This is a genomic window from Streptomyces sp. NPDC020884, from assembly GCF_044333935.1.
Lineage (GTDB): Bacteria > Actinomycetota > Actinomycetes > Streptomycetales > Streptomycetaceae > Streptomyces.
In genome coordinates this window covers 57,672-114,807 of record NZ_JBIRRY010000014.1, presented here as the reverse complement: position 1 = coordinate 114,807, position 57,136 = coordinate 57,672, and the positions used below count along the sequence as shown (strand labels likewise).

The 57,136-nt window shown below is 71.8% G+C and carries 48 protein-coding genes, 1 pseudogene and 1 riboswitch (2 of these 50 only partly in view); of the genes and pseudogenes, 32 read left to right on the top strand and 17 right to left on the bottom strand.

The window, feature by feature from the left end; translation table 11 throughout:
- The 3 genes from ACH4UK_RS34705 to ACH4UK_RS34695 all read left to right on the top strand — a co-directional run.
- A protein-coding gene (locus ACH4UK_RS34705) for a type IIA DNA topoisomerase subunit B (protein WP_398362905.1) crosses the window boundary here: on the top strand, positions 1-1,681 show its 3' portion. 446 nt of this gene lie to the left of the window's left edge; the window shows 1,681 of its 2,127 coding nt (coding positions 447-2,127); its start codon lies beyond the left edge, outside the window; it ends in the stop codon at positions 1,679-1,681.
- A gap of 195 nt (positions 1,682-1,876) precedes the next feature.
- The gene (locus tag ACH4UK_RS34700) at positions 1,877-2,353 is read left to right on the top strand and encodes a DUF485 domain-containing protein (protein WP_398362903.1); all 477 of its coding nucleotides are present in this window, start codon (positions 1,877-1,879) and stop codon (positions 2,351-2,353) included.
- The gene (locus ACH4UK_RS34695; protein ID WP_398362901.1) at positions 2,350-3,942 is read left to right on the top strand and encodes a cation acetate symporter; all 1,593 of its coding nucleotides are present in this window, start codon (positions 2,350-2,352) and stop codon (positions 3,940-3,942) included. Before ACH4UK_RS34700 ends, ACH4UK_RS34695 begins: the two co-directional genes overlap by 4 nt.
- Before the next feature lie 56 nt (positions 3,943-3,998).
- Here ACH4UK_RS34695 and ACH4UK_RS34690 read toward each other — a convergent pair whose 3' ends face one another.
- The gene (locus tag ACH4UK_RS34690; protein ID WP_398362899.1) at positions 3,999-4,673 is read right to left on the bottom strand and encodes a response regulator; all 675 of its coding nucleotides are present in this window, start codon (positions 4,671-4,673) and stop codon (positions 3,999-4,001) included.
- The gene (locus ACH4UK_RS34685) at positions 4,670-6,349 is read right to left on the bottom strand and encodes an ATP-binding protein (protein WP_398362897.1); all 1,680 of its coding nucleotides are present in this window, start codon (positions 6,347-6,349) and stop codon (positions 4,670-4,672) included. Before ACH4UK_RS34685 ends, ACH4UK_RS34690 begins: the two co-directional genes overlap by 4 nt.
- A 173-nt stretch (positions 6,350-6,522) precedes the next feature.
- Between ACH4UK_RS34685 and ACH4UK_RS34680 the strand changes: the two genes are divergently transcribed.
- Entirely contained in the window at positions 6,523-7,542 is a 1,020-nt protein-coding gene (locus ACH4UK_RS34680) for a LacI family DNA-binding transcriptional regulator (protein WP_398362895.1), read from the top strand.
- Between the two features lie 63 nt (positions 7,543-7,605).
- Here the strand turns inward: ACH4UK_RS34680 and ACH4UK_RS34675 are convergent, their stop codons facing one another.
- Complete coding sequence (locus tag ACH4UK_RS34675; RefSeq protein ID WP_398362893.1) at positions 7,606-8,859, bottom strand: citrate synthase; 1,254 nt, start codon at positions 8,857-8,859, stop codon at positions 7,606-7,608.
- Positions 8,860-8,969: 110 nt separating this feature from the next.
- Between ACH4UK_RS34675 and ACH4UK_RS34670 the strand changes: the two genes are divergently transcribed.
- Positions 8,970-10,124, top strand: coding sequence for a citrate synthase/methylcitrate synthase (locus ACH4UK_RS34670; protein ID WP_398362891.1), 1,155 nt, complete (start codon positions 8,970-8,972; stop codon positions 10,122-10,124).
- Positions 10,125-10,147: 23 nt separating this feature from the next.
- Positions 10,148-11,284 (top strand): CobW family GTP-binding protein, encoded by a 1,137-nt coding sequence (locus ACH4UK_RS34665; RefSeq protein ID WP_398362889.1) that lies wholly within the window; start codon positions 10,148-10,150, stop codon positions 11,282-11,284.
- Between the two features lie 40 nt (positions 11,285-11,324).
- Here ACH4UK_RS34665 and ACH4UK_RS34660 read toward each other — a convergent pair whose 3' ends face one another.
- Positions 11,325-13,778, bottom strand: coding sequence for a DNA topoisomerase (ATP-hydrolyzing) subunit A (locus tag ACH4UK_RS34660; protein WP_398362888.1), 2,454 nt, complete (start codon positions 13,776-13,778; stop codon positions 11,325-11,327).
- Between the two features lie 267 nt (positions 13,779-14,045).
- Between ACH4UK_RS34660 and ACH4UK_RS34655 the strand changes: the two genes are divergently transcribed.
- The 4 genes from ACH4UK_RS34655 (at position 14,046) to ACH4UK_RS34640 (ending at position 18,925) form a co-directional block, all read left to right on the top strand.
- A complete protein-coding gene (locus ACH4UK_RS34655; protein WP_398362886.1) occupies positions 14,046-15,419 on the top strand; it encodes a M16 family metallopeptidase in 1,374 nt (457 codons plus the stop codon).
- A 26-nt stretch (positions 15,420-15,445) separates the two neighbouring features.
- On the top strand, positions 15,446-16,816 hold the full coding sequence (locus tag ACH4UK_RS34650) for a M16 family metallopeptidase (protein WP_398363018.1): 1,371 nt from the start codon (positions 15,446-15,448) through the stop codon (positions 16,814-16,816).
- 226 nt (positions 16,817-17,042) lie between these two features.
- A riboswitch (cyclic di-AMP (ydaO/yuaA leader) is annotated at positions 17,043-17,209 on the top strand.
- A 13-nt stretch (positions 17,210-17,222) separates the two neighbouring features.
- Positions 17,223-18,038: a M23 family metallopeptidase gene (locus tag ACH4UK_RS34645; RefSeq protein ID WP_398362884.1), complete on the top strand. Its 816-nt coding sequence runs from the start codon at positions 17,223-17,225 to the stop codon at positions 18,036-18,038.
- Between the two features lie 179 nt (positions 18,039-18,217).
- The gene (locus tag ACH4UK_RS34640) at positions 18,218-18,925 is read left to right on the top strand and encodes a GntR family transcriptional regulator (protein WP_398362883.1); all 708 of its coding nucleotides are present in this window, start codon (positions 18,218-18,220) and stop codon (positions 18,923-18,925) included.
- 159 nt (positions 18,926-19,084) lie between these two features.
- On the opposite strand, the gene ACH4UK_RS34635 is transcribed toward ACH4UK_RS34640, so the two are convergent.
- Complete coding sequence (locus ACH4UK_RS34635; RefSeq protein ID WP_398362881.1) at positions 19,085-19,366, bottom strand: HPr family phosphocarrier protein; 282 nt, start codon at positions 19,364-19,366, stop codon at positions 19,085-19,087.
- 172 nt (positions 19,367-19,538) lie between these two features.
- On the opposite strand from ACH4UK_RS34635, the gene ACH4UK_RS34630 reads away from it, so the two are divergent.
- The 4 genes from ACH4UK_RS34630 to ACH4UK_RS34615 all read left to right on the top strand — a co-directional run bounded on the left by ACH4UK_RS34630 (position 19,539) and on the right by ACH4UK_RS34615 (position 25,123).
- Positions 19,539-22,556 carry a GNAT family N-acetyltransferase gene (locus tag ACH4UK_RS34630; RefSeq protein WP_398362879.1) on the top strand — a complete coding sequence of 1,006 codons (3,018 nt, stop codon included), beginning with the start codon at positions 19,539-19,541 and terminating at the stop codon, positions 22,554-22,556.
- Between the two features lie 88 nt (positions 22,557-22,644).
- Positions 22,645-23,241 (top strand): DUF5998 family protein, encoded by a 597-nt coding sequence (locus tag ACH4UK_RS34625; RefSeq protein WP_398362877.1) that lies wholly within the window; start codon positions 22,645-22,647, stop codon positions 23,239-23,241.
- Positions 23,241-24,428 carry an alkaline phosphatase family protein gene (locus tag ACH4UK_RS34620; RefSeq protein ID WP_398362876.1) on the top strand — a complete coding sequence of 396 codons (1,188 nt, stop codon included), beginning with the start codon at positions 23,241-23,243 and terminating at the stop codon, positions 24,426-24,428. The genes ACH4UK_RS34625 and ACH4UK_RS34620 overlap by 1 nt, the downstream gene beginning before the upstream one ends.
- Before the next feature lie 41 nt (positions 24,429-24,469).
- Complete coding sequence (locus ACH4UK_RS34615) at positions 24,470-25,123, top strand: thymidine kinase (RefSeq protein ID WP_398362874.1); 654 nt, start codon at positions 24,470-24,472, stop codon at positions 25,121-25,123.
- Between the two features lie 9 nt (positions 25,124-25,132).
- On the opposite strand, the gene ACH4UK_RS34610 is transcribed toward ACH4UK_RS34615, so the two are convergent.
- On the bottom strand, positions 25,133-25,927 hold the full coding sequence (locus tag ACH4UK_RS34610) for a VOC family protein (RefSeq protein WP_398362872.1): 795 nt from the start codon (positions 25,925-25,927) through the stop codon (positions 25,133-25,135).
- Between the two features lie 233 nt (positions 25,928-26,160).
- Here ACH4UK_RS34610 and ACH4UK_RS34605 point away from each other — a divergent pair, with 233 nt between their 5' ends.
- Entirely contained in the window at positions 26,161-26,991 is an 831-nt protein-coding gene (locus ACH4UK_RS34605) for a sulfurtransferase (protein ID WP_398362870.1), read from the top strand.
- A 102-nt stretch (positions 26,992-27,093) separates the two neighbouring features.
- Here ACH4UK_RS34605 and sepH read toward each other — a convergent pair whose 3' ends face one another.
- Complete coding sequence (sepH, locus tag ACH4UK_RS34600; protein ID WP_398362868.1) at positions 27,094-28,167, bottom strand: septation protein SepH; 1,074 nt, start codon at positions 28,165-28,167, stop codon at positions 27,094-27,096.
- A gap of 495 nt (positions 28,168-28,662) precedes the next feature.
- Here sepH and ACH4UK_RS34595 point away from each other — a divergent pair, with 495 nt between their 5' ends.
- Entirely contained in the window at positions 28,663-29,778 is a 1,116-nt protein-coding gene (locus ACH4UK_RS34595; protein ID WP_398362866.1) for a hypothetical protein, read from the top strand.
- 24 nt (positions 29,779-29,802) lie between these two features.
- On the opposite strand, the gene ACH4UK_RS34590 is transcribed toward ACH4UK_RS34595, so the two are convergent.
- Together ACH4UK_RS34590 and ACH4UK_RS34585 are read right to left on the bottom strand one after the other, a co-directional pair.
- Positions 29,803-31,125, bottom strand: a complete 1,323-nt coding sequence (locus ACH4UK_RS34590) for a D-arabinono-1,4-lactone oxidase (RefSeq protein WP_398362865.1) — start codon at positions 31,123-31,125, stop codon at positions 29,803-29,805.
- Complete coding sequence (locus ACH4UK_RS34585; protein ID WP_398362863.1) at positions 31,082-32,329, bottom strand: MFS transporter; 1,248 nt, start codon at positions 32,327-32,329, stop codon at positions 31,082-31,084. The genes ACH4UK_RS34590 and ACH4UK_RS34585 overlap by 44 nt, the downstream gene beginning before the upstream one ends.
- A gap of 195 nt (positions 32,330-32,524) precedes the next feature.
- Here ACH4UK_RS34585 and ACH4UK_RS34580 point away from each other — a divergent pair, with 195 nt between their 5' ends.
- Together ACH4UK_RS34580 and ACH4UK_RS34575 are read left to right on the top strand one after the other, a co-directional pair.
- The gene (locus tag ACH4UK_RS34580; RefSeq protein WP_398362861.1) at positions 32,525-33,652 is read left to right on the top strand and encodes a ferrochelatase; all 1,128 of its coding nucleotides are present in this window, start codon (positions 32,525-32,527) and stop codon (positions 33,650-33,652) included.
- Between the two features lie 53 nt (positions 33,653-33,705).
- Positions 33,706-34,506, top strand: coding sequence for an inositol monophosphatase family protein (locus ACH4UK_RS34575; RefSeq protein WP_398362859.1), 801 nt, complete (start codon positions 33,706-33,708; stop codon positions 34,504-34,506).
- A gap of 101 nt (positions 34,507-34,607) precedes the next feature.
- Here ACH4UK_RS34575 and ACH4UK_RS34570 read toward each other — a convergent pair whose 3' ends face one another.
- On the bottom strand, positions 34,608-34,781 hold the full coding sequence (locus ACH4UK_RS34570; RefSeq protein ID WP_398362857.1) for a hypothetical protein: 174 nt from the start codon (positions 34,779-34,781) through the stop codon (positions 34,608-34,610).
- 383 nt (positions 34,782-35,164) lie between these two features.
- Between ACH4UK_RS34570 and ACH4UK_RS34565 the strand changes: the two genes are divergently transcribed.
- The 4 genes from ACH4UK_RS34565 (at position 35,165) to ACH4UK_RS34550 (ending at position 38,749) form a co-directional block, all read left to right on the top strand.
- On the top strand, positions 35,165-35,818 hold the full coding sequence (locus ACH4UK_RS34565; protein ID WP_006128158.1) for a response regulator transcription factor: 654 nt from the start codon (positions 35,165-35,167) through the stop codon (positions 35,816-35,818).
- A gap of 5 nt (positions 35,819-35,823) precedes the next feature.
- A complete protein-coding gene (locus ACH4UK_RS34560) occupies positions 35,824-37,068 on the top strand; it encodes a sensor histidine kinase (RefSeq protein ID WP_398362855.1) in 1,245 nt (414 codons plus the stop codon).
- 405 nt (positions 37,069-37,473) lie between these two features.
- Positions 37,474-37,770, top strand: a complete 297-nt coding sequence (locus tag ACH4UK_RS34555) for a DUF4193 domain-containing protein (protein ID WP_003965732.1) — start codon at positions 37,474-37,476, stop codon at positions 37,768-37,770.
- A gap of 13 nt (positions 37,771-37,783) precedes the next feature.
- On the top strand, positions 37,784-38,749 hold the full coding sequence (locus ACH4UK_RS34550; protein WP_398362853.1) for a hypothetical protein: 966 nt from the start codon (positions 37,784-37,786) through the stop codon (positions 38,747-38,749).
- Between the two features lie 19 nt (positions 38,750-38,768).
- On the opposite strand, the gene ACH4UK_RS34545 is transcribed toward ACH4UK_RS34550, so the two are convergent.
- Positions 38,769-39,227 (bottom strand): DUF3093 domain-containing protein, encoded by a 459-nt coding sequence (locus ACH4UK_RS34545; protein ID WP_398362851.1) that lies wholly within the window; start codon positions 39,225-39,227, stop codon positions 38,769-38,771.
- Positions 39,228-39,285: 58 nt separating this feature from the next.
- Between ACH4UK_RS34545 and ACH4UK_RS34540 the strand changes: the two genes are divergently transcribed.
- The 8 genes from ACH4UK_RS34540 to ACH4UK_RS34505 all read left to right on the top strand — a co-directional run bounded on the left by ACH4UK_RS34540 (position 39,286) and on the right by ACH4UK_RS34505 (position 46,878).
- The gene (locus tag ACH4UK_RS34540; protein ID WP_398362849.1) at positions 39,286-39,870 is read left to right on the top strand and encodes a PaaI family thioesterase; all 585 of its coding nucleotides are present in this window, start codon (positions 39,286-39,288) and stop codon (positions 39,868-39,870) included.
- Positions 39,870-40,397, top strand: coding sequence for a dUTP diphosphatase (gene dut, locus ACH4UK_RS34535; protein WP_398363017.1), 528 nt, complete (start codon positions 39,870-39,872; stop codon positions 40,395-40,397). The genes ACH4UK_RS34540 and dut overlap by 1 nt, the downstream gene beginning before the upstream one ends.
- Before the next feature lies 1 nt (position 40,398).
- Positions 40,399-41,172 (top strand): DUF3710 domain-containing protein, encoded by a 774-nt coding sequence (locus ACH4UK_RS34530; RefSeq protein WP_398362847.1) that lies wholly within the window; start codon positions 40,399-40,401, stop codon positions 41,170-41,172.
- A gap of 143 nt (positions 41,173-41,315) precedes the next feature.
- Positions 41,316-42,050 (top strand): ABC transporter ATP-binding protein, encoded by a 735-nt coding sequence (locus tag ACH4UK_RS34525; RefSeq protein WP_398362846.1) that lies wholly within the window; start codon positions 41,316-41,318, stop codon positions 42,048-42,050.
- A 168-nt stretch (positions 42,051-42,218) separates the two neighbouring features.
- The gene (locus ACH4UK_RS34520; RefSeq protein ID WP_398362844.1) at positions 42,219-44,762 is read left to right on the top strand and encodes an ATP-binding protein; all 2,544 of its coding nucleotides are present in this window, start codon (positions 42,219-42,221) and stop codon (positions 44,760-44,762) included.
- A gap of 121 nt (positions 44,763-44,883) precedes the next feature.
- A complete protein-coding gene (locus tag ACH4UK_RS34515; RefSeq protein ID WP_398362842.1) occupies positions 44,884-45,576 on the top strand; it encodes a response regulator in 693 nt (230 codons plus the stop codon).
- Positions 45,577-45,660: 84 nt separating this feature from the next.
- A complete protein-coding gene (locus tag ACH4UK_RS34510) occupies positions 45,661-46,086 on the top strand; it encodes an OB-fold nucleic acid binding domain-containing protein (RefSeq protein ID WP_398362840.1) in 426 nt (141 codons plus the stop codon).
- A gap of 3 nt (positions 46,087-46,089) precedes the next feature.
- Entirely contained in the window at positions 46,090-46,878 is a 789-nt protein-coding gene (locus ACH4UK_RS34505) for a DUF3159 domain-containing protein (protein ID WP_398362838.1), read from the top strand.
- A 71-nt stretch (positions 46,879-46,949) separates the two neighbouring features.
- Here ACH4UK_RS34505 and ACH4UK_RS34500 read toward each other — a convergent pair whose 3' ends face one another.
- Entirely contained in the window at positions 46,950-47,627 is a 678-nt protein-coding gene (locus tag ACH4UK_RS34500) for a potassium channel family protein (protein WP_398362837.1), read from the bottom strand.
- A complete protein-coding gene (locus tag ACH4UK_RS34495; RefSeq protein ID WP_398362835.1) occupies positions 47,627-48,295 on the bottom strand; it encodes a potassium channel family protein in 669 nt (222 codons plus the stop codon). The genes ACH4UK_RS34500 and ACH4UK_RS34495 overlap by 1 nt, the downstream gene beginning before the upstream one ends.
- A gap of 322 nt (positions 48,296-48,617) precedes the next feature.
- Here ACH4UK_RS34495 and ACH4UK_RS34490 point away from each other — a divergent pair, with 322 nt between their 5' ends.
- A complete protein-coding gene (locus ACH4UK_RS34490) occupies positions 48,618-50,666 on the top strand; it encodes an APC family permease (protein WP_398362833.1) in 2,049 nt (682 codons plus the stop codon).
- A 114-nt stretch (positions 50,667-50,780) separates the two neighbouring features.
- Positions 50,781-52,109: a class I SAM-dependent RNA methyltransferase gene (locus ACH4UK_RS34485; protein WP_398362832.1), complete on the top strand. Its 1,329-nt coding sequence runs from the start codon at positions 50,781-50,783 to the stop codon at positions 52,107-52,109.
- A gap of 480 nt (positions 52,110-52,589) precedes the next feature.
- Here ACH4UK_RS34485 and ACH4UK_RS34480 read toward each other — a convergent pair whose 3' ends face one another.
- From ACH4UK_RS34480 to ACH4UK_RS34465, 4 genes and pseudogenes are all read right to left on the bottom strand, one after another.
- Positions 52,590-53,153 carry a hypothetical protein gene (locus tag ACH4UK_RS34480; RefSeq protein WP_366390645.1) on the bottom strand — a complete coding sequence of 188 codons (564 nt, stop codon included), beginning with the start codon at positions 53,151-53,153 and terminating at the stop codon, positions 52,590-52,592.
- 336 nt (positions 53,154-53,489) lie between these two features.
- A pseudogene (locus ACH4UK_RS34475) lies at positions 53,490-53,642 on the bottom strand (hypothetical protein); the annotation flags it as partial.
- Entirely contained in the window at positions 53,572-54,237 is a 666-nt protein-coding gene (locus ACH4UK_RS34470; protein ID WP_398362830.1) for a hypothetical protein, read from the bottom strand. The gene ACH4UK_RS34470 and the pseudogene ACH4UK_RS34475, both read right to left, overlap by 71 nt.
- Before the next feature lie 299 nt (positions 54,238-54,536).
- Positions 54,537-57,136, bottom strand: partial view of a ThuA domain-containing protein gene (locus ACH4UK_RS34465; RefSeq protein ID WP_398362828.1) — the 3' portion only. Its footprint extends 874 nt past the window's final position; 2,600 of the gene's 3,474 nt are visible here — the last part of the coding sequence; the start codon falls outside the window, past its right edge — the gene reads right to left on this strand; its stop codon occupies positions 54,537-54,539.

Sequence of the window (57,136 nt, the reverse complement as noted above, 5' to 3'; positions counted from 1 at the left end):
GGACATCGAGGTGGACCGCAACAGCGCGACCCACTCCATCAGCTTCCGGCGCGGCGTCCCGGGCATGTTCACCGAGCAGGGCCCCGACAGCCCCTTCGATCCGGCCAACGGCCTCCGCAAGGGGAAGCGGGTCCCCAAGACCCGCACCGGTACCCGTACCAGGTACTGGGCGGACCGCCAGATCTTCCTCAAGGACGCCAAGCTCAACCTGGAGACGCTCTACCAGCGGGCCCGCCAGACCGCCTTCCTCGTCCCCGGCCTCACGATCATCGTCCGCGACGAGCGGGGGCTCGACGGCGAGGGCAAGACGGAGGAGACGTTCCGCTTCGACGGCGGCATCAGCGAGTTCTGCGAGTACCTGGCCCAGGACAAGGCCGTCTGCGACGTCCAGCGCCTCAGCGGCACGGGCACCTTCAAGGAGACCGTCCCGGTCCTCGACGACCGCGGCCACATGACCGCCACCGAGGTCACCCGCGAGCTCGCCGTCGACATCGCCCTGCGCTGGGGCACCGGCTACGACACGACCGTACGGTCGTTCGTGAACATCATCGCCACCCCCAAGGGCGGCACCCACGTCAGCGGGTTCGAGCGCTCCCTGACCAAGACGGTGAACGAGGCGCTGCGCTCCGCCAAGATGCTGCGGGTCGCCGAGGACGACGTCGTCAAGGACGACGCCCTCGAAGGGCTCACCGCCGTCGTCACCGTACGGCTCGCCGAGCCGCAGTTCGAGGGGCAGACCAAGGAGGTGCTCGGCACCTCGGCGGCCAACCGGATCGTGGCCAATGTGGTCGCCAAGGAGCTCAAGGCCTTCCTGACCTCGACGAAGCGGGACGCCAAGGCTCAGGCCAGGGCGGTGCTGGAGAAGGCCGTGGCGGCCGCCCGCACCCGGATCGCGGCCCGCCAGCACAAGGACGCCCAGCGCCGCAAGACCGCGCTGGAGTCCTCCTCGCTGCCCGCCAAGCTCGCCGACTGCCGCAGTGACGACGTCGAGCGCAGCGAGCTCTTCATCGTCGAGGGCGACTCGGCGCTCGGCACCGCCAAGCTGGCCCGGAACAGCGAGTTCCAGGCCCTGCTGCCGATCCGCGGCAAGATCCTCAACGTCCAGAAGTCGTCCGTCTCCGACATGCTGAAGAACGCCGAGTGCGGCGCCATCATCCAGGTCATAGGAGCCGGGTCCGGGCGGACCTTCGACATCGACGCCGCCCGCTACGGCAAGGTCATCATGATGACCGACGCCGATGTCGACGGCTCCCACATCCGGACCCTGCTGCTGACCCTCTTCCAGCGCTACATGCGCCCGATGGTCGAGGCCGGACGGGTCTTCGCCGCGGTCCCGCCGCTGCACCGGATCGAGCTGGTCCAGCCCAAGAAGGGCCAGGACAAGTACGTCTACACCTACTCCGACAACGAGCTGCGCCAGACCCTCCTGGAGTTCCAGCGCAAGAACGTCCGGATCAAGGAATCGATCCAGCGCTACAAGGGCCTGGGCGAGATGGACGCCGATCAGCTGGCCGAGACCACGATGGACCCGCGCCACCGCACGCTGCGGCGCATCAACATCGGCGACCTGGAATCCTCCGAGCAGGTCTTCGACCTGCTGATGGGCAACGAGGTCGCGCCCCGCAAGGAGTTCATCACCAGCTCCGCGGCCACCCTGGACCGCTCGCGCATCGACGCCTGATCCCGTACGCCCCCGGCCCCCGCTCCCGTCCCACCGGAGCGGGGGCCGGGGGCGTTTCCCGGAGTTCGCGCAGCCGTCCGGGACTTCTGTCACCTGAAGGGGTGAAGTCGGGCGAATGGCGCGCCCGTGATCTTCCCGAACCGCCCATGGTTGGCCGTGCGGCCGAAAAGGTCCGCGGATCAGGGGAGTTGTTCGGTGGAGAAGGAAGCAGGGCCGGAGACCGCGGGAGTGCGGCTCGACGACCCGTGGGACGACGTGCCGCCCACCGGCTGGGGCGACGGGGACGGTGCGGGAGGCGTCGCGAGCCCCGACGCGTCCGGAGCGGCGGAGCCGGAGCCGGCCCCCCGTGCGGCCGACATCTATCTGGAAGTGCACCGCAGCGCCGCCTTCCGCGAGGTGCGCCGCCGCTACCGCCGTTTCGTGGCCCCCGCCGCTCTCGCCTTCCTCCTCTGGTATCTCGCCTATGTGGTCGCCGCGACCACCGCGCCCGAGCTGATGGCCCGCCCGGTCGCCGGCGCGGTCAACGTCGCGATGGTGGCGGGCCTCGGCCAGTTCCTCACCACGTTCCTGCTCACCTGGGCGTACGCACGGCACGCGCGGCTGCGCAGGGACCGGGCCGCGCTCGATCTGCGCTGGGACACCCAGGAGATGACGAGAGGGCTCGGACGTTGAGAGGCGACCACCAGACACTCGCCCTGCTGCTGTTCAGCGCGTTCATCGCGGTGACGCTCTTCATCACCACGTGGGTCGGCCGCAACCGGCAGGGCTCCGCCGAGGAGTTCTACGCCGGCGGACGGCTGTTCTCGCCCATGGAGAACGGATTCGCCATCGCCGGCGACTACATGTCGGCGGCCTCCTTCCTCGGGATCTCCGGACTGATCGCCCTCTTCGGCTACGACGGCATGCTCTACTCGGTCGGCTTCCTGGTCGCCTGGCTCGTCGTCCTGCTGTTCGTCGCCGAACTCGTCCGCAACTGCGGCCGGTTCACCCTGGCCGACGTGGTCGCCGCCCGGATGGCGGAGCGCCCGGTGCGCACCGCGCTCGGCACCTCGTCCGTCACCGTCTCCGTGCTCTACCTGGTCGCCCAGATGGTCGGCGCGGGCAGCCTCGTGGCCCTGCTGCTCGGCGGCACGAGCGACGCGGCCCGGTCCTGGACGGTGGTGGGGGTCGGCGCGCTCATGGTGATCTACGTGTCCTTCGGCGGCATGCGCGCCACCACCTGGATCCAGATCGTCAAGGCGGTCCTGCTGATGGCCGGGGCCGTCGCCCTCACCGTCCTCGTCCTGGTCCACTTCCACGGGAACATCAACCACCTCCTCAACACCGCGGCCGAACGCAGCGGCCACGGCAAGGACTTCCTCGCTCCCGGCCTCCGCTACGGCGGGGACTGGACCTCACGCGTCGACTTCATCAGCCTGGGCGTCGCCCTGGTCCTCGGCACGGCGGGGCTGCCGCACATCCTGTCGCGCTTCTACACCGTGCCCACCGCCCGCGCCGCGCGCCGCTCCGTCGTCTGGTCCATCGGCCTGATCGGCAGCTTCTACCTGATGACGATCGTGCTCGGGTTCGGCGCCGCCGCCCTGGTCGGCTCCGCCGAGGTCCGCTCCTCGAACGCGGCGGGGAACACCGCGGTCCCGCTGCTGGCCCTCAACCTCGGCGGTGGTGAGGGGTCCACCGGCGGAACGATTCTCTTCGCCGTGGTCGCCGCCATCGCCTTCGCCACCATCCTGGCCGTCGTCGCGGGCATCACCCTCGCCTCGTCCGCCTCCGTCGCCCACGACCTCTACGCCTCGCTCCGCCGTCCCGGGCGCAAGAAGCGCGGCGAGGTCGCCGTGGCACGCGTGGCCGCCGCGGGGATCGGCGTGGTGGCGATCGGCCTCGGACTGCTCGCCCAGGACCTCAACGTCGCCTTCCTGGTGGGTCTCGCCTTCGCCGTGGCCGCGTCGGCGAACCTCCCGGCCCTGCTCTACTCGCTGTTCTGGCGCGGCTTCACCACCCGGGGCGCGGTCTGGGCCGTGTACGGCGGGCTGATTCCGGCGGTCGTCCTGGTCCTGGTCTCGCCCGTCGTCTCGGGCAGCCCCACGTCCCTCTTCCCCGGCGTCGACTTCCAGCTGTTCCCGCTGGAGAACCCGGGCCTGGTCTCGATCCCGCTCGGCTTCCTGGCCGGCTGGATCGGTACGGTCACCTCACCCGAGCAGCCCGACGAGGCCAAGCACGCCGAGAGCGAGGTCCGGGCGCTGACGGGGGCCGGGGCGGCGTAGCGCGGGCCCGGGTGAGGCCCCGCCGGTGCGGCACGGTGCACCGGCCCGCGCGGGGCTCAGACCCCGGTCCAGGCGTAGCGGTGTTCGGGGCGGCCCGTCTCGCCGTACCGCAGTGTCAGCCGGACCTTGCCGGTGCGCTCCAGCAGCTTCAGATAGCGCTGGGCCGTCTGCCGGCTCATCCCCGCGCTGTCCGCGATCTCCTGGGCGGAGAGCGGGCCCCCGGCCCCGCGCAGGGCCTGCCGGACGAGCTCGGCGGTGGTGGGGGAATGGCCCTTGGGGAGGTCCGGCTCGCCCGCCGCCCACAGCGCGCCGAAGAGCCGGTCCACCTCCGCCTGCTCGGCCTCCCCGCCCCCGTCGAGCGTCTGCCGCAGCGCCGCGTACGCCTCCAGCTTCGAGCGCAGACCGGCGTACGTGAACGGCTTCACCAGGTACTGGAGCGCGCCGTGCCGCATCGCGTCCTGCACGGTCGCGACGTCCCGGGCGGCCGTCACCATGATCACGTCGACCTGACGGCCGAGACGGCGCAGTTCCCGTACGACGGCGAGGCCGTTGCGGTCGGGCAGGTAGTGGTCCAGCAGGATCAGGTCCACCGGGACCTCCTCGACCTTCGCCAGGGCCCCGGCCGCCGAGTGGGCCTGCGCGGCCACCAGGAAGCCCGGGACCTTGGCGACGTACGCCGCATTGATCTGCGCGACCCGGACATCGTCGTCCACGATCAGGACCTGGATCACCGCTGCTCTCCCGTCGTGGCCGGCTGCGCGGGGGGCGGAGCGCCGCCGGACCCCGTGGCGGGATCGGCCAGCGCCTCCGGCAGCACGACCGTGAACACCGCGCCGCCGCCGTCCGCCCCGGACACCGTCACACTGCCTCCCTGGCGCTCCGCGAGCCTGCGGACGAGGGCGAGCCCCAGGCCGCGTCTGCCGTGCGCCGGAAGGTCCTTGGTGGACCAGCCCTCCGTGAAGATCGACGCCTGCTGCTCGCGGGGGACGCCGGGGCCGCTGTCGTGCACCCCCAGGATCACCGTACGGCCCTCGGCCCGCAGCCCGACCTCGATCCGCGCGCCGTCCGATCCGGCCGCCGCGTCCGTGGCGTTGTCGACGAGGTTGCCCACCACGGTGACCAGGCCCCGGGGATCCACCACCCGGTCCGGCAGCAGGGCGCCGGGGGCCAGCCGCAGCGATACGCCGCGCTCCGCGGCCACCGTGGCCTTGCCGACCAGGAGAGCGGCCAGCAGCGGGTCCTGCACCTTCTCGGTGACCTGCTCCGCCGTCGCCCGGTGGACGCCCACCACCTCCGTGACGAACTCCATCGCGTCCTCGTGCATCTCCAGCTCCAGCAGCCCCAGCAGGGTGTGCAGCCGGTTCGCGTGCTCGTGGTCCAGGGCGCGCAGCGCGTCGATCAGCCCCGTGGTGGAGTCGAGCTCACGGCCCAGGTGCTCCAGCTCGGTCCGGTCGCGCAGGGTCACCACGGCCCCGCCGTCGTCCGTGGGCATCCGGTTGGCCAGCAGCACCCGGCTGCCCCGGACCGTCAGCAGGTCGTCGCCGACCACCCGCCCGGCCAGCACGTCCGCGGTCCGCCCGTCGCCCAGCACCTCCTCCAGCGGCCGGCCCGCCGCCTCCGGGCCGACGCCCAGCAGCCGCTGCGCCTCGTCGTTCAACAGCCGGACGCGTCCGGCCCCGTCGAGGGCGACGACCCCCTCGCGGATGCCGTGCAGCATCGCCTCGCGCTCGGTCAGCAGCGCCGAGATGTCGGAGAAGGCCAGGTCGTGCGTCTGCCGTTGCAGCCGCCGGGAGATCAGATACGCGGCCAGCGCCCCGACGGCCAGGGCCCCGCCCGCGTACGCGAGCAGCCCCGGGATCGCCCCGAGGAGGCGGGCGCGGACGCTGTCGTACTCGATCCCGACCGAGACCGCGCCGACGACCTCGCCGGACGGGTTGAACAGCGGCACCTTGCCCCGTGCGGAACGGCCGAGGGTCCCGCTGTCGATCTCCATCACCTCGCGGCCGCGCAGCGCCTCACCGGGGTCGGTGGAGACGACCGCGCCGATCCGGTCGGTTTCGGGGTGCGACCAGCGCACCCCGCGCCGGTCCATGACGACGACGTACTCCGCCCCGGTCGCCCGCCTGACCCGCTCGGCGGCCGAGTGGACGGGCCCGCGGTCCGACGGGTCGGTGGTGCTCAGGTCCTCGACGATCCCCGGCTGGGCGGCGGTGCTCTGGGCGATGGCCAGCGCGCGGCGCATCGCCTGGTCGTCCAGCTGGTCGCTGAGGGGGGCCAGGAACAGGCCGGTGACCAGGACCGTCACACCGGTGATGATGGCCAGCTGCATCAGCAGAACCTGGGAGAAGACCCGCTGGGGCCAGCCGAACCGGCGCGGTCCCCGGCCCGGGGTCGGTGGGGGGTTCATCGTACGAACGGTAAAGGGCCCGGCGGCCGGGGCGGAAATTCGGCCGTGTATCACCGCGTATCGGCGCCTCTGCCGCAGGCGGATCCCGCCTCGCGGTGCTCCGTCCGCGAGCGTTCCGGAGGAGTTCTCCCTCGACGCAATCTTCTTGCGCTTTTTTCGCTAATCTTGCGCGCATGACGCGACGACTTGCTCAAGTGGCCCAGAAGGTGGGAGTCAGCGAAGCGACGGTCAGCCGGGTGCTGAACGGCAAGCCGGGTGTCTCCGACGCCACCAGGCAGGCCGTTCTCTCCGCGCTGGACGTCCTCGGCTACGAGCGCCCGACCCAGCTGCGCGGCGAACGGGCCCGGCTGGTCGGACTCGTTCTGCCCGAGCTGCAGAACCCGATTTTCCCGGCGTTCGCCGAAGTGGTCGGCGGCGCGCTCGCCCAGCAGGGGCTGACCCCGGTGCTCTGCACCCAGACCAAGGGCGGCGTCTCCGAGGCCGACTACGTCGAGCTGCTCCTGCAGCAGCAGGTCTCCGGCGTGGTTTTCGCGGGCGGCCTCTACCACCAGGCCGACGCCCCGCACGACCACTACAAGGTGCTCGCCGACCGCAAGATCCCCGTCGTCCTGATCAACGCGGCCATCGCCCACCTCGGCTTCCCCGGCGTCTCCTGCGACGACTCCGTCGCCGTCGAGCAGGCCTGGCGCCATCTCGTCTCGCTCGGCCACGAGCGCATCGGACTCGTCCTCGGCCCGTCCGACCACGTGCCCTCGCAGCGCAAGCTCGCCGCCGCCCGGGTGCTCGCCGAGGAGGCGGGCACGGCCGTGCCCGACGAGTGGGTGGCCCGCGCGATGTTCTCGCTGGAGGGCGGGCAGGCCGCCGCGATGCGGCTGCTCGACCGGGGCATCACCGGCATCATCTGTGCCAGCGACCCGCTCGCGCTGGGCGCTGTGCGGGCCGCCCGCCGTCGCGGTCTCTCGGTGCCCGGCGACGTCTCGGTCGTCGGCTACGACGACTCGGCCTTCATGAACTGCACCGAGCCGCCCCTCACCACGGTCCGCCAGCCCATCGAGGCCATGGGGCGCGCGGCCGTGGAGCTGCTCTCCGTCCAGATCGGCGGACGGACCGTGCCGTCCGACGAGCTGCTCTTCGAGCCGGAACTGGTGGTGCGCGGATCCACCGCCCAGCCGCCGCGCGAGAATTCCCGGTGATCCGTAGCTAATTTGCGCAGTCGGAGCCCCTTGGTCCGGACCTGAGGGCCGTCCCGTCGGCCCTCAGGGAGCGGGCAGGGGCCGCGGCGGCCGCGGCCCTGTGTACTGCCCGCTCGGCCGGATGCGGAGCGGGCGCTCCCCGTACTCCTCGAGCGCGTGGGCGATCCAGCCCGCGGTACGGGACACCGCGAACACGGTCTCGCCCGCGTCCGCCGGCATCCCCCGGGAGACGGACAGGACGGCCAGGGCCAGATCGACGTTGGCGTGCAGCGGGGCGTGCCGTGCCGTCGTGCCGACCACCTCGCGGGCCGCCGCCAGCGCCCCGGCCGCCTGGGGCACCTCCGCCAGCAGCGCGAACAGGGCGGTCGCCCGGGGGTCCTCGCCCCGGTACAGCCGGTGGCCCAGACCGGGCACCCGCCGCCCGGTCCGCAGGTGGTCGGCGACCACGGGGACCGCGCTGCCCCGGTCCACCGCCTCCCGCAGCATCCGGTGCGCCAGTCCGCTCGCCGCGCCGTGCAGCGGTCCCTCCAGCACGCCGAGACCCGCCGAGACCACGGCGTACGGGTGGGCCCGCGCGGAGGCGGCGACCCGGGCGGCCAGGGTGGAGGCCGCGAGGTCGTGGTCGATCAGCAGGGCCAGGGCCGCGTCCAGCACGGCGAGGGAGGGGGCGTCGGCCGGCTCCGCGGTGAGCCGTGACCACAGCCGCCGGGCCAGGGAGCCCTCGTCGGCCTCCGGCGCGCCCAGCGCCGGCAGCGCGCCCACCAGCGTCGGGATCAGGCCCCGGGCGCTGCTCAGCACCGCCTCGGGCGACAGGTCGAACCGCAGCGGATCCGTGGCCGCGGCAGCGGTCACCGCCACCCGCAGCCGGTCCGTCGACCCGCTGTGCGCGGGCAGCGCGCCGACCGTCCGGCGGGCCGCGGCGAGGGTCCCCGGGGACGCGGTGAACCGGACGCCGGGCCGCAGCTCCCCCGTCCACAGCCACTCGGCTACCTCCTCGTAGCCGTACTGCCGGGCCAGCTCCGTCGCGTCGACCCCGCGGAAGTAGTAGCGGTCGCCCTCGATGAGCGTGATGCCGGTACGGAAGACGAGGTCGCCCCCGGCCGGGGAGGGGTCCCGCCGCCCCGACCGCCGGACCAGCGCCCGCACCTCGTCGGCGTCGAAGGTGCTGCCCCGCCCCCCGGCGGCCCGCGCGCTGCTCAGCTGGCCCCGGCTGACGTAGGCGTACACCGTCTCCGGCTTCACCCCCAGCAGCTCGGCGGCCTCACGGGTGGTCAGCCGGGGTGCGTCGGGCCGGCCGGGCTCTGGTTGATCCGTCATGGAGACCACCGTATCCACCGCAGGTTCACCTTGATTCAATCAACATTGACAGATCTCAAGTCAAGCATGGACAGTCAAATCAATGTTGCTTGCACGGAGGAGAGACGGACATGACCACCACCCCTGTCGTCCCTGACGTCCCCCGCGGTCTCGCCGGCGTCGTCGTCACCGACACCGCCCTCGGCGACGTCCGCGGCCGCGAGGGCTTCTACCACTACCGCCAGTACTCGGCGATCGAGCTCGCGCGGACCCGCGGCTTCGAGGACGTCTGGTACCTGATGGTCCACGGCGAACTGCCCGACCGGGCGGCCGCCGCCGACTTCGCCGCCCGCACCGCCGCGCTGCGCACCCTGCCCGCCGAGGTCCGCGAGGCGCTGCCCGCCATCGCGCGTGCGAGCGCCGTCTCCGGCCCGCTCGCCGGACTGCGCACCGCGCTCTCCCTGCTGGGCGCCTCGGCCGGCTTCCGCCCGGTGTACGACATCGGGGCCGAGCGCCGACGCGAGGACGCGCTCGCCGCCTGCGCGGCCGTCCCCACGATCCTGACCGCCCTCCACCGCCTGGGCCAGGGGCTGGAGCCGGTCGAACCCCGCGAGGACCTGCCGCACGCCGCGAACTACCTGTACATGCTGACCGGCTCGGAGCCGGAGCCCGACCGGGTCCGGGCCGTCGAGCAGTACCTCATCTCGACCGTCGACCACGGCTTCAACGCCTCGACCTTCACCGCCCGCGTCGTCGCCTCCACCGGAGCCGACCTGGCCGCCTGCCTGGTGGCGGCGGTCGGAGCGCTCTCCGGACCGCTGCACGGCGGAGCCCCCAGCCGGGCCCTGGACACCCTGGACGCCATCGGCGCCCCGGACCGCATCGACGGCTGGATCCGCGAACAGGTCCTCTCCGGCCGCCGCATCATGGGCTTCGGCCACCCCGTCTACCGCACCGAGGACCCGCGCTCGCGGATGCTCAAGTCCCTCGCGCAGGGCTTCGGCGGCCCGCTCGTCGACTTCGCCGTGGAGGTGGAACGCCAGGTCGAGGCCATCCTCGCCGAGCTCAAGCCGGGCCGGGAGCTGCACACCAACGTGGAGTTCTACGCCGGAGTGGTCATGGAGCTGTGCGGGCTGCCGCGCGCGATGTTCACCCCCACCTTCTGCGCGGCGCGCGTGGTCGGCTGGAGCGCCAATATCCTGGAGCAGGCGGAGGACTCGAAGATCATCCGCCCGGCGGCCCGTTATGTCGGCGCACCCCCGCCGCAGCCGGTCCCGGCACCCTGACGACGCCTCCAGGAAGGTCCCCGTTGACCCCGCCCCGTACCCCGCAGATCCCGGTCGTCGTCCTGGCGGGCTTCCTCGGCTCAGGCAAGACCACGCTCCTGAACCATCTGCTCCGCAACCGGGCGGGCACCCGGATCGGCGTGATCGTCAATGACTTCGGGGCCATCGAGATCGACGCCATGACGGTCTCGGGGCAGGTCGGATCGACGGTCTCGCTGGGCAACGGCTGCCTGTGCTGCGCCGTCGACGCGAGCGAACTCGACACCTTCCTGGAGACTCTGACCCGGCCCTCCGCCCGGCTGGACGTGATCGTCATCGAGGCGAGCGGGCTGGCCGAACCCCAGGAACTCGTCCGCATGCTGCTGGCCAGCGACAACCCGCACATCCGGTACGGGGGTCTCGTCGAGGTCGTCGACGCGGCCGAGTTCGGCGGCACCCGCCTACGGCATCCCGAGCTCGACCGCCATCTCGCCGTCGCCGACCTCGTCGTCCTGAACAAGACCGACCGGATCGGAGCGGCGGCCCATCAGGAACTGCGCGAGAGCGTCGCGGCGCTCAGCGGCCCGGCCGTCGTCGTCTCCGCCGCCTACGGCCGGATCGACCCCGAGCTGCTCTTCGACCCGGCCCTGCGGCCGGACCACGAGGAGAAGGTCCGCCAGCTCACCTTCGAGGATCTGCTGAGGGAGGAGCAGCACGGGGGAGCGGGCGACCCCCACGGGGACGGATCGCCCGGGGGCGCAGCCCACGAGGACCATCTGCACGCGGCGTACGAGAGCGTCGACTTCACCTCCGACCTCCCCATGGACCCGCGCCGCCTCATGGCCTTCCTCGACTCCCGGCCCGAGGGCCTCTACCGGATCAAGGGGTTCGCCGACTTCGGAACGGGGGACCCGGCGCACCGGTACGCGCTGCACGCGGTCGGCCGGTTCCTGTGTTTCGTCCCCCGGCCGTGGGTGCGCGGCGAGCAGCGCCTCACCCAGCTCGTCATGATCGGCGCGGGCCTCGACGCCGGGGCGCTGCTGGACGGACTCGCCGCCTGCCGGACCGACCCCGCGACCGCACGGGCGACGGACGCCGAGGAGACCGAGCGCGCCATGTGGGGCGTGCTCCGCTACGTACAGGAGCCGGCCCCGGAACGGGAAGCGGTCGCGGAGGCGTAAGGCCCCCGGCCGCTCCCCGTCGTACGGGGAGGCGTCCCGCCTACAGCGGCGGTCCCGCGATCACGGCCACCGGCTCGAGCAGCGGCGTGCCCGAACCGTCCCGCCTCGGGTCCGGCTCCGGCAGCTTCGCCGGGGTGCCGTTCTTCTGGGCGGCCCGTGCCGGGACGGGTCCCGCCCAGGCGAACACCAGGACGTCCTCGCCCTTCAGGAACCGCTGGCAGCGCACTCCGCCGGTCGCCCGGCCCTTGCGCGGATACTGGTCGAACGGGGTGAGCTTGGAGGTCAGCACCGAGTCGTCCAGGGTGCCGTGCGAGCCGGCCACCGTGAACACGATCGCCTCGGCCGCCGGGTCCACCGCCGTGAACGACAGCACCTCGGTCCCGGCCGTCAGCTTGACGCCCGCCATGCCTCCGGCCGCTCGCCCCTGCGGGCGCACCTGGGCCGCCGGATAGCGGAGCAACTGGGCGTCGGAGGTGATGAACACCAGGTCCTCCTCGCCCGTACGCAGCTCGGTCGCGCCCACGATGCGGTCACCGTCCTTGAGGGAGATGACCTCCAACTCGTCCTTGTTGGCCGGGTAGTCCGGCACGACGCGTTTCACCACGCCCTGGAGCGTGCCGATCGCCAGGCCCGGCGAGGACTCCTCCAGGGTGGTGAGGCAGACCAGCTCCTCGTCCGTCTCCAGACTGAGGAACTCGGAGATCTGCGCCCCGCCGGAGAGATTCGGCTCCGCGTGCGTGTTCGGCAGCTGCGGCAGGTCGATCACCGAGAGCCGCAGCAGCCGTCCCGTGGAGGTCACCGCCCCGACGTCGCCGCGGGCTGTCGCCGCCACCGCCGAGACGATCACGTCGTGCTTGGTCCGCCGGGCGTCCTCGGAGACCTCGACCGGATCCGCGTTGGCGGTGCGGGCCAGCAGGCCCGTCGAGGAGAGCAGCACCCGGCACGGGTCGTCCGCCACCTCCAGCGGCACGGACGCGATCTGCGAACCGGCCGACTCCAGCAGCACCGTGCGCCGGTCCGTGCCGAACTTCTTCGCCACGACGGCCAGCTCCGATGAGACCAGCTTGCGCAGCTCCGCGTCCGACTCCAGGATCGCCGTCAGCGCGTCGATCTCGCCGGTGAGCCGGTCCCGCTCGCTCTCCAGCTCGATCCGGTCGAAACGGGTGAGCCGGCGCAGTGGCGTGTCCAGGATGTACTGGGTCTGGATCTCGCTCAGCGAGAAGTGCGCCATCAGGCGCTCCTTCGCCTGCGCCGAGTTGTCGCTGTCCCGGATGATCCGGATGACCTCGTCGATGTCCAGCAGGGCGACGATCAGGCCCTCGACCAGGTGCAGCCGGTCGCGGCGCTTGGTGCGGCGGAACTCGCTGCGCCGGCGCACCACCTCGAAGCGGTGGTCGAGATAGACCTCCAGCAGCTCCTTGAGGCCCAGGGTGAGCGGCTGGCCGTCGACCAGCGCCACGTTGTTGATGCCGAAGGACTCCTCCATCGGCGTCAGCTTGTAGAGCTGCTCCAGCACCGCTTCCGGCACGAAGCCGTTCTTCACCTCGATGACCAGACGCAGCCCGTGCGCCCGGTCGGTGAGGTCCTTGACGTCGGCGATGCCCTGGAGCTTCTTCGCCGAGACCAGGTCCTTGATCTTGGCGATCACCTTCTCCGGGCCGACGGTGAAGGGCAGTTCGGTGACGACGAGGCCCTTGCGGCGGGCCGTCACGTTCTCCACGGCGACGGTGGCGCGGATCTTGAACGTGCCGCGGCCCGCCGTGTACGCGTCCTTGATTCCGCCCAGACCGACGATGCGGCCGCCGGTGGGCAGGTCGGGGCCGGGGACGAAGCGCATCAGCGTCTCGACGTCGGCGCCCGGGTGCTTGATCAGATGGCGGGCGGCCGCGATGACCTCGCCCAGGTTGTGCGGGGGCATGTTGGTGGCCATGCCCACGGCGATGCCGGACACCCCGTTGACCAGGAGGTTGGGATAGGCGGCGGGGAGGACGACCGGCTCGCGCTCCTGGCCGTCGTAGTTCGACTGGAAATCGACGGTGTCCTCGTCGATCGCCTCGGTCATCAACGACGTGGCGGGGGCCATCCGGCACTCGGTGTACCGCATGGCGGCCGGCGGGTCGTCGTTGCCGAGGGAGCCGAAGTTGCCGTGGCCGTCGACCAGGGGCAGCCGCATCGAGAAGGGCTGCGCCATGCGCACCAGGGCGTCGTAGATCGAGGCGTCGCCGTGGGGGTGCAGCTTGCCCATCACCTCGCCGACGACGCGGGCGCACTTCACATAGCCGCGGTCGGGGCGCAGCCCCATCTCGTTCATCTGGGACACGATGCGCCGGTGCACCGGCTTCATGCCGTCGCGGGCGTCGGGCAGGGCCCTGGAGTAGATCACCGAGTACGCGTACTCGAGGAAGGAGCCCTGCATTTCGTCGACGACGTCGATGTCGAGGATCTTCTCCTCGAAGTCGTCCGGCGGCGGGGTCTTCGTGCTACGGCGGGCCATCGCGGCTGCGACTCCTTCACAGATTCTGTTCGGACAACCTGAGCTTGTTCGGGACAACACGAGCTACTGACGCGGTCCATTGTGGACCGCCGCACTGACAACGCCGACCTCGACCCGTCCGAAGCGGGCCAGGCGGCTCCGTCCGCAGCGCCGACGACACCCATGACAGGAAACATCCACGGCACGGGAACTTCGCCAGGTGCCGCCGCGCTTGCTTAGAGTGGCAGGTCTGGCAGGAAGTCCAGTATCGCGATCGAAGGGACGTACATGCCCATGGGTCACACGGCCACCGCACAGGCCGGCTCCGGCGGCTTGACAGCGACCGAGCACCGCCTGGCCAACGGCCTGCGTGTGGTGCTCTCCGAGGACCATCTGACCCCGGTCGCCGCGGTCTGCCTCTGGTACGACGTCGGCTCGCGCCACGAGGTCAAGGGACGCACCGGTCTGGCTCACCTCTTCGAGCACCTGATGTTCCAGGGCTCGGGCCAGGTCAAGGGGAACGGTCACTTCGAGCTCGTCCAGGGAGCCGGCGGCTCGCTCAACGGGACGACCAGCTTCGAGCGGACCAACTACTTCGAGACCATGCCCACCCATCAGGTGGAGCTGGCTCTCTGGCTCGAAGCCGACCGTATGGGCTCTCTCCTCGCCGCCCTCGACGAGGAGTCCATGGAGAACCAGCGCGACGTCGTCAAGAACGAACGCCGCCAGCGCTACGACAACGTGCCCTACGGCACCGCGTTCGAGAAGCTGACCGCCCTCTCCTACCCCGAGGGCCACCCCTACCACCACACCCCGATCGGCTCCATGGCCGACCTGGACGCGGCCACCCTGGAGGACGCCCGCGCGTTCTTCCGTACGTACTACGCGCCCAACAACGCGGTGATCTCGGTGGTCGGCGACATCGACCCCGAGCAGACCCTCGCCTGGATCGAGAAGTACTTCGGCTCCATCCCCTCCCACGACGGCAAGCAGCCGCCGCGCGACGGGACGCTGCCCGAGACCATCGGCGAGCAGCTGCGCGAAGTGGTCCACGAGGAGGTCCCGGCGCGCGCCCTGATGGCCGCCTACCGGCTGCCCCACGACGGCACCCGTGCCTGTGACGCCGCCGACCTGGCGCTCACCGTGCTGGGCGGCGGCGAGTCCTCCCGGCTGCACAACCGCCTGGTCCGCCGCGACCGTACGGCGGTGGCGGCCGGCTTCGGACTGCTGCGGCTCTCCGGCGCGCCCTCGCTGGGCTGGCTGGACGTGAAGACGTCCGGCGGCGTCGAGGTGGATCAGATCGAGGCCGCGGTCGACGAGGAGCTGGCCCGGTTCGCCGCCGAGGGGCCCACCCCCGAGGAAATGGAGCGGGCCCAGGCGCAGTTGGAGCGCGAGTGGCTGGACCGGCTCGGCACGGTCGCCGGCCGTGCCGACGAACTGTGCCGCTACGCGGTCCTGTTCGGCGACCCGCAGCTCGCCCTGAGCGCCGTGGGCCGCGTCCTGGACGTCACCGCGGACGAGGTGCGAGCGGCGGCCGCGGCGGTCCTGCGCCCCGACAACCGGGCGGTGCTGGTGTACGAGCCCACCGAGCCGGCCGACGAGGCCGACGGGGGCGAAGACGGCGCCGAGGGCACCGACGCGCACGAGGGGGCGGACAAGTGAGCGACGCCGCCGTGACTGGAGTAGCCATGGAGTTCCACCCGCAGCCCACCGCCGGCACGGCCCGCCCCTGGGCCTTCCCGGCGCCCGAGCGGGGCGCCCTGCCCAACGGGCTGACCGTGCTGCGCTGCCACCGCCCCGGCCAGCAGGTCGTCGCCGTGGAGATCTTCCTGGACGCGCCGCTGGAGGCCGAGCCCGAGGGCCTGGACGGCGTGGCCACGATCATGTCGCGGGCGCTCTCCGAGGGCACCGACAAGCACAGCGCCGAGGAGTTCGCCGCCGAGCTGGAGCGCTGCGGCGCCACGCTCGACGCGCACGCCGACCACCCCGGCGTCCGGGTCTCCCTGGAAGTTCCCGCCTCCCGGCTGGCCAAGGCCCTCGGGCTGGTCGCCGAGGCGCTGCGGGCCCCCGCCTTCGACGCGAGCGAGATCGAGCGCCTCGTCGGCAACCGCCTCGACGAGATCCCGCACGAGCACGCCAACCCGTCCCGGCGCGCCGCCAAGCAGCTCTCCAAGGAGCTGTTCCCGGCCACCGCCCGGATGTCCCGCCCGCGCCTGGGCACCGAGGAGACGGTCCGGCGGATCGACGAGGTCGCCGTGCGCGCCTTCTTCGACGCCCATATCCGCCCGTCCACCGCGACGGCCGTGATCGTCGGCGACCTCACCGGCATCGACCTGGACGCGCTGCTGGCGGAGACCCTCGGCGACTGGTCGGGCAACGCCGGTCAGACCCGCCCGGTGCCGCCCATCACCGCGGACGACACCGGCCGCGTGGTCATCGTCGACCGGCCCGGCGCGGTCCAGACCCAGCTGCTGATCGGCCGGATCGGCGCCGACCGGCACGAGAGCGTGTGGCCCGCTCAGGTGCTCGGCACGTACAGCCTGGGCGGCACCCTCACCTCCCGGCTGGACCGGGTGCTGCGCGAGGAGAAGGGCTACACCTACGGCGTGCGCGCCTTCGCCCAGGTGCTGCGCTCCAGCGGCCCCGACTCGGGCGGCGCGGCCATGCTCGCGATCAGCGGATCGGTGGACACGGAGTCCACCGGACCGGCGCTGGAGGACCTCTGGAAGGTCCTGCGGACGCTGGCGGCCGAGGGGCTGACCGACGCCGAGCGCGAGACGGCCGTGCAGAACCTGGTGGGCGTCGCCCCGCTGAAGTTCGAGACCGCCGCCTCCGTCGCGAGCACGCTGGCCGACCAGGTCGAGCAGCACCTCCCCGACGACTACCAGGCCCACCTCTACGCCCGGCTCGCCGACACGGGCACCGTGGAGGCGACCGCCGCCGTGGTCAGCGCCTTCCCGGTGGACCGGCTGGTCACGGTCCTCGTGGGGGACGCGGCACAGATCGAGGAGCCCGTGAAGGCGCTCGGCATCGGAGAGGTGTCGGTCGTCACCGGCTGACGCACCGCCCGCGGCACACCGCCGCGAACAGGACCCCGACGGACGAAAGTTCGTCGGGGTTCTCCATTTTTGTCACTTTGATCCCCTTTGTGCCTCTTTGTTGGAGAGGTTGCCTGTCTGCCCTGTGGGATGCGCGACAAATCGCCTGGTCCGTTTGGTGATGGGAAGTCGCCCCGCCTAGCGTCGGCCCGGCTGTCCGTCACCCGTATGCCGCATCCGCGGCGCCGGGCAGTCATCGCCGAGTCCCCGTCAGGCGCGAGCCTGGGGAGCCGGGGACCCACGCAGTCCCTGGGGTGAATCGGAGGCCCGTGCCGCAGCCCGGCGCGGGAATCCGTAGGAGACCTTCCTGCTCCGAACCCGTCAGCTAACCCGGTAGGCGAGAAGGAAGGAAAGGATCAACCCCTCCATGGCGTTCACCCGTGCCACCGGGAAGCACCGTGCCCCGAGCCGCCTCACGCGCCGGAGCGCGCGGGCCGCCGGCATCGCGGCCCTGGCCACCACCGGAGTCATCGGCTCGCTGGCCTCCCCGGCCATCGCCGCGGACACCGAGGCCGCCCAGGTCGCCGACACCGGCCTCACCCAGGCCGTCGCCCTCGACGCCACCCTCGCCGACCGGATCGGCGCGCAGGCCCACGCCCAGAAGCAGCAGGCCGACGCGATCGCCGAGGCGAAGGCCAAGGCCGCCGCCGAGGCCCGCGCGAAGGCCGCCAAGGCCAAGGCGAAGGCGGAGGCCGAGCGCAAGGCCGAGGCCCGCGCCAAGGAGGTCCGCGAGGAGAAGGCCCGTGCCGCCCGCGCCGCCGAGCGCGCCCGGCTGAACGCCTTCCACCTCCCGGTCTCCGGCTCCCACGTCACCACCGGCTACAACACCGGCGGCGCGCTCTGGTCCTCCGGCAGCCACTCCGGCGTGGACTTCCAGGCCGCCTCCGGCAGCTCCGTCGTCGCGGTCGGCGCCGGTACGGTCGTCGAGGCCGGCTGGGGCGGCGCGTACGGCAACAACATCGTGCTCCGGATGACGGACGGCACCTACACCCAGTACGGCCACCTCTCCTCGATCGGCGTCTCGGTCGGCCAGAGCGTCTCCTCCGGCCAGCAGATCGGCCTCTCCGGCTCCACCGGCAACTCCACCGGCCCGCACCTGCACTTCGAGGCCCGCACCACCCCCGACTACGGCTCCGACATGGACCCCGTCGGCTACCTGCGCTCCCACGGTCTCAGCGTCTGACCCCACCGCGCGATCCACCGCCCGAAGGCCCCGGCTCCCCGCCGGGGCCTTCGGTAATTCCGGCGTGAAGATATCCATGGATTCCGACCTGCCATCGGAAATTCCGGCGGATTGCAATAGAGTCACGGAACAGACGTCGGGCGGCCGCGTTTCGCGGGGATCAAGGCGGAGGTTCGGACATGCGCATTCCCGCGCATTCGGTATGCACGGCAATTCGTGACGACATCGTCTCCGGTGTCTTCGAGCGCGGCAGCCGCCTCACCGAGGAGGTGCTGGCGCGCCGGTACGGGGTCTCCCGCGTCCCGGTCCGCGAGGCGCTGCGCACGCTGGAGTCCGAGGGCTTCGTGGTCACCCGCAGGCACGCCGGCGCCTGTGTCGCCGAGCCCACCGAGCAGGAGGCGGCCGACCTTCTGGAGGTGCGGATGCTCCTGGAGCCGCTGGGCGCCGCACGTGCCGCCCAGCGGCGCACGGAGGCCCATCTCAAGGTGCTCCGGGGCCTGGTCAGGCTGGGTCAGGAGCGGGCCCGCCGGGGCGAGGGCGAGGATCTGCGCTCCTTGGGCGGCTGGTTCCACGAGACCCTCGCCCAGGCCTCCGGCAGCCCCGGACTCATCGCGCTGCTCACCCAGCTCCGGCACAAGATCGCCTGGATGTACGCGGTCGAGCAGCCGGCCCGCCCGGTCGACTCCTGGGCCGAGCGCGGGGCGATCGTGGACGCCGTGGCGCGCGGCGACGCCGAGCGGGCGAGGGCGCTGACCGCCCAGCACGCGGAACGCGCCACCGGGGCCCACCGGCTCCGCCGCCCCGATCGGACCGGGCGGCGCACCGCCCCCGTCCCCCGCGTGAGCACTTCGCAACATGGCGTAAACACCGCGGGCGTCCGCCATTAACAGGAGAGCCGTATACAAAGAGAAGTAATTCCGGGAATGCGGTCTGTGCTGCCCGAATTATCGAGGCGCCGCTCTTTCCGGAAAACGAAAGAGCCGCGATCCCTTCCAGGGTCGCGGCTCTCGCACCTCGGGTATCCGGCAGAGCCGGAAGCCCTCGGATCAGACGGTCTCGGGGAGTTCTTCCAGGCCCTCGGCGACCAGCTTGGCCAGCCGGTCCAGAGCGGCCTCGGCGTCGCCCGCCTCGGACGCGAGCACGATCTCCTCGCCGCCCTGTGCGCCCAGACCGAGCACCGCGAGCATGGAGGCGGCGTTCACCGGGTTGCCGTCGGCCTTGGCGATCGTCACGGGGACGCCGGAAGCCGTGGCGGCACGGACGAAGATGGAAGCGGGGCGGGCGTGCAGGCCCTCGGCCCAACCGACGTTTACGCGGCGCTCAGCCATGGTTCTGCCCTTCACATATCAACGGTTGTCTAGACCAGTCTCTCATGCAGTGCGCAATGCTGTGCCCGGCCTTCCGTCCGGTCCGGTCCTCCGGCTGCCCAGGTCCGGGCCCCCTCAGACTGCCCCGGCACCGATCCCTCCGCGACCGGTGTCCCCGCCGTAGGCTTTGCCCATGGAGCCCACGCCGGAGCAGAGTCCGCCTCACGCGTACCCCGACCACTGGGAAGCGGACGTGGTGCTCCGCGACGGTGGCACCGCGCGCATCAGGCCGATCACCACGGACGACGCCGAGCGACTGGTCAGCTTCTACGAGCAGGTGTCCGACGAGTCGAAGTACTACCGGTTCTTCGCCCCGTATCCCCGGCTATCGGACCGGGACGTGCACCGCTTCACCCATCACGACTACGTCGACCGGGTGGGACTGGCCGTCACGATCGGCGGCGAGTTCATCGGAACCGTCCGCTTCGACCGCATCAACGACCAGGGCCGCCCCGCCTCCGCGCCCGCCGACGAGGCCGAGGTCGCCTTCCTCGTCCAGGACGCCCACCAGGGCCGCGGGGTCGCCTCGGCACTCCTCGAACACATCGCCGCGGTCGCCCGCGAGCGCGGCATCCGGCGCTTCGCCGCCGAGGTGCTCCCCGCCAACAACAAAATGATCAAGGTGTTCCGGGACGGCGGCTACACCCAGCGCCGCAGCTTCGAGGACGGCTCCGTCCACCTCACCCTCGACCTCGAACCCACCGAGAAGTCCCTCGCCGTCCAGCGCGGCCGCGAACAGCGCGCCGAGGCCCGCTCGGTGCAGCGCCTGCTCGCCCCCGGCTCCGTCGCCGTCATCGGCACCGGGCGCACCCCCGGCGGAGTGGGCCGCACGGTCCTGCGCAACCTCCTGGCCTCCGGCTACACCGGCCGTGCGTACGCGGTGAACCGCGCCTTCGACGAGGAGCTCGCCACCCTCGACGGGGTCCCCGCCCACCGCTCGCTCGGCGAGATCGACGAGCGGATCGACCTCGCGGTCATCGCCGTCCCCGCGCACCGGGTCCCCGAGGCCGTCGCCGACTGCGGCGAACACGGCGTCCAGGGCCTGGTCGTCCTCTCCGCCGGATACGCCGAGCGGGGCGCCGAGGGCCGTGAGCTCCAGCGCGAACTGGTCCGCCAGGCCCGCTCGTACGGCATGCGGATCATCGGCCCGAACGCCTTCGGCATCATCAACACCGCCGCGTCCGTCCGGCTGAACGCCTCGCTCGCTCCCGAGTCGCCCGCCCGCGGCCGGATCGGCCTGTTCACCCAGTCCGGCGCGATCGGCATCGCCCTGCTCTCCGGCCTCCACCGGCGCGGCGCGGGCCTCTCCTCCTTCATCTCCGCGGGCAACCGGGCCGACGTCTCGGGCAACGACTTCCTGCAGTACTCCTTCGAGGACCCCGACACCGACGTCGCCCTGCTCTACCTGGAATCGCTCGGCAACCCGCGCAAGTTCACCCGGCTCGCCCGCCGCACCGCCGCCGTGAAGCCCGTCGTCGTGGTGAAGGGCGCCCGGCACAGCGGCTCGACCCCGCCGGGCCACGCGGTCCCGGTCAGCCGCATCCCCGACGCCACGGTCTCCGCGCTGATGCGCCAGGCCGGAGTCATCCGGGTCGACACCGTGACCGAGATGGTCGACGCCGGGCTCCTGCTGGCGGGCCAGCCGCTTCCGGCCGGCCCCCGGGTCGCCATCCTCGGCAACTCCGAGTCCCTCGGCCTCCTGACGTACGACGCGTGCCTCGCCGAAGGCCTGCGCCCGCGCCCGCCGATCGACCTCACCACGGCCGCCTCCCCGCAGGATTTCCGGGACGCGCTGGCCGAGGCGCTGGCGGACGGGACCTGTGACTCCGTGATCGTCAACGCCATCCCGTGGGTGGGGGAGAACGGGGAGGCCGAGACCGGCGACGGCGAGGTGCTGGCCGCCGCCCTGCGCAAGGCGGCGGCCGGGGGCTCGGCCAAGCCCGTGGCCGTGGTCCACGTCGAGATCGGCGGCCTCGCCGAAGCACTGGCCGCCGCGTCGAGCACGGCCGCCCCCCGCCCCCGCACCGTGACGCCCACGCCCCAGCCCTCCGGGGCGGCCCCACCGCCGACGGGCCCGGAGCGGCCCACTGCGCTGGACGGGTCCACCGCCCCGGACGGGTCCACCGGCCCGGACGGGTCCACCGGCCCGGCTGCGGGCACCGCCCCGGAGAGGCCCACCGGCCCGAACGGGTCCACCGCCACAGACGGCCCCACCGCCCAGGACGGCCCCACCGCCCCAGCTGCGGGCACCGCCCCGGAAGCCGCCATCGGGCCCGGCCGCATCCCCGCCTACCCCGCCGCCGAACGCGCCGTGCGGGCCCTCGCCGAAGCCGTGAAGTACGCCCAGTGGCGCCGCCAGGCGGCCGTGCCCGGCAAGATCCCCGAGTTCCTCGACGACACCATCGACGAGCCCGGCGCCGCCGCCCTGATCGAGGCGCAGCTCACCACCGCCCCCGACCCGCGCGGGCGTCCGCTCACCCATGACGAGGCCCGCGAACTGCTCGGCAGCTACGGCATCGCCGTCCGCCCCACCCGGCCCGCCCCGGACCCCGAGGCGGCCGTCGCGGCGGCGGCCCGGCTCGGCTACCCCGTCGCGCTCAAGACCACCGCGCCCCACCTGCGCCACCGCGCCGACCTCGGCGGGGTCCGCCTCGACCTCGCCGACGAGGAAGCGCTGCGGCGCGCGTACGGAGAACTGACCGACCTCCTCGGCAAGCCGGCCGAACTGCTCCCGGTCGTCCAGGCGATGGCCCCGCGCGGTGTGGACACCGTCGTCCGCGCCTCCATCGACGCGGCCGCCGGGGCCGTCCTCTCCTTCGGCCTCGCGGGCGCGCCCTCCGAACTGCTCGGCGACACCGCGCACCGGCTGGTCCCCGCCACCGACCGCGACGCCGCCGAGCTGATCCGGTCCATCAGGGCGGCCCCGGTGCTGTTCGGCTGGCGGGGCTCGGCCCCGGTCGACACCTCCGCGCTCGAAGAGCTGCTGCTGCGGCTGTCCCGGCTGGTCGACGACCACCCCGAGGTGGTCTCCGTCGCCCTCGAGCCGGTCGTCGTCGCCCCGCACGGGCTGACCGTGCTCGGCGCGAGCGTCCGGCTCGCCCCGCCGCCCGCCCGCGGCGACCTCGGCCCCCGCCGCCTTCCGAACTACTGAGACCCACCGGGTGCCGGGGGGCGGGTCCGACCGACGGTGGCCACCGGGGCGTCCCCGGCAGCCACCGGCCCGCCGTAGGATGGTGCTCATGGCAAAGACCGGTACGACGACCCAGGGGCTGCGCGCGGCGATCGAGCGCAGCGGCTACTACCCGGCCCTCGTGGCCGAGGCGGTGGAGGCCGCCGTCGGCGGAGAGCCGGTCGCTTCGTATCTGGTGCACCAGGAGACCACGTTCGACTCCAACGAGGTACGCCGTCATGTGACGGTCCTCGTCCTGACCGAGCACCGGTTCATCGTCAGCCACACCGACGAGCAGGCCGCCGACACCAGCTCCCCGACGCCGTACGCCACCACCTCCACCGAGTCCGTGAAGCTGGGCCGGATCTCCTCCGTCGTGGTCAGCCGCGTGGTGGCCAACCCGGAGAAGTACGTCCCGGGCTCCCTGCCCCGCGAGGTCGTCCTCACCATCGGCTGGGGCGCGGTCTCCCGGATCGACCTGGAGCCCGCCGCCTGCGGCGACGCCAACTGCGAGGCCGACCACGGCTACACCGGCAGCTCCACCGCCGACGACCTGAGCCTGCGGGTCAGCGAGGCCGGAGACGGCCCCGACGCGGTCCGCCAGACCCTCGCCTTCGCCCAGTCGCTCTCCGAGGCCACGGCCGCCACCGCGGTGACCGGCCGCTGATGGCCCAGCCCGCCTGGCAGGACCCCGTCCTGCTGCCCCTGGACACCGCGCCCGTGCCCGAGTACGGCAGCGGCTCGCTCGCCGACCTGCTGCCGACGCTCGTCGCCGGACAGGAGGTGCCGGGGTTCTCCGCCACGATCCCCGAGCTCACCCCGGCCGACCGCAACTGCGTCTTCCTGATCGACGGCCTCGGCTGGGAGCAGATCACCGCGCACCCGGACGAGGCGCCCTTCCTGCACTCGCTCCTTTCGACCTCGCGCGGCGGCACCGGCCGCCCGCTGACCGCGGGCTTCCCCTCCACCACCGCGACCTCGCTCGCCTCGGTCGGCACGGGGCTGCCGCCCGGAGAACACGGCCTGCCCGGCTACACCGCGCGCAACCCGGAGACCGGCGCGCTGATGAACCAGCTCCGCTGGAAGCCGTGGACCGCGCCGAAGGTCTGGCAGCCCTATCCCACGGTCTTCCAGCTCGCCGACGCCGCGGGCGTGCACACCGCGCAGGTCTCCGCGCCGACGTTCGAGCAGACGCCGCTGACCAAGGTCGCCCTCAGCGGCGGCTCCTTCCTCGGCCGGCTCTCCGGCGAGGACCGGATGGACGTCGCCGCCCAGCGCCTGGCCGCCGGCGACCGCTCGCTGGTCTACACGTACTACAGCGAGGTCGACGGCAAGGGCCACCGCTTCGGCATCGACTCCGACGCCTGGCGCGGCCAGCTCATGTACGTCGACGGGCTCGCCCGACGCCTCGCCGAGCAGCTCCCGCCGCGCTCGGCTCTCTACATCACCGCCGACCACGGCATGATCGACATCCCGTTCGACGAGCAGTCCCGGATCGACTTCGACGAGGACTGGGAGCTGCGCGCGGGCGTCGCCCTCCTCGGCGGCGAGGGGCGCGCCCGCCATGTCTACGCGGTGCCCGGCGCGCAGGCCGACGTCCTGGCCGTCTGGCGCGAGGTGCTCGGCGAGCAGTTCTGGGTCGCGAGCCGGGACGAGGCCATCGCGGCCGGCTGGTTCGGGCCGACGGTCGACGAGCGGGTGTACGGACGGATCGGCGACGTGGTCGCCGCCGCCCACGACGACGTGATCATCACGGCCTCCGTCAACGAGCCGCACGAGTCGGCGATGACAGGCGTGCACGGCTCCCTGACCCCGGTGGAACAGCTCGTCCCCCTCCTCGAAGTACGCTCGTAACCCCTCCCGCCGTGCCCCCTCCGAAAGGTGCTCGACCCCTCATGCCCGAGCTGGTGTTCTTCTCCGGAACCATGGACTGCGGAAAGAGCACGCTGGCCCTGCAGATCGGCCACAACCGCTCGGCACGCGGGCTCCAGGGAGTGATCTTCACCCGGGACGACCGCGCGGGGGAGGGCAAGCTCTCCTCCCGGCTCGGTCTGGTGACGGACGCGGTCGAGGCCGAGGAGGGCATGGATCTCTACGCCCACATCGTCGACCGGGTCAGCCGGGGCGGCCGGGTCGACTACGTGATCGTGGACGAGGCGCAGTTCCTGGCCCCGGTCCAGATCGACCAGCTCGCCCGGGTCGTCGACGATCTGGGGCTCGACGTCTTCGCCTTCGGCATCACCACGGACTTCCGCACCAAGCTCTTCCCTGGCTCCCAGCGGCTGATCGAGCTGGCCGACCGGATAGAGGCCCTCCAGGTCGAGGCGCTCTGCTGGTGCGGGGCCCGCGCCACGCACAACGCCCGTACCGTGGACGGCGAGATGGTCGTCGAGGGCGCCCAGGTCGTCGTCGGCGACGTCAACCGGCAGGCGGGCGAGGTCGGTTACGAGGTGCTGTGCCGCCGGCACCACCGCCGCCGGACGACCGGCGGGACGGCCCGCGCGGGCAGTCTCTCCCCGGACGTCCTGCCGGTCGCCTCCGAGGCGTAGGGGCCTCTCCTAACCCGCCGCGGACCCGGGCCCGGCGGCGGACCTGATGACCGTGAACACGGCCCCCTCCGGATCCGCGACCGTCGCCAGCCGGCCGCTCGACCCCTCGCGCGGCGGTTGCAGCACGCGCCCGCCCAGCTCGACCACCCGGGCCGCGGCCCGGTCCGTGTCGGCGACCTCGAAGTACGTCATCCAGTGCGGCCCCCGGTCGCGCGGCAGCGCGTGGCCGACCCCGTGCAGGGCCGCCACCGGAACGCCGTCCAGGTGCAGGGTCTGGTAGTCGAAGTCGGCCGAGACGACCGCCTCCGTCTCGTAGCCGAAGACCGTCTGGTAGAACTTCGCGACCATCGAGGTCTCCCGGGTCACCAGCTCGTTCCAGACGGGCGTGCCGGGGACGCCCGCCGCCATCGTGCCGATGTGCTCCGAGCCCTGCCAGATGCCGAAGACCGACCCGCCCGGGTCCGAGGCGATGGCGAGCCGTCCGGCCTCACCCGCGTCGAGCGGGCCGACCGCGACTGTACCGCCGCAGGAGCGGATGGCCTCGGCGGTGACGTCCGCGTCGTCCGTGGCGAGGTAGGTGGTCCAGGCGATCGGGAGGTGCCGGTCGGGCGGCAGCTGGCCGATGCCCGCGACCTCCCTGCCGTGCAGCAGTCCGCGGACGTAGGGGCCCAGTTGTTCGGGGCCGGGCCGGAACTCCCAGTCGAACAGGGCCCCGTAGAACTCCTGGGTCGTGGTCAGGCCGTGCACGATCAGACTCACCCAGCAAGGTGTTCCGGGCGTACGCCGGGCGGCAGCCTCGGTCATCGTCTTCTCTCCTCGGACCGTTGTGGTGGCCGTGCGGGGGAACGGGACAGGTACGCCGTCCCGGGTCAGGACGTGGTCCGCGTGCCCCGTGCAGATGCTTGCACCCCCCGACGCCCCAGGCGCACCGGCCGCGCCGCGTTGTCCGGGTTCTCGACGAAGGACGACCGGATTCCCGCCGGTCGTCCCTTCCGATGCTGTTTCGGGCGCCGGGGCCGCTGCGCGAGGATGGCCCCATGAAGCCCATCATTACCGCATCCGAATGTGCGAGCGAGTCGGCCGGGCCGCGGCCTCCGGTGCTCCTGGACGTCCGCTGGCAGCTCGGCGGCCCCCACGGCCGTCCCTCCTACGAAGCAGGCCACCTGCCCGGCGCGGTCTTCGTCGACCTCGACACGGAGCTGGCAGGACCGGCGGGCGACGGCGGCCGCCACCCCCTCCCGGACCCGGAGGCGTTCGGGGCCGCGATGCGCCGGGCCGGGGTCGGCCAGGACACCCCCGTGGTGGTGTACGACGGCGGCCTGGGCTGGGCCGCTGCGCGGGCCTGGTGGCTGCTGCGCTGGACGGGACACCGGGACGTACGGGTGCTGGACGGCGGCCTCGCCGCCTGGACGGGCGACCTCTCCACGGAGATCCCGCACCCCGTCGAGGGCGATTTCCGGCCGAAGCCCGGGGCCCTGCCCACCCTGGACGCGGAGAGTGCCGCGGCCTTCGCCCGGTCGGGTCTGCTGCTGGACGCGCGGGCGGCGGAGCGCTATCGGGGCGATGTGGAGCCGATCGACCGCGTCGGGGGTCATATCCCCGGGGCCGTCTCCGCGCCGACCACGGGGAACGTCGACACGGACGGGCGCTACCTGCCGGCCGAGCGGCTCGCCGAGCGGTTCGCCGGGCTGGGGGCGGCGGGGAGCGCCGACGGCGTGGGCGTCTACTGCGGATCCGGCGTCTCCGGTGCGCAGGAGGTGCTGGCCCTGGAGATCGCGGGCTTCACCGGAGTCCTGTACCCCGGCTCCTGGTCCGAGTGGTCCTCGGACCCCGCCCGGCCGGTCGCCACGGGGCCCGAGCCCCAGTAGTCCCACCGCGCCGCCCCGGTGGGGCGGGCGGCCGAACGATAAGGAAGCGGGGCCCGTACGCGACTGCGTACGGGCCCTGCTCCCACCGGTGGTCATTCCCGGTCAGTCCTGCTTCTTGCGCCGGGTGCCGAAGACGATCTCGTCCCAGCTCGGCACGGCGGCCCGGCGGCCCGGCCGGACTCCGTCCGCCTCGGCCTGACGGTCCGTCGTCCCGGTCAGCCGGTCGCGGTGACCGGCCACCGCCCGGGGCATCAGCACATCCGCGTACGCGGACCCGGCGCCGGCCGAAGCGGCGGCGGCGGGCGGCTCGTCCGCCGCCGTCTCCTCCGCCGGTTCGAGCGCGGGCGGCTCGGGCTGCGTGGGCCGCTCGGGCACGACCATGTCGCCGCGGAAGCTCGGCACCGCCTCCAGCAGGCTGGTCAGCGAGTCGCGCTCACCGGCCGATGCGCTGCTCACGTACTCCTCCGGCTCGGCGGCCGGTGCGGGCCGCTCGATCTGCCGGTCGCGCTCGATCTGCCGGTCCAGGGCCCGGTCCAGCGGCCGGTCGCGCGGCAGCCGGGCGATCCGGGGCACGAACGGGAAGCTGGGCTCGGGTGCGGCGACGTCGTCGGTCTCGCCGATCAGCGAGCGCGCCTCGTCGTCCAGGGCCTGGACCAGCCGCCTGGGCGGGTCGTACGTCCAGCTCGCCGAGTGCGGCTCTCCCACGACCCGGTAGACGAGTAGGACTTCCCAGGTGCCGTCGTCGCGGCGCCACGAGTCCCACTGGACGGTTTCCTTGTCGGCGCCGCGCAGCAGGAGACGCTCCTGCACCGCCTCGCCGAGCTGGGGGCCGGTGTTCTCGCCGGGACGGCGCACGGGAGTCTTCCGGGCCCGCTCGGCCATGAAGGCGCGCTCCGCGAGCACGGGGCCCTCGAAACGGCGTACCCGGTCGACGGGGATGCCCGCGAACTGGGCGACCTCCTCCGCGGAGGCACCGGCCCGTATGCGGGCCTGGATGTCGCGGGGCCGGAGGTGGCTCTCCACCTCGATCTCGATCTGGCCGAGCCGGGCGCGGTCGTTGCGCACGGCGGCGCGCAGCCGCTCATCGATCGGAAGCGTGTACTCCGTGCTGTCCGCAGCCTTGAGCACCAGTCGTGTGCCGTCGTTGGAGACGGCCACGACACGCAGTTCGGGCATGGGAACCTCCCGGGTGGTGCCTGCCGACGTCACGTGCGTCGCTGCTTCCGCTAGTCGAGTGTGACCTGCCCGGGTGCAGCCTGCCACAACCTTGCCGAGTTGCCCGGCGTGTCGGGCGCTCGTCCTGGAGCGCCGCCATGACACGGTTACCCGTTGCGACCCAAAGTGACCGATTTGGCCGCTCTGCGTAGCAAGCGCCGGTGTGATGCCTTGACGCCGCCGGTGCGAGTGCCGCCGTCGGCCCCCTTCGGTGGCTGCGGATTCCCACGTCGGAGTCCGCCCCAGGGCTCGTCACAGTACTCCATTCGGGCCACCGGGGTGGACCGGCACGCCGCCGAAGTTCTCGCGGGGCGCGGGAGTTGAGATACCCAGTTCTCCGTGAAATGCCCCTGATGCGTGTTGTGCTTCACACAATCACCGGAAACGGAACTATCCACTTCGCTCATTTGTCTCTTCCTGTTGCATGGTGGGAGAGATGTCAAGCAGGGGCTGGTAATGGTTCAGAAGCCGGAAAGTGACACAGAACCCAAGGAAAGGCGCATAGATCTGAGTCTCCCGCAGGTCGCCGGGAGTGCCGTGGCGGCCGTCGCGGCAGCCGTGCTGGCCTCGCAGCTGGGCGTGTACGGCACGATCGCCGGCGCGGGCGTGATGAGCATCGTCGCCACCTGCGGCGGTTCGGTCTTCCAGCACTTCTTCCGCCGCACCGGCGAGCAGATCCGCGAGGTGACGGTCCAGGTGACCCACCCGGAGGGCCGTCAGGTGACGGTGCACACCAGGGAGACGACGCCCGCGGGGCACCGGCCGGCCGAGCAGCGGCACGGGCCGGAGCCGGCCGACGACGCCACCACGGTGCTGCCCACGGTCGACCCGGGCACGGTCCCGCAGGTGGTCCCGGACGCGGAGCGCACACAGCTGCTGAAGCCCGTCGACACGGACCGGACCCAGCTGCTGGATCTCGGCGACGCGCGGACCCGGATGCTCCGCGTCCCGCCGGCCGGAGGCCCCGCAGCCGCAGCCGGCCCCGACGACGAACGTACGCGGATGCTGCCGCGGGTCGGAGCGGCCTCGGCCGGCGTCGACGAGGCGTTCGGCGAGGGCGTCACCCACGGCACCCGGATGCGCGGCTGGAAACGCCCCGCGCTCGCGGCCGCCGCGGTCTTCGCCGTCTCCATGGCCGGGATCACCGCGTTCGAGATGATCTCGGGCAACGACCTCAGCGGCGGCCGGGGCACCACCCTCAGCTCCGTCGTGCGCGGCGGCGGGGACCGGGACTCTGGACCCGCCGACCCCGCGCCCTCCGGGGACACCGGCCAGGACGGGGGAGAGGACGACCACGAGCCGACCCCCGGCGACGGCACCGGCTCCCCGCGCGCCACGGACGACGGCGGCAGCGGGAGCCCGGACCCCGGTACGGGCGGGGGCGACGAGAACCCGACCACCGGGCCCACACCCACCCCGACGCCCTCCGGCTCCGGCGGTGAGACCGCGCCCGACCCGACGCCGCCCACCCCCTCGGCCTCCGGCGACGCCGGGACCGGCGCACCCTCGACCGGCACGGGCATCGCCCCCGGGCAGGGCGAGCAGGCACCGCCCGGCGCCGACGCCGGGTGACCGGCGTACCGGCGGCGGCGGACTTCAGTCGCCGAGCACGCGCCGCAGGTAGTCGTTGCCGAACAGACGGTCCGGGTCCAGCCGGTCGCGCAGCGCCGTGAACTCGCCGAAGCGCGGGTAGACCTCCGCCAGATAGGCCGCGTCGCGGGTGTGGATCTTCCCCCAGTGCGGCCGGCCGGAGTGCGCCGTCATGATCCGCTCGACCGCCGTGAAGTACGAGCGGTGGGGCGTGCCCCGGTACAGGTGGACGGCGAGGTAGGCGCTGTCCCGGCCCGAGGCGGTCGACAGGGCCATGTCGTCGGCGGGAGCGATGCGTACCTCCACCGGGAAGCTGATCTTCAGGGGCGACCGCTCGACCATCGCCTTCAGCTCCCGCAGCGCCGCCACCGCCTGCTCGCGCGGAACGGCGTACTCCATCTCCACGAACCGCACCCGGCGGGGGCTGGTGAACACCTTGTACGGGATGTCGGTGTACGTGCGCGCCGACAGCGCCCGGCTGGAGAGCCTGGCGATCGAGGGGATCGTCGCCGGGACCGCGCGGCCGAGCGAACAGGCGACCTGGAAGACCCCGTTGGACAGCAGCTCGTCGTCGACCCAGCTGCTCACCCTCCCGGGCGGGGCGGCCGGACCGGCGCTGCGGTTGTTGCGCTTGGTGTTGCAGTTGCCGGTGTGCGGGAACCAGTAGAACTCGAAGTGCTCGTTCTCGGCGACCAGGGCGTCGAAGTCCGCGGTGACCCGGTCGAAGCTCATCGGCTCCTCACGGGCCGTCAGCAGGAAGATCGGCTCCACGGCGAGCGTGACGGCGGTGATCACCCCGAGCGCCCCGATCCCGACCCGGGCGGCGGCGAACACCTCGGCGTTCTCCTCGGCCGAGCAGCGCAGCACCGTGCCGTCGGCGGTGACCAGCTCCAGCGCGCGGATCTGCGCGGCTATCGACGCCGAGTCCCGGCCCGTGCCGTGCGTACCGGTGGAGGTCGCCCCGGCGATCGTCTGCTCCATGATGTCGCCCATGTTCGTGAGCGAGAGACCCTCGCGGGCGAGCGCGGTGTTGAGCCGCTTGAGCGGAGTGCCCGCCTCCACCGTCACCGTCATCGCCGTACGGTCGATGTCCCGGATCCCGGTGAGGAGGTCCGGGCGTATCAGCACCCCGTCGGTGGCGGCCGCCGCCGTGAAGGAGTGGCCCGCGCCGACCGGCTTCACCTTCAGGCCCTCCGCGCCCGCCCGGCGCAGCACGTCCGCGAGCTCGTCCACGGACGCGGGGGACTCGGCTCGGGCCGGCCGGGCGGTGACGTTGCCCGCCCAGTTACGCCACGCGCTCGTCGTCGTCCGTGCGTAGGTGTCGGTCATCTTCCCCGCGCCCTCCCGTCGCAGCCGGCCCGGCCAGCCGGCGATACCCCAGGAACGCCACCGCCGCCGCGAGAGCTCCCGCCACGGCGGGCACCGCGTACCCCGCCTCGGCCCCGGCGGCGTCGACCACCCAGCCGGCGGCCGAGGAGCCGAGCGCCACGCCGACGGCGAGCCCGGTACTCGTCCAGGTCATGCCCTCGGTCAGCTTGGTGCGCGGTACGTGCGCTTCGACGAGGGCCATGGTGGTGACCATCGTCGGTGCGATGGCGAGGCCCGCGACAAAGAGCGCCACGGCCAGCAACGGAAGGTTCCCGGCCAGTTGGAGGGGGATCATACTCACGGCCATCGCGCAGACACCCACCAGCCACCTGGTCCCGGGGTTCCCCCTGAGGTGCAGCAGCCCGAACACGGCCCCCGCGAGACACGAGCCGAGCGCGTAGACGGCCAGCACCAGGGAGGCCGCGGCCTTGTGGCCGCGCTCCTCGGCGAAGGCCACCGTCACCACGTCCACGCCCCCGAAGATCGCGCCCGTCGCCACGAAGGTGGCCACCAGGACCTGGAGCCCCCGCGAGCGCAGCGCGGAGCCCCCGGTGTGCTGCGACTTCGGGTGCGGCACCGGTTCGGTCGCGCGCTGCGCGGTCAGCCAGAACACGCCGACCAGCAGGAAGGCGGCGGCGATCAGCGGTCCCGCCTCCGGGAACCAGGCGGTGGACAGGCCGATGGAGATGATCGGGCCGAAGATGAAGCACACCTCGTCGACGATCGACTCCCACGCGTAGGCGGTGTGCAGATCCCGGCTGGAGCCCCGGTAGATCTCCGCCCAGCGCGACCGGACCATCGACCCCACGCTCGGCACACAGCCCGCGCCCACCGCGAAGACGAACAGCGTCCACTCCGGCAGGCCCTGCTGGGCGCAGATCAGCAGCCCCGCCACCGCCGCCACGGCCACCAGCGTGACCGGCCGCAGCACCCGGCGCTGCCCATAGCGGTCGACCAGCCGGGACACCTGGGGGCCGCAGGCCGCCGCCGACATCGCCAGCGTCGCCGAGAGCGCCCCGGCCAGCCCGTAGCGGCCGGTGAGCTGGGAGATCATCGTCACGACGCCGATGCCCATCATGGACAACGGCATCCGTCCGAAGAAGCCTGCGGCGGAGAACCCCTTGGAACCGGGGGCGGCGAAGATGGCGCGGTAGGGGCTGGGCAAGAGGTACTCCGGTCGTGCCTGTCAGGCGTATAGCTGGCCCATACAGCTTACGGCCGGGCGGACGTGCCGGACACCGGATTCCGGGCGGCCCGGGGGAGTGCGCGGGCCCGCGGCTCCCGGGGTTCCGCGGTCTTCCCGACGGGGCGTCGGATGTCGGTTGCCGCCCTGTCGGAGGCGGGTGGCAGGATCGATGTCATGTCCGATCTGCGCGATCCCGCTCCCTACGACGCCCTGTTGCTGCTCTCCTTCGGCGGCCCCGAGGGCCCGGACGACGTCGTCCCGTTCCTGGCGAACGTGACCCGCGGCCGCGGCATCCCCGAGGAACGCCTCAAGGAGGTCGGCAAGCACTACTTCCTGTTCGGCGGGGTCAGCCCGATCAACGCGCAGAACCGCGCCCTGCTCGACGCGCTGCGCAAGGACTTCGGCGAGCACGGCCTGGACCTCCCGGTCTACTGGGGCAACCGCAACTGGGCCCCGTATCTGACCGACGTCCTGCGTGAGATGACCGCCGACGGGCACCGGCGCATCGCCGTCCTCGCCACCAGCGCCTACGCCTCCTACTCCGGCTGCCGCCAGTACCGCGAGAACCTCGCCGAGTCGCTGGCCGTCCTGGCGGCCGAGGGGCTGCCCGTGCCCCGGGTCGACAAGCTGCGGCACTACTTCAACCACCCCGGCTTCGTGACGCCCATGGCGGACGGCGTCCTCGCCTCGCTCGCCGACCTCCCCGAGGACGTCCGCGCGGGCGCGCACATCGCGTTCACCACCCACTCCATCCCGACCTCGGCCGCCGACGCCTCGGGCCCGGTGGAGGCGCACGGCGAGGGCGGCGCGTACGTCGCCGAGCACCTCGACGTGGCCCGGCTGATCGTCGAGGCGGTGCGCGAGGCGACCGGCGTCGAGCACCCCTGGCAGCTCGTGTACCAGTCCCGCAGCGGCGCCCCGCACATCCCGTGGCTGGAGCCCGACATCTGCGACCACCTGGAGACCCTGCACGGGGAGGGCGTCCCCGCGGTCGTGATGGCGCCCGTCGGCTTCGTCTCGGACCACATGGAAGTCCTCTACGACCTCGATACCGAGGCCACCGCGAAGGCCGCCGAGATTGGCCTGCCGGTCCGCAGGTCCGCCACGGTGGGCGACGACCCGCGCTTCGCCGCCGCCGTACGCGACCTTCTCCTGGAACGCGCCGAGACCGAGCGGGGCCGGCCGGTGGAGCGCTGCGCACTGGGGTCCCTGGGCCCGTCCCACGACCTCTGCCCGGTCGGCTGCTGTCCCGCCAGGGCCCCGAAGCCGGCCGCGGCGGGCGCCGACAGCCCGTTCGCCTGATCCGTCGTCCACCCCAGAGAGCGCCTGTCCCGTCGAGTCCCCATGGGAGCACCGTGACCGACCCCGACCTGTCCGAACTGCTCGACCTCGCCCTGGAGGCCGCCCGCCGCGCCGGAGCCCTGCTGCGCGACGGCCGCCCGGCCGACCTGGGGGTGGCCGCGACCAAGTCCAGCCCCATCGACGTGGTCACCGAGATGGACATCGCCGCCGAGAAGCTGATCACCGGATACCTCTGCGACTTCCGCCCCGACGACGGCTTCCTCGGTGAGGAGGGGGCCAGCTCCCCGGGCAGCACCGGCATCCGCTGGGTCATCGACCCGCTGGACGGCACGGTGAACTACCTCTACGGCCTGCCCACCTGGGCGGTCTCCATCGCCGCCGAGCGCGACGGCCGGCGGGTCGTGGGTGTCGTCGAGGCCCCGATGCGCCGGGAGACCTTCCGGGCGGTCCTCGGCGGCGGTGCGTTCGCGAACGGCGAACCCCTGCGCTGCCGGCCCGCTCCGCCGCTGGACCAGGCCCTCGTCTCGACCGGTTTCAACTACGTCTCCCACGTCCGGACCCACCAGGCGGACATCGCCCGGCAGCTGATCCCCAGGCTCCGGGACATCCGGCGCGGCGGCTCGGCCGCCGTCGACCTCTGCGACGTGGCGGCGGGCCGGCTGGACGGCTACTACGAGCGGGGGCTGCACCCCTGGGACCTGGCCGCGGGCGACCTCATCGCCCGGGAGGCGGGCGCGCTGACCGGCGGCCGTCCGGGGCTGCCCGCCGACGGCGACCTGACGGTGGCCGCCACCCCCGGCGTCTTCGAGCCCCTGCAGGCCGCCCTCGACGAACTGGGCGCCTGGCACGACTGACGGGAGGCCCGCACAAGGCCCTGACGAGGGGCCTGAGGCCGCCGCACACGCCAGGGGGCCCCGGACACCATGACGGTGTCCGGGGCCCCCTGGCGTACGGCTCAGACGCTGGTGACGCCGATCTCCACGCCGTGCTCGGCGGCGAGACGGCGCAGATCGTCCAGCTCGCCCTGCTCGACGTCCGCGAGGAAATCGTCGCCGTCCTCGCGCGCCCGCGTGAGGTCGGACTCGGTCGTCCTGATGCGTTGCAGCAGACCTGCGGTGAAAGCGTCCATGATGCGCCCCCTCATCGTGGGTCGGTGGCACGGGGGTGTGCCCGGGATGCCCCCGGCCAGGGGAGCCGGAGGAGCGGGTGATCGCGCCGCCGCTCCGGGGAAAAGAAGCGGGCCGTGGCATGCCACGTGACAGGCGTGATCGCGGGTGTGAACCCCTCTTCCCCACGCCCAGGCTCAGAGAAACCTCAACTGACCCGGAAATCCGCCGGTTTCCCGGCCGGAAGCCGCCGATCGGTCCGGCCCGCCGCCGCCTTACCGCCGGTTTATACGCGTTGCGGGCAGGATGGAAGCGCACAGTCGGCATTGCTGCCCGTGTCCGAGCGGCCCCTGCGTGGGCCGCTCGCTCTGTGAACCCATCGAAGGACCGAAGGAAGGACTGCGCCGTGCGCGTACTCGTCGTCGAGGACGAGCAGCTGCTCGCCGATGCGGTGGCCACCGGACTGCGCCGGGAGGCCATGGCCGTCGACGTCGTCTACGACGGTGCCGCGGCCCTGGAGCGCATCGGGGTCAACGACTACGACGTCGTCGTGCTGGACCGGGACCTCCCGGTGGTGCACGGGGACGACGTCTGCCGCAAGATCGTCGAGCTCGGCATGCCCACCCGGGTGCTCATGCTCACCGCGTCCGGTGACGTCAGCGACCGGGTCGAGGGCCTGGAGCTCGGCGCGGACGACTATCTGCCCAAGCCCTTCGCCTTCAGCGAGCTGACCGCCCGGGTGCGCGCGCTGGGCCGCCGTACGACGGTGGCGCTGCCGCCCGTCCTGGAGCGCGCCGGCATCAAGCTCGACCCGAACCGGCGCGAGGTCTTCCGGGACGAGGTGGAGATCCAGCTCGCCCCGAAGGAGTTCGCGGTGCTGGAGGTCCTGATGCGCAGCGAGGGCGCGGTCGTCTCGGCGGAACAGCTGCTGGAGAAGGCCTGGGACGAGAACACCGACCCCTTCACCAACGTCGTACGGGTCACGGTCATGACGCTGCGACGCAAGCTCGGCGAACCGCCCGTCATCGTCACCGTGCCGGGCTCCGGATACCGGATCTGAGGACCATGGCCACCACCCCGGGGCCCTCCGCGGCGCCTCCGAAGCCCACCTGGGAGCCCAAGCAGCAGGATCCCCCGTACCCCTGGCTGCGCCCGACCATCCGGATACGGCTCACGCTGCTGTACGGCGGGATGTTCCTGATCGCGGGCATCCTGTTGCTCTCGATCATCTACATGCTGGCCGCGCAGGGCCTGCACGTGGGCAACGAGCTGCCGTTCAAACTGCTGCCCGAGAGCAAGATCCAGCTCACCAACAACGCCTGCCCGGCCCTCACCCCGGGCCTCTCGGCGGACGAGGCGAACGCCGCGCTCAAGGCATGCAACGGGGAGCAGCGCCAGCAGGCGCTGGACACCCTGCTCAACCGTTCGCTCCTCGCCCTGGTCGGGCTCAGCGTCATCGCCTTCGCCTTCGGCTACGCGATGGCGGGACGCGTTCTGTCCCCGCTCGGCCGGATCACCCGGACCGCGCGCCGGGTGGCCGGGACCGACCTCACCCGGCGGATCGAGCTGGACGGCCCGGACGACGAGCTCAAGGAGCTGGCGGACACCTTCGACGACATGCTGGACCGGCTGGAGCGGGCCTTCACCGCCCAGCAGCGGTTCGTCGGCAACGCCTCGCACGAACTGCGCACCCCGCTGGCGATCAACCGCACCCTGCTGGAGGTCCATCTCTCCGACCCGGAGGCGCCGCCGGAGCTCCACCAGCTCGGCAAGACCCTGCTGGCCACCAACGAGCGCAGCGAGCAGCTGGTCGAGGGCCTGCTGCTGCTGGCCCGCAGCGACAACCAGATCGTCGAGCGCAAACCGGTCGACCTCGCCGAGGTCGCCGAACGGGCCATCGACCAGACCAGGGCTGAGGCGCTGGCGAAGAAGGTCGAGATCCGCGGTGAGCGGGGATCGGCCGTGGTCCAGGGCAACGGGGTCCTGCTGGAGCGGATCGCGCTGAACCTCGTGCAGAACGCCGTGCGCTACAACGCACCCGAGGACGGCTGGGTGGAGGTCACCACCGAGGTGGAGCACGGGCAGGCCCTGCTCGTCGTCTCGAACACCGGCCCGGTGGTCCCGGCGTACGAGATCGACAACCTCTTCGAGCCCTTCAGGCGGCTGCGCACGGAGCGCACGGGCAGCGACAAGGGGGTCGGTCTCGGCCTGTCGATCGCCCGGTCCGTCGCTCGGGCCCACGGAGGCCGTATCATCGCGGAGCCCCGCGAGGGTGGCGGTCTCGTGATGCGCGTCACTCTGCCGGTCTGAGAGGCTGCACGAAGTGATTCTTCACCGAATCTCCATGTTCGCTTTGGGCGGAATTTTCAGGACCCGTTCCCGGGCGTGCCGTGTGTGATCGATCACAAGGCGGATTTTCGGGCCATCTACTCTCCGTGATCACGACTCTGTCGGAAAGCCGGTAATCACCCGGGTTTTCGGCGATCGTTATCACGGGAAGTACACGGGGTGGCACCCGTGAACTGCGCACTCGGGACCGTGTACGGTCCCCATCGCCACCCAAGCCGAGTCTCGCCGAGGCGCCCGGTTGGGTGTCGATTGAGTAACAGACCTTGATGTGAGGCAAAATCTCCGCCTCAGGTCGGGCACAAGTCCGGCCTCTCACGCGTTACGTGCGCTGAGACACCCGTAGATACCCAAGAGGGGGAGAGCGACATGGCAACGGATTACGACACCCCACGCAAGACTGACGACGACGTGGACCAGGACAGCCTCGAAGAGCTCAAGGCGCGTCGGAGCGACAAGACGGCATCCGCCGTCGACGTCGACGAATTCGACGCGGCCGAGGGACTCGAGCTGCCCGGCGCGGACCTCTCCAACGAGGAGCTGGCCGTCCGTGTGCTGCCCAAGCAGGCCGATGAGTTCACCTGCATGAGCTGCTTCCTGGTGCACCACCGCAGCCAGCTGGCCCGCGAGAAGAACGGTCAGCCCATCTGCCGCGACTGCGACTGAGGTCGGGTCGGCCGTGACAGGCGAGACACCGTTCAGGAAGCGGCGCCCCTGGCGTCGGCACGGCCAGCAGGCCCATCAGGACGGTACAGGCGGCACAGGCCCGGCAGAAGGCGGTAACGCGTCTGCCGAGCGGTCCGCCGCCCTGCCGGATCACTCCGGCAGCTCCGACGACGAGCGAGGCCGTTCGGCCTCGCTCGAAGTGGCCGGGTCGGCAGCGCCGCCGGACCGGGCCGGAGAGCAGGACCAGCAGGACCGGGCGGAGCCCACGACCGGGGCAGGCCGCCTGCACACAGTGAAACGGGGCGTGCGCAGGAGCAGGGAGAGCGCGAAGGCACTGGCGGTACAACTGGCCGACCGCATCATCGAGACGGCTCCCCGCGTGCCGGTGCGCGACCTCGCCACCCTGCGGAAGCAGTTCCCCGGGCTGGGGCCCGAGGAGCTGGCCGACAAGCTGGTGACGGGAGCCTGCCGGGGCACCGCGACCGTCGGCGCAGGCATCGGGGCCGCCGCCATGATGCCCGTACCGCCCGCCATGCTCGCCGAGCTGGCGGCGGAGGTGACCGGCGTCGCCGCGATCGAGATGAAGCTCGTCGCCGAGCTCCACGAGGTCTACGGCCGCCGCCCCCCGGGCAATCTCGGCCAGCGCAGCACCGCGTATCTGACGTCGTGGACGGAGGAGCGCGGCATCGACGTCACCCGGCCCACCACGCTCAACGCCGCCCTGGGCGGCCAGATGAAGCGTGAGCTGCGTCAGCAGATCATGAAGCGCATGGCGCGCAATCTGCCCAACCTGATCCCGTTCATGATCGGTGCCGCAGTCGGCGCCACGATGAACCGCCGTGACACCCGCAAGCTCGCCGACCGGATCAGGGACGACCTGCGCACCCAGCAGATCACCTGGGACCACCTCGACGAGCTGCCCCCACTGGAACAGCCCGCGCTGCCAGCCGTGCTGCCCAAGGAGATCGAGGGCTTCTGAGCGGGGCCCGAGCGCGCGCTCAGACCGTCGGCACGGCGCTCAGCGCCGCCGCCAGGCCCCACGGGTCCCGGGTGGAGAGATAGACGTACGGAGTCGGATCCTCCGGATCGGTGACCTCCACCCGCACCGCCGTCTCCACATAGCTGCGCAGCAGCATGAACGCGCGGGCGTCCGCCTTGTGCGTGCGCCAGGCCCGCGCCTCCTCGGCGTCCAGCACCTCGGGCTTGCCGAGCGCGGACAGCGGGATCCGGGCGTCGCCGGCCACGAGCGCCCCCGCCACCACCCGGATCCGGGCGGAGCCGTAACTGCTCACCAGGACCGCGGCCGCCGCCGTGCCGCCGACCAGCCCGGCGAGCAGCGGCAGGGTGCCCAGCGGCAGCAGCATCAGCGCGCAGGCGATACCGATCCCGAAGGCGATGAACCACCAGGAGCGGGGAGCGGTGAGACGTTCGTCGAAGGGCGGTGCGGAAGGCTGCATGGAACCAAGCTTGGCACGGCGCGACCGGCGCACTGCCGCGCGGGTAAGGTCTGCGCCTGTGAGTGGAACATCAGCAGCTCTGACACCTCCGGCCGACGCCGTCGCGCCGGTCCGGCACCCCGACGCGCCCGCCCCCGGCGAGCTCCTCGGAGCGCACTACGAACACTGTTTCGGCTGCGGCGGGGGGCAGCCGCACGGACTGCACCTGATGGCGCGGGCCGGTGAAGGCGTGAGCGTCACCGCCGAGTTCACCGTGCAGCCCGCCCACCAGGGCGCCCCCGGCCTCGCCCACGGCGGTGTGCTCGCCACGGCGCTGGACGAGACCCTCGGCTCGCTGAACTGGCTGCTGCGCACGGTCGCGGTGACCGGACGGCTGGAGACCGACTTCGTCCGACCCGTCCCCGTGGACACCGTGCTGCACCTCGACGCCCGGATCACCGCCGTGCACGGCCGGAAGATCTACTCCACCGCCACCGGCCGGATCGGCGGCCCCGAGGGCCCCGTCGCGGTCCGGGCCGACGCCCTCTTCATCGAGGTCAAGCTCGACCACTTCATCGACAACGGCCGGCCCGCCGAGATCCAGGCGGCCATGTCCGACCCCGACCAGGTCAGGCGCGCCCGCGCCTTCGAGGTGAACCCGTGATGCGCAACCCCGTCGACGTACTGATCCGCCTCCTCGACCCGGACGTGCCGCTTCCCGCGTACGGACACCCGGGCGACGCCGGGGCCGACCTGGTGACCACCGAGGCCGCCGAACTCGCCCCCGGCGAGCGCGTGGTGCTGCCCACCGGTGTCTCGATCGCCCTGCCCGACGGGTACGCCGCGTTCGTGCACCCCCGCTCCGGCCTCGCGGCCCGCTGCGGAGTGGCCCTCGTGAATGCCCCAGGGACCGTGGATGCCGGGTACCGTGGGGAGATCAAGGTGATCGTGGTCAACCTCGATCCGCGCGAGAGCGTGCGATTCGAACGGTTCGACCGGATTGCCCAACTGGTTGTCCAGCAGGTCGAGAAGGTGCGCTTCCACGAGGTGGCGGAACTTCCCGGCTCGGCGCGGGCCGAAGGGGGCTTCGGGTCCACCGGCGGCCACGCGTCGGTGGACGGCGCCGAGGGCGGGATCACCCACGGTGGGAACAGCTACGCTTCGGTCGTATCCGACCGGGAAGGACAGTGACGTGTTCGGACGTCGCAAGAAGAGTGGTTCCGCCGAGGACGCGGCGGACGAGGTGCGCGAGGCCGAGCAGGTCGCCGACGAGCCCGAGGGCAGCGACGGGAGTGCCAAGGGCACCCGTCGGATGAACCTTCCGCCGGCCCCCCGGCCGGACGGACCCTGGGACAGCACCGAGGTCTCCCAGCCCGGCGAGGGCCGGGTCGACCTGGGCGGCATCTTCGTCCCCGGGGTCGAGGGCATGGAACTGCGCGTCGAGGTGGCCGGGGACGCGATCGTCGCCGCCACCGTGGTGCTGCGCGACAGCGCGGTCCAGCTGCAGGCCTTCGCCGCCCCCAAGAAAGAGGGCATCTGGGGCGAGGTCCGCGACGAGATCGCCTCGGGCATCACCCAGCAGGGCGGCATCATCGACGAGGTCGAGGGCCCGCTGGGCTGGGAGCTGCGCGCGCAGGTCCCCGTGCAGCTCCCCGACGGCACGGGCGGTGTGCAGCTCGTGCGCTTCGTCGGCGTCGACGGGCCGCGCTGGTTCCTGCGCGGCGTGATCTCCGGCCAGGGCGCCGTCCAGCCGGAGGCCGCAGGCCTGCTGGAGACGGTCTTCCGGGACACCGTGGTCGTCCGCGGCGACGGACCGATGGCCCCGCGCGACCCGATCGTCCTCAAGCTCCCCAACGACGCCCAGATGGTGCCCGAGGGTGTTCAGCAGGAGGACCAGGAGAACTCGAAGTTCTCCGGTGGCATGGGCCAGCTCCAGCGCGGCCCCGAGATCACCGAGGTCCGCTAGCGGCACCCCGCGGTACTTCACAGCGATCGGCCGGTGGGCCGCACCCTCTTCGCGGGTGCGGCCCACCGGCCATTGCCCGGCCGTGTGCCGGATGCACATACTGGCGGGCGACGACGCGGATCACGTGATTACGGGGGAGCAGCATGACCGAGAGCACCAGCGGGCAGCCGGGCACGGCCCTCGCCGAGGACCCGGCCCGTACGGCCATGGTCCGGGTCGAGGACCTGCACCGCTCGTACGGCAGCGGAGCGGCCGCCGTGCACGCCCTGCGCGGGGTCTCCTTCGAGATCCCCCGCGGTGAGCTGGTCGCGCTCAAGGGCCGCTCCGGCTCCGGCAAGACCACCCTGCTCAATCTGGTCGGCGGCCTGGACACCCCGGACGAGGGCCGGATCACCGTCGACGGCACCGAGCTGGCCGGCCTCGGCGAGAAGGGGCTCCTGGAGCTGCGCCGGGACCGGGTCGGCTTCATCTTCCAGTCCTTCGGTCTCATCCCGATCCTGACCGCCGCCGAGAACGTCGGCGTACCCCTGCGGCTGCGCAGGGCCGACCCGGCCGAGCGCGACGAGCGGGTGGCCCTGCTGCTCTCCCTCGTCGGCCTCGCCGACCACGCCGAGCAGCGTCCCGGCGAGCTCTCCGGCGGCCAGCAGCAGCGGGTCGCCATCGCCCGAGCCCTCGCCAACCGCCCCGCCCTCCTGATCGCCGACGAGCCCACCGGACAGCTCGACGCCGAGACCGGGCTCGCCGTGATGGAACTGCTCCGCGCGGTCGTCCGCAGCGAGAACGTCACCGCCCTGGTCGCCACCCACGACCCCCAGCTGCTGGGCCTGGCCGACCGCGTCCTGGAGCTGAGCGACGGCCACATCGTCGAACAGACCTGAGCCACAGCTCCGCCCACGGCGCGCATCAGAGTTCCGTCAATACGCCCCTCACCTGCGCTCCCGGACCCGAACCACCCCCCGGAGCGGAGTAGCGTCGAGTGCGGCAGCCGCACCGGGCGCCACCGGCCGTCGACATGACGCCGCCGGACGGAAGAAGACAATGGGGCCATGGGACGCGGCACACTCCGGATCTACCTGGGCGCGGCACCGGGCGTCGGCAAGACGTACGCGATGCTCTCCGAGGCGCACCGCAGGGTCGAGCGCGGCACCGACTGCGTGGTCGCCTTCGTGGAGCACCACGCCCGGCCGCGCACCGAGGTGCTGCTGCACGGCCTGGAGCAGGTCCGGCGCAGCGAGATCAGCTACCGCTCGGCCGTCTTCACCGAAATGGACGTCGACGCGGTCCTGGAGCGCGCCCCGGCCGTGGCCCTGGTGGACGAGCTGGCCCACACCAACGTCCCCGGCTCCCGCAACGCCAAGCGCTGGCAGGACGTCGAGGAGCTGCTCAAGGCCGGGATCGACGTCATATCCACGGTCAACATCCAGCACCTGGAGTCGCTCGGCGACGTCGTGGAGTCGATCACCGGCGTCCGGCAGCGGGAGACCGTCCCCGACGAGGTGGTCCGCCGGGCCGACCAGATCGAGCTGGTCGACATGTCGCCCCAGGCGCTGCGCCGCCGGATGGCGCACGGCAACATCTACCAGCCCGACAAGATGGACGCGGCCCTCTCGAACTACTTCCGCCCCGGCAACCTCACCGCCCTGCGCGAGCTGGCCCTGCTCTGGGTCGCCGACCGGGTCGACGAGTACCTCCAGCAGTACCGGGGCGAGCACAACATCCGCACCACCTGGCAGGCCCGCGAACGCATCGTCGTCGGGCTGACCGGCGGGCCCGAGGGCCGCACCCTCATCCGCCGCGCCTCCCGGATGGCGGCCAAGGGCTCCGGCAGCGAGATCCTCGCCGTCTACATCGCCCGCAGCGACGGCCTGACCTCCGCATCCCCGAAGGAGCTGGCCGTCCAGCGCACCCTGGTCGAGGACCTCGGCGGCACCTTCCACCACGTCATCGGCGACGACATCCCGGCGGCCCTGCTGGAGTTCGCCCGCGGCGTCAACTCCACGCAGATCGTGCTGGGCTCCAGCCGCCGCAAGACCTGGCAGTACATCTACGGTCCCGGGGTCGGCGCGACCGTCGCCCGCGAGTCGGGGCCCGACCTCGACGTCCACATCGTCACCCACGAAGAGGTCGCCAAGGGCCGTGGCCTGCCGATCGCCCGCGGCGCCCGGCTCGGCCGCGCCCGGATCATCTGGGGCTGGCTCGTCGGCGTCGTCGGATCCGTCCTGCTCGCGGTGCTGCTGCGCAGCCTGGAGAACGGGCCCGGCCTCGCCAACGACGTCCTGCTCTTCCTCTTCCTCACGGTGGCCGCGGCCCTGCTCGGCGGCCTGAGACCCGCGCTGGCCTCGGCCGCCGTCGGCTGCATGCTCCTGAACTACTGGTTCACCCCGCCCACCCACACCCTGACCGTCCAGGACCCGGAGAACTTCGTCGCCATCGTGATCTTCTTCGCGGTGGCGGCGGCGGTCTCCTCCGTGGTCGACCTCGCGGCCCGGCGCACCCACCAGGCCGCCCGGCTGCGTGCCGAGTCGGAGATCCTCTCCTTCCTCGCGGGCAGTGTGCTGCGCGGCGAGACCGCCCTGGACGCCCTGCTGGAGAGGGTCCGCGAGACCTTCGCGATGGAGTCCGTCGCCCTGCTGGAGCGCAGCAGCGACGTCGAGCCGTGGACCTGCGCCGGATCCGTCGGCCCGGCCCCCGTCACCCGCCCCGACGACGCCGACGTGGACATGCCGGTCGGCGACAACATGGCCCTCGCCCTGTCCGGCCGGGTCCTGCCCGCCGAGGACCGCCGGGTGCTGGGCGCGTTCGCCGCGCAGGCCGCCGTCGTCCTGGACCGCCAGCGCCTGGTCTGGGAGGCCGAGCAGGCCCGCAGGCTCGCCGAGGGCAACCGGATCAGGACCGCGCTGCTCGCCGCCGTCAGCCACGACCTGCGCACCCCGCTCGCCGCCATCAAGGCCGCCGTCAGCTCGCTGCGCTCCGACGACGTCGCCTGGTCCGAGGCGGACGAGGCGGAGCTCCTGGAAGGCATCGAGGACGGCGCGGACCGGCTGGACCACCTGGTGGGCAACCTGCTGGACATGTCCCGCCTCCAGACCGGCACCGTGACGCCCCTGATCCGCGAGATCGACCTCGACGAGGTGGTCCCCATGGCGCTCGGCGGCGTCCCGGAGGGCAGCGTCGACCTCGACATCCCCGAGACGCTGCCGATGGTCGCCGTCGACCCGGGGCTCCTGGAGCGGGTCGTCGCCAACATCGTGGAGAACGCCGTCAAGTACAACCCCGGCCGGGAGCCCGTCGCCGTGGCCGCCAGCACGCTCGGCGACCGGGTCGAGCTGCGGGTCGTCGACCGCGGCCGGGGCGTCCCCGACGAGGCCAAGGAACGGATCTTCGAGCCCTTCCAGCGGTACGGTGACGCCCCGCGCGGCGCCGGAGTGGGGCTCGGCCTCGCCGTCTCCCGGGGCTTCGCCGAGGCCATGGGCGGCACCCTGGACGCCGAGGACACCCCGGGCGGCGGGCTCACCATGGTCCTGACCCTCTCCGCGGCGCCGGGCGGCGTCCGGGGCGACGCCGAGCTGCCGGCCCAGGTCACCTCGTGACGCGCCCCGGCGGGCCCGGACGCCCCAGGACGTACACCGCCCGCCCCCACGCGCTCGCTTCCCCCTCCCCGTACAGCACAGCTCTTCCCTCCTCCCCGTGCAGCAGAAAGGCAGGTCCGCGATGACCAGGGTGCTTGTGGTCGACGACGAGCCGCAGATCGTCCGCGCCCTCGTGATCAACCTGAAGGCCCGCCAGTACGAGGTCGACGCCGCGCCCGACGGAGCGACCGCCCTCCAGCTCGCCGCCGCCCGCCACCCCGATATCGTCCTCCTCGACCTGGGGCTGCCCGACATGGACGGGGTCGAGGTGATCAAGGGCCTGCGCGGCTGGACCCGGGTCCCGATCCTGGTCCTCTCCGCACGGCACACCTCCGACGAGAAGGTGGAGGCACTGGACGCGGGGGCGGACGACTACGTCACCAAGCCGTTCGGCATGGACGAGCTGCTGGCCCGGCTGCGCGCTTCGGTACGCCGGGCGGAACCGGTCGGCCAGGAGGGCGCCGAGGACATCGCCCTCGTCGAGACGGCCGGCTTCACCGTCGACCTGGCGGCCAAGAAGGTGCACCGGGCCGGCCGCGACGTACGCCTCACCCCCACCGAATGGCACCTGCTGGAGGTCCTCGTCCGCAACGCCGGTCGGCTGGTCAGCCAGAAACAGCTCCTCCAGGAGGTCTGGGGCCCCTCCTACGGCACCGAGACCAACTATCTGCGGGTCTACATGGCCCAGCTGCGCCGCAAGCTGGAGGCGGACCCCTCGCACCCCCGGCACTTCGTCACCGAACCGGGCATGGGCTACCGCTTCGAGCGCGGCTGACACGCACCGGCTCACCCTTTCGAGTGATCACGTAGGGCCTACCGAGCCTCCGTGAGCGGCCCGCGGGACCGGTACCCTTCGGGTATGAGTGCTCTTCCCCGATCCGAGAAAGCCGGGAAGGCCGGGAAGGCGGCGCGACCTTCCGGGCGCTTCCGCCGTATGCTCGACCGGCTCTCCAGCTCCCAGGAGGACCTGGAGTCCCAGGAGCTGCGGGACGACGCGCAGGCCACCGGATGCACCCGGATCTCCGAGTGCTCCGATCGGCAGATCGTGAAGGTGGCTGGTACGTTGCGGACCGTCACCCTCCGTCCCCGGGCCGGAGTGCCCGCCCTGGAGGCGGAGCTCTTCGACGGCACCGAGCCGCTGGACGTGGTCTGGCTCGGCAGGCGTTCCATCGTCGGCATAGAGCCCGGCCGCAGGATCATCGCCTCGGGGCGGGTCGCCATGAGCCACGGCCGCCGGGTGCTGTTCAACCCCACATACGAACTCCGACCGCTCGGCAAGGAGTAGCCGGTGACGTCTCTCGACAAGCCGACGTCCGACACGGACCAGCCCCACCGCACCGACCCGCAGCACGCCGGCGGGACGCACGCCGCCCAGCAGGACGCCGAGGCGAAGGCCGTCACCGAGGCCGCCCTCTTCGAGGCCTTCGGCGGTGTGCGCGGCATGGTGGAGACAGTCCTGCCCGGACTGCTCTTCGTCACGATCTTCACCATCAACAAGGACCTGCACATCTCGGCCATCGCGGCCCTGGCGGTGTCCCTGGCCCTCGTCGCCGTCCGGCTGGTTCGCCGGGACACCGTCAAGCACGCCTTCAGCGGCGTCTTCGGGGTGGCCTTCGGCGTCGTCTTCGCGATGATGACGGGCAACGCCAAGGACTTCTACCTGCCGGGCATGCTCTACACCCTGGGCCTCGCGGTCGCCTACCTCGGCACCGCCGCCGCCGGGGTGCCGCTGATCGGCCTGATCCTGGGCCCGGTCTTCAAGGAGAACCTCTCCTGGCGGACCCGTAATCCGGGCCGGAAGAAGGCGTACACCAAGGCCAGCTATGCCTGGGGCCTCATCCTGCTGGCGAAGTGCGCGATCCTCTTCCCGCTCTACTGGTGGGCCGACACCACCCAGTTCGGCTGGGTGCTGATCGCGCTGAAGATCCCGCCCTTCCTGCTCGCGGTCTATCTGACCTGGGTCTTCCTCGCGAAGGCCCCGGCGCCCATCGACGTGTTCGCCGAGATGGAGGCCGAAGAGGAGGCCGAGAAGGAGCGCAAGGCCGCGGCTGCGGCCCTCCGCGACCCGGAGGCCTGATCCTCGGAACGACGGAAAAGGGGCCCGGAACCGCTCAGCGGTTCCGGGCCCCTTTTCCGTCGTTCCCGTGGTCAGTCGTCCGCAGGATCCCGCCGGACCGACAGCAGGTCCTCCAACTGCTCCTCGCGCGCCTGGGCGGCCACGAACAGCAGCTCGTCACCGGCCTCCAGGGACTCCTCGGGGCTCGGCGTCAGCACCCGCGTACCGCGGATGATGGTCACCAGCGAGGTGTCCTCGGGCCAGGCCACCTCCCCGACACGGGTGCCGGCCAGCGCCGACTCCGGCGGCAGGGTCAGCTCCACCAGGTTGGCGTCCCCGTGGCTGAAGCGCAGCAGCCGGACCAGATCGCCGACGCTCACCGCCTCCTCGACCAAGGCGGACATCAGCCGCGGCGTCGAGACGGCGACGTCCACGCCCCACGACTCGTTGAACAGCCACTCGTTCTTCGGGTTGTTCACCCGGGCCACCACGCGCGGCACGCCGTACTCGGTCTTGGCGAGCAGCGAGACGACCAGGTTGACCTTGTCGTCCCCGGTCGCGGCGATCACCACGTTGCACCGTTGCAGCGCCGCCTCGTCCAGCGACGTGATCTCACAGGCGTCCGCCAGCAGCCACTCGGCCATCGGGACCCGCTCCACCGAGATGGCGGTCGGCGCCTTGTCGATCAGCAGCACCTCGTGCCCGTTCTCCAGCAGCTCGGCGGCGATGGAACGACCCACCGCGCCCGCCCCGGCAATCGACACACGCATCAGTGACCGTCCTCCTCGGGACCCTGGGCGAAGGCCTCTTCGACCTGGGCGATCTCGTCCGTGCGCATCATCACGTGGACCAGGTCGCCTTCCTGGAGGACGGTCTGCGAGGTCGGCAGTATGGCCTCGCCCAACCGGGTGATGAAGGCCACGCGGACCCCCGTCTCCTCCTGGAGCGTGCTGATCTTGTGGCCGATCCAGGACGGCGTCGTGTGCACCTCGGCGAGCTGCACACCCCCGCTCGGGTCACGCCACAGCGGCTCCGCGCCCGAGGGCAGCAGCCGCCGCAGCATCTGGTCCGCCGTCCAGCGCACCGTCGCCACGGTGGGGATGCCGAGACGCTGGTAGACCTCGGCCCGCTTCGGGTCGTAGATCCGCGCCGCGACGTTCTCGATGGAGTACATCTCGCGGGCCACCCGGGCCGCGATGATGTTCGAGTTGTCGCCGCTGCTGACCGCGGCGAACGCCCCGGCCTCCTCGATCCCCGCCTCGCGGAGGGTGTCCTGGTCGAAGCCGACCCCGGTGACCCGGCGACCGCCGAATCCGGACCCGAGGCGACGGAACGCCGTGGGGTCCTGGTCGATCACCGCGACGGTGTGCCCCTGCTGTTCCAGGGTCTGTGCGAGAGCGGCTCCGACGCGCCCGCAGCCCATGATGACGATGTGCACTGTGCGCCTACCCCGCCGTCCTGGTCATCCGGCTGACCTGCGAAAACACGCTGCTCACACTTCTCTCTCAGCTTGCTGGGCAAACAACGGGGCCCACCCCCGCGGTGCGGCCCGGGGACGAGCTTATGCGCCGGGGAAGTCAATGCCTCATCCGAGTGTCCGCATCCTTGCGCACTCCGGCAAAGGAAAAGCAAAAAGGGCGGAGCCGGCGCAAGGATCGCGTTAAGGAATGCGGAGGCGTTCTCCGCCGACCGCAGGAGATTGCGGGGCCACGTCGAAAGGGCGTGCGTCCTGGGTCCGGGCTGCGCTTACGATCCTCAGCGTGTCCAAACTGACCGACCTGCCCAAACGGATCCTGATCGGCCGGGCGCTGCGCAGCGACAAGCTCGGAGAGACCCTTCTCCCCAAGCGCATCGCGCTCCCCGTCTTCGCGTCCGACCCGTTGTCCTCGGTGGCGTATGCACCCGGAGAAGTCCTCCTCGTGCTGTCCATCGCGGGGGTGTCGGCGTACCACTTCAGCCCCTGGATCGCCCTCGCCGTGGTCGTCCTCATGTTCACGGTCGTCGCCTCCTACCGGCAGAACGTCCGCGCCTACCCGAGCGGCGGCGGCGACTACGAGGTGGCGACCACCAACCTCGGCCCCAAGTCCGGACTGACCGTCGCCAGCGCCCTGCTCGTCGACTACGTCCTCACCGTCGCCGTGTCGATCTCCTCCGGCGTCGAGAACCTCGGCTCCGCGATCCCGTTCGTCATCGAGCACAAGACGCTCTGCGCCATCGGCGCCATCGTCCTGCTCACCCTGATGAACCTGCGCGGCGTCAAGGAGTCCGGAAAGCTCTTCGCCATCCCCACCTATCTCTTCGTGGCCGGCGTCTTCCTCATGATCCTCTGGGGCGCGTTCCGGGGGATGGTCCTCGGCGACACGATGCACGCCCCCACCGCGGAACTGGAGATCAGGCCCGAACACCAGGGACTGGCCGGCTTCGCGCTCGTCTTCCTCCTCCTGCGGGCCTTCTCCTCCGGCTGCGCCGCCCTCACCGGGGTCGAGGCGATCAGCAACGGGGTGCCCGCCTTCCGGAAGCCGAAGAGCAAGAACGCCGCGACCACGCTCGCCATGATGGGCCTGCTCGCCGTCACCATGTTCTGCGGCATCATCGGCCTCGCCATGGCCACCGACGTCAAGATGGCCGAGAACCCGGCGATCGACCTGATCCGCGACGGCGTCCCGGTCGGCGCCGGCTACACCCAGGACCCGGTCATCGCCCAGGTCGCCGAGGCGGTCTTCGGCCACGGATCCTTCCTCTTCATGGTCCTCGCGGCCGCCACCGCCCTGGTCCTCTTCCTCGCCGCGAACACCGCGTACAACGGCTTCCCGTTGCTCGGCTCGATCCTCGCCCAGGACCGCTACCTGCCGCGCCAGCTGCACACGCGCGGCGACCGCCTCGCGTTCTCCAACGGCATCGTGCTGCTGGCGGGCGCCGCGATCCTGCTCGTCTGGATCTACGGCGCCGACTCCACGCGGCTCATCCAGCTCTACATCGTCGGGGTGTTCGTCTCCTTCACGCTCAGCCAGACCGGCATGGTCCGGCACTGGAACCGCCTGCTGGCCGACGAACAGGACCCGGCCAAGCGCCGCCACATGATCCGCTCCCGGGCCATCAACGCCTTCGGCGCCTTCTTCTGCGGCGTCGTCCTGGTGATCGTCCTCGCCACCAAGTTCACCCACGGCGCCTGGGTGGCCCTGCTCGGCATGGTCATCTTCTACGGCACGATGACCGCGATCCGTAAGCACTACGACCGGGTCGCCGCCGAGATCGCCGCCGACGAGGCCCCCGCCGACGAGGGCCTGCGCCCCTCCCGCGTCCACGCGATCGTGCTGGTCTCCAAGCTCCACCGCCCCACCCTGCGCGCCCTCGCCTACGCCAGACTGATCCGCGCCGACCACCTGGAGGCGCTCTCCATCAGCGTCGACCCGGACGAGACGCGAGCGCTGCGCGAGGACTGGGAGCGACGCGGCATCAACGTCCCCCTCAAGATCCTCGATTCGCCCTACCGCGAGGTGACCCGCCCGGTCATCGAGTACGTCAAGGGCCTGCGCCGGCAGAGCCCGCGCGACGTGGTCAGCGTCTACATCCCCGAGTACGTGGTCGGCCACTGGTACGAGCACCTGCTGCACAACCAGAGCGCCCTGCGCCTGAAGGGCCGTCTGCTCTTCACCCCGGGCGTCATGGTGACCTCCGTCCCCTACCAGCTCCAGTCCTCCGAGGCGGCGAAGAAGCGGGCCCGCAGGCGCGCCGACTGGAGCGCCCCGGGTTCGGTCCGCAGGGGCCCGGTGGAGCGCAGGCACAAGGAGCCGAACCGCAAGGGGTGAGAGGGTGGCGGCCGGTCGTGGCAATTGGCCTGACCACGCCCGCGTAGACTGGTGGGCTGTCGTCCGGCCGCGGGCCCGACCCGTTTACCCCCTTCCTCCCTGGAGCCTCCCCTCATGCAGAACGAACCCACGTCTTCGCTGGTCGGGGAGGAGTACGAGGTCGAGGTCGGGCCCGTCGCACACGGCGGCCACTGCATCGCCCGCACCGCCGAGAACCAGGTGCTCTTCGTACGTCACACGCTCCCCGGCGAGAAGATCATCGCCAAGGTCACCGACGGCGACACGGACTCCCGCTTCCTGCGGGCCGACGCGGTACGCATCATCGAGCCGTCCAAGGACCGCGTCGAGGCGCCGTGCCCGTACGCCGGCCCCGGCCTCTGCGGCGGCTGCGACTGGCAGCACGCCAAGCCGGGCGCGCAGCGCCGCCTCAAGGGCGAGGTGATCGCCGAGCAGCTCCTGCGGCTGGCGGGCCTGACCCCCGAGGAGGCCGGCTGGGACGGCACGGTCATGCCCGCCGAGGGCGACAAGCTCCCCCCGGGCGAGGTGCCGGCCTGGCGCACCCGCGTCCAGTACGCCGTCGACGCCGACGGCCGCGCGGGCCTGCGGAAGCACCGCTCGCACGACGTCCAGCCCATCGACCACTGCTTGATCGCCGCGCCGGGCGTCTCGGAGCTCGGCGTCGAGAAGCGCGAGTGGCCCCAGATGGCCGCGGTGGAGGCCATTACCGCCACCGGTTCGCACGACCGCCAGGTCATCCTCACCCCGAAGCCCGGCGGCCGGCTCCCCCTGGTCGAGCTCGACCAGCCGGTCTCCGTACTCCGCGTCGAGGAGAAGGACGGCGGCGTCCACCGCGTCCACGGCCGCGCCTTCGTCCGCGAGCGCGCCGACGACCGCACGTACCGCGTCGGCTCCGGCGGCTTCTGGCAGGTCCACCCCCAGGCGGCCAACACCCTGGTCCGCGCGGTCATGCAGGGCCTGCTGCCCCGCAAGAACGACATGGCCCTCGACCTCTACTGCGGCGTCGGCCTGTTCGCCGGCGCCATCGGCCAGCGCCTCGGCGAGAAGGGCGCGGTCCTCGGCATCGAGTCCGGCAAGCGCGCGGTCGAGGACGCCCGCCACAACCTGAAGGACCTGGACCGGGTCCGCATCGAACACGGCAAGGTCGACCAGGTCCTGCCCCGCACCGGCATCACGGAGTGCGACCTCATCGTCCTGGACCCGCCGCGCGCGGGCGCGGGCAAGCAGGTCGTCAAGCACCTGTCGGGGCTGGGCGCGCGCAAGATCGCCTATGTGGCCTGCGACCCGGCGGCGCTGGCGCGGGACCTGGCGTACTTCCGGGACGGGGGATACAAGGTGCGGACGCTGCGGGCGTTCGACCTGTTTCCTATGACGCATCATGTGGAGTGCGTGGCGATTCTGGAGCCGGCCGCGAAGGGGCTCTGACCTGGGGCTTCACCCAAGAGTGCAGGGTCAACCGGTCTGCGGCGGCCTTCGCTGGGTATGGCGCACGACGAGCCATCTGGCCGTCCGGGTGGCCAGGTCGGTGTAGCCGTCCTGGTCCCGGTCGGTGCGGTCAGGGCGCTGAGACGCATCCGCCTTCGGACTGCGGATCGCCTGCGTCTCCTCCGGGTTGCGCTGTTGAGGCCCTGGCGATTGTCTCAAAGGACTGCGGTCACCGGCTGGACGGACCTTCAGGTTGGGTCTCGCCAGGGCTCGGCCCTGAGGTGCTGTCCATGTCCGTGCCATCCTGCGGCTGTGGAGAGCCCGTTCCGCGACTGCTCAGCCGGATCAGTTGGCGGTCACCACCTGCTGGGTGGCCCACTGGGCGGTCTCCCGGTCGGGGTAGGAGGCGGAACGGGTCAGCACGGGGCATCCTTTCTAATCACCTGGTCGGACCCTGCGCTCGTACGAGCGGCAAATGGTTCAGTAGTCGGAGAAGTTCCAGAACATGCCGACCTCAGTGTCCGAGACGACGATCAGGCCGCAGTCCTCCGAGTACACGCTCAGGGGGTTGTACCCCCAGTGCGACGTCGTGAAGTCGAGTGCTCCCGGCACAGGGCCGGGCCGGCTGACGTTGGTGTGATAAGTGGCCTCGTCGCCGTAACGTGCGAGGATCGTCCTCGCCATCGCCCGCAATTCTCCTTCGCTCTCTGTGAAGCGCTTCAGGTTGGACAGGGTGCAGCAGTCGTCCGTGAGGGCCAGCAGCAGGTTCTCGGCGCTGGCCCGATCGATCTCGCGGAGACGCTGCGCGATGTATTCCGGGGGGTGCACAGCGAACGGGTACGTGGCAAACCCCTCGCGCTCCGGGTCCTGCGCCGAATCGTCGAGACCCGTCCAGCCCCGGGGGTCCGGTACGGCCCGAGCCATCAGCTTGAGGACATCAAGGACCCAGTCCTCGTGCCGGCGTGGGCCGGTGGCGTCGTACGGGTACGCGTCCTCGAACAGGTGGCGTACGGCGGCTTCCCAAGAATTCTGTTCGAGAGGCATGTGGTGCTGGCCTTTCTCGGCGTGCGCTAGGACTTGGAGGGCATCGACGTCATGACGGTGAACGGCGGAGTGCGGCTGCTGTCGTACCGGAGCCGCGTGTCGATACCTGTGACGTCGTAAGACCTGGCATTCATGCCGCCCTGTTTGTAGCCGGACAGCGGGTCGTTGAGGTCTACCGGCTGTTTGCTCACACTGCGGCCGCTGGTCTCGCTGTTCGGCGCGGTCGAGTGGAAGTCTCTGACTTCGCCCTCCCCCGGCGGGGGAGGGCCCTTGACCCAAAGCTCGATAGCGGACGTGCTTTTTGTTGAGGTTGTACTCGGTCAGCTCCTCTGCCCGCCGGTAGTTCGGGAAGGCCGAGGAGGCGCTGGGCTTCGGCTTGCCGTGCGGCCAGGCGGGGGTAGGACCGTTCCCCTGCTGATCACGCGGGCGCTGCGCCAACTGCTCGTCCGTCTTGCCGACGTGCTTGTCCAAAGTGTGGCCGCCTGCCATGTATTCGTTGGCGGCGAGGTTCAGGTCGTAGCTGCCGTTCGAATCGACCTTCAGCCAGACCTTCGAGTCCTTGAACTCCTCCAGGGCCCGGGTGCCGAAGCCGTGCGCACGGGCGACGCCGGCCTCGAACTTGGGGGGCCCTGCGGTAAGCCTCGTCCAGCGGCCCTTTCCGTGCCGTCATTCGGGTGGTCAGGCCGTCCAGGATGCCGGTGTATTTGGCGACGATCCCGTTCAGCTTGCCGGTGTCGAGGTTCAATACCGTCTTGATGTCGAACGACAGGAGCAGGCCGGCGCCGCTGGTCTGCGCCCACTGGTAGCCGTGCTGTCGCTGCCCCCGGGCCGTTCCTCCCCAGAGGGCGCTGCAGAAGGTCCGCATCGCGGCCTCCCACTCGGCCTGCTGGTGGTTGGTGATGGCACCGACAGCCTGGGTGAGCTGGTCCGCCCCCAGCGATGCAGTGACGGACACTCTCATCCATCTGTGGCAGAGCGAGTTGAGATAATGCTGTTCCGGATAGGGGTAAACGTCTGCCACCCTGCCGATCCGGAACACGTGCTTGCACAGGGGATGGAGGAGATCCCGGACGATTTCGGGCATGCCCTCCATCAAGCCCCGCAGGATGTCGTCGCCGCCGTCGTCGTCGCCCCGCCTGGGCGAACTTCTCGGCCTCGGTGCCGGCACCGCCTGCGTCGGAGTACTTGCCCAGCTCTCATCGAGCACGGCGCAGAGCGCTGTGCGGGCTGGGGAGACCCGGGGCCTGATGGTGCCCATGGGGTTGATCCCCGCTCGTGCCGACCGATGAGGCCGGAAGTCCCTGAAAAGTCGGGGAGGCGTGCACCGGAGTCGCGGAGCGGGGGCCGGCCCCCGCTCCGCGACTGCCTGTCAGTCCTGTCCGGTCACGTCACCGTCCACTTCTGCGACGCGCGGCCATCGCACCGATTGATGACCAACGGGAGTCCGTCCGCCCCATTGCTCCCGTCCGTGTCCAGGCAGACGCCGCGATTGCGGATGGTGCCGTCCGACTGGATGGACCAGTCCTGGTTGGCGCCGCCATGACAGTCCCACAGCTGGACCCTGGTCCCGTCGGCCGTGGCCCAGGCGTCCACATCGAGGCACTTGCCCATCGACCGCAGTGTGGCGCCGTCGGGCTGCCACTTCTGGTTGTCCCCGCCGTTGCAGCTCCACAACTGGACCTTGGCGCCGTTCGTCGCGCTCCGGCCGTTGACGTCGACGCATTTCCCGCCGATTCCGGCGATCTGCACCGGGGCGGACGGGGCGTCCTGAGCGACGCCCTTCCCGACGAAGGTGACCGAGTCGATGTCGTACGAGTCGGCCGCCGCGGTCTTGAAGACCAGGTAGAGCTCGGTCGTTCCGTCGGGCCTGGTGACGTCGACCGCCGGTGTGCTCCGGTAGTCGTCCCAGCCGCCGGTGCTCGGGACCGGCACCGTGGCGATCAGCGCCCCGGTCGGTGACCCGTCGCGCAGTTCGACCGTGCCTCCGCCCGAGGGTGAGGACAGCCGCAGGGAGACCTTGTCGATCCCGGTGAAGTTGACCGGAGCGTAGGAGGCCCAGTCGTTGTCGCTGATGTCGCCTAGCCGGCCACCGGACTCCGCGCCGCCCTGTGAGACGACCCGGATGCCGGACTGCCGGGTGTAGAACTCGGCCTGCTTGTGCTTGGGCTGGAGTACCGCCTTGTCGCTGCCGGCCAGGGCGGGTGCTCCGGAGGCGCCCTTGTCCGTGTAGCTGGAGGAAGCGACGTACGACACGTTCAGGTCGGCGTGGGCCGTGTCCGTCTCGGGGACGATGGTGCCCGAGCAGCCGGTGATCGCGTCGGTGTCGTGCGCGTGCTCGTCATGCCCGAGCGAGGGCACGGTTCTGACCTTGGTGCAGTCGATCGCGTCGTCCTCCGGGTCGGTGACGTCCACCGTGTACGGGATCCGGTCGCCCCAGTCGAACATGCCGCCGTTCGGCAGGGAGAGTTCGACGGTCGGCGCCGTGTTGCCAGAGGTCACGGTGAGGTTGGCGGTGCCGTCGCGGCCGCCGGTATCGGTGACGGTGAGCTGGGCGGTGAACTGCCCCTTCGCCGTATAGGTGTGCGTGGGGGACGCCTGGTCGGAGGTCGCACCATCCCCGAAGTCCCAGTGGTAGGTGAGTGTGCCGCCCTCGGGGTCGCTCGAGTCCTCAGCCGAGAACTTCACGGTCAGCGGTGCGGGCCCGGACGTGGGGGTCGCGGTGGCCACGGCGAGGGGACGCCGGTCACCCGAGCTGTAGTCGATGCGGTAGAGGCCGGCGTCCGGATTGTCCCGGCCGAAGCCGCTTCCCCACTCCAGCAGGTACATCGCGCCGTCAGGGCCGAACTTCATGTCCATCGGGGACTTGAAGCTCAGGTCCGGCAGGAAGTCGTTGATCTTGAGCAGCTTCCCGTCGTCGTCCAGCCGGAATTCGTGCAGGTTGTTGCGCGACCATTCGCCGAAGAACGGTGTCTTGTCGAAGTAGGCCGGGAACTTCGTCTCCGACGGGTTGTCGGGGTCGTAGTGGTAAACGGGGAACGCGGCGGGCGCCTCCCCGCCGTCGCCCATCTCGGGGAACTTCCCGCCGTTGGCCCCGTTGCCGTACCAGACGTCCGCCTTCTGGGCAGCCGGGAGGTTGGTGATGCCGGTGTTGTTGGGCGAGTCGTTGACCGGGGCGGCGCAGTCGAAGTCGGGCCCGGACTGGCCGGTGGCGTAGTCGTAGTCCCGGTAGGGGATGTTGTCGCCGACGCAGTACGGCCAGCCGTAGAAGCCGGGCTGCTCGATGATGTTCCACTCGACGATCGCCGCCGGTCCCCGGTCCGCGTTGTCGGAGCCCGCGTCGGGTCCGTAGTCGGCGGCGTACAGGGTGCCGTCGGCAGGGTCGACCGAGAACCGGAAGGGGTTGCGGAAGCCCATCGCGTAGATCTCGGGCTTGGTCCGGGCCGTGCCCGGGGCGAACATGTTGCCCGCCGGGACGGTGTAGGTGCCGTTGGTCTCCGGGTGGATGCGAAGGATCTTGCCGCGCAGGTCGTTGGTGTTGGCCGAGGTGCGCTGGACGTCGTTGTCGGCGCGCCCCGGGCGCTCGTCGATCGGGCTGTAGCCGTCGGAGCGGAACGGCTCGGTGTCGTCGCCGGTGCCTATGTAGAGGTTGCCGTTGGGCCCGAAGGTGATGTAGCCGCCCGTGTGCCCGGGTTCCGGCGACTGGCGTGACGAGGGGACCTCCATGACGACTTTCTCGCTGGCTTCGTCCAGGCTGTCGCCGTTGACGGTGAACCGCGAGACGCGGGCTATGTCCTCGGTGCCGCCGGCCGGCGAGTACATCAGGTAGATCCAGCCGTTGGTGGCGAAGTCCGGGTCCAGTGCCAGGCCGGTCAGTCCGTCCTCGCCGCCGGTGTACACGTCGATCGTGGCGGCGGTGACCACATCGCCGCTGTCGGGCTTGTGGACCTTCACCTTGCCGCCGTACTCGGCGTAGAACACCCGGC

Bases quoted from the DNA above. Each gene is read 5' to 3' on its own strand.
- ACH4UK_RS34685 (WP_398362897.1), bottom strand. From the start codon at position 6,349: ATGAACCCCCCACCGACCCCGGGCCGGGGACCGCGCCGGTTCGGCTGG.
- ACH4UK_RS34680 (WP_398362895.1), top strand. From the start codon at position 6,523: ATGACGCGACGACTTGCTCAAGTGGCCCAGAAGGTGGGAGTCAGCGAA.
- ACH4UK_RS34675 (WP_398362893.1), bottom strand. From the start codon at position 8,859: ATGACGGATCAACCAGAGCCCGGCCGGCCCGACGCACCCCGGCTGACC.
- ACH4UK_RS34670 (WP_398362891.1), top strand. From the start codon at position 8,970: ATGACCACCACCCCTGTCGTCCCTGACGTCCCCCGCGGTCTCGCCGGC.
- ACH4UK_RS34660 (WP_398362888.1), bottom strand. From the start codon at position 13,778: ATGGCCCGCCGTAGCACGAAGACCCCGCCGCCGGACGACTTCGAGGAG.
- ACH4UK_RS34655 (WP_398362886.1), top strand. From the start codon at position 14,046: ATGCCCATGGGTCACACGGCCACCGCACAGGCCGGCTCCGGCGGCTTG.
- ACH4UK_RS34650 (WP_398363018.1), top strand. From the start codon at position 15,446: ATGGAGTTCCACCCGCAGCCCACCGCCGGCACGGCCCGCCCCTGGGCC.
- ACH4UK_RS34645 (WP_398362884.1), top strand. From the start codon at position 17,223: ATGGCGTTCACCCGTGCCACCGGGAAGCACCGTGCCCCGAGCCGCCTC.
- ACH4UK_RS34640 (WP_398362883.1), top strand. From the start codon at position 18,218: ATGCGCATTCCCGCGCATTCGGTATGCACGGCAATTCGTGACGACATC.
- ACH4UK_RS34635 (WP_398362881.1), bottom strand. From the start codon at position 19,366: ATGGCTGAGCGCCGCGTAAACGTCGGTTGGGCCGAGGGCCTGCACGCC.
- ACH4UK_RS34630 (WP_398362879.1), top strand. From the start codon at position 19,539: ATGGAGCCCACGCCGGAGCAGAGTCCGCCTCACGCGTACCCCGACCAC.
- ACH4UK_RS34625 (WP_398362877.1), top strand. From the start codon at position 22,645: ATGGCAAAGACCGGTACGACGACCCAGGGGCTGCGCGCGGCGATCGAG.
- ACH4UK_RS34620 (WP_398362876.1), top strand. From the start codon at position 23,241: ATGGCCCAGCCCGCCTGGCAGGACCCCGTCCTGCTGCCCCTGGACACC.
- ACH4UK_RS34615 (WP_398362874.1), top strand. From the start codon at position 24,470: ATGCCCGAGCTGGTGTTCTTCTCCGGAACCATGGACTGCGGAAAGAGC.
- ACH4UK_RS34610 (WP_398362872.1), bottom strand. From the start codon at position 25,927: ATGACCGAGGCTGCCGCCCGGCGTACGCCCGGAACACCTTGCTGGGTG.
- ACH4UK_RS34605 (WP_398362870.1), top strand. From the start codon at position 26,161: ATGAAGCCCATCATTACCGCATCCGAATGTGCGAGCGAGTCGGCCGGG.
- sepH (WP_398362868.1), bottom strand. From the start codon at position 28,167: ATGCCCGAACTGCGTGTCGTGGCCGTCTCCAACGACGGCACACGACTG.
- ACH4UK_RS34595 (WP_398362866.1), top strand. From the start codon at position 28,663: ATGGTTCAGAAGCCGGAAAGTGACACAGAACCCAAGGAAAGGCGCATA.
- ACH4UK_RS34590 (WP_398362865.1), bottom strand. From the start codon at position 31,125: ATGACCGACACCTACGCACGGACGACGACGAGCGCGTGGCGTAACTGG.
- ACH4UK_RS34580 (WP_398362861.1), top strand. From the start codon at position 32,525: ATGTCCGATCTGCGCGATCCCGCTCCCTACGACGCCCTGTTGCTGCTC.
- ACH4UK_RS34570 (WP_398362857.1), bottom strand. From the start codon at position 34,781: ATGGACGCTTTCACCGCAGGTCTGCTGCAACGCATCAGGACGACCGAG.
- ACH4UK_RS34560 (WP_398362855.1), top strand. From the start codon at position 35,824: ATGGCCACCACCCCGGGGCCCTCCGCGGCGCCTCCGAAGCCCACCTGG.
- ACH4UK_RS34555 (WP_003965732.1), top strand. From the start codon at position 37,474: ATGGCAACGGATTACGACACCCCACGCAAGACTGACGACGACGTGGAC.
- ACH4UK_RS34545 (WP_398362851.1), bottom strand. From the start codon at position 39,227: ATGCAGCCTTCCGCACCGCCCTTCGACGAACGTCTCACCGCTCCCCGC.
- dut (WP_398363017.1), top strand. From the start codon at position 39,870: ATGCGCAACCCCGTCGACGTACTGATCCGCCTCCTCGACCCGGACGTG.
- ACH4UK_RS34525 (WP_398362846.1), top strand. From the start codon at position 41,316: ATGACCGAGAGCACCAGCGGGCAGCCGGGCACGGCCCTCGCCGAGGAC.
- ACH4UK_RS34520 (WP_398362844.1), top strand. From the start codon at position 42,219: ATGGGACGCGGCACACTCCGGATCTACCTGGGCGCGGCACCGGGCGTC.
- ACH4UK_RS34515 (WP_398362842.1), top strand. From the start codon at position 44,884: ATGACCAGGGTGCTTGTGGTCGACGACGAGCCGCAGATCGTCCGCGCC.
- ACH4UK_RS34510 (WP_398362840.1), top strand. From the start codon at position 45,661: ATGAGTGCTCTTCCCCGATCCGAGAAAGCCGGGAAGGCCGGGAAGGCG.
- ACH4UK_RS34500 (WP_398362837.1), bottom strand. From the start codon at position 47,627: ATGCGTGTGTCGATTGCCGGGGCGGGCGCGGTGGGTCGTTCCATCGCC.
- ACH4UK_RS34485 (WP_398362832.1), top strand. From the start codon at position 50,781: ATGCAGAACGAACCCACGTCTTCGCTGGTCGGGGAGGAGTACGAGGTC.
- ACH4UK_RS34480 (WP_366390645.1), bottom strand. From the start codon at position 53,153: ATGCCTCTCGAACAGAATTCTTGGGAAGCCGCCGTACGCCACCTGTTC.
- ACH4UK_RS34470 (WP_398362830.1), bottom strand. From the start codon at position 54,237: ATGCCCGAAATCGTCCGGGATCTCCTCCATCCCCTGTGCAAGCACGTG.